This is a genomic window from Arthrobacter silvisoli, from assembly GCF_003369445.1.
In the GTDB taxonomy this organism is placed as follows: Bacteria; Actinomycetota; Actinomycetes; order Actinomycetales; family Micrococcaceae; genus Arthrobacter; species Arthrobacter silvisoli.
The window spans coordinates 113,339-168,209 of record NZ_QRCU01000032.1 but is presented as its reverse complement, the minus strand read 5'-3'; the positions used below and the strand labels follow the sequence as shown (position 1 = coordinate 168,209).

General features: G+C 67.6%; 56 protein-coding genes and 1 tRNA gene (2 of these 57 cut by a window edge). 26 read left to right on the top strand and 31 right to left on the bottom strand.

The genetic code is table 11. From position 1 onward, the window contains the following. Positions 1-197, bottom strand: the beginning of a protein-coding gene (gene hxlB / locus DWV11_RS08475) for a 6-phospho-3-hexuloisomerase (RefSeq protein ID WP_115788437.1). Its footprint begins 427 nt before the window's first position; 197 of the gene's 624 nt are visible here — the first part of the coding sequence; its start codon is at positions 195-197; the stop codon falls past the left edge of the window. Between the two features lie 142 nt (positions 198-339). Between hxlB and DWV11_RS08470 the strand changes: the two genes are divergently transcribed. Beyond that, on the top strand, positions 340-1,665 hold the full coding sequence (locus DWV11_RS08470) for a helix-turn-helix transcriptional regulator (RefSeq protein WP_115788436.1): 1,326 nt from the start codon (positions 340-342) through the stop codon (positions 1,663-1,665). A gap of 11 nt (positions 1,666-1,676) precedes the next feature. On the opposite strand, the gene DWV11_RS08465 is transcribed toward DWV11_RS08470, so the two are convergent. Further along, positions 1,677-2,687, bottom strand: coding sequence for a LacI family DNA-binding transcriptional regulator (locus DWV11_RS08465; RefSeq protein WP_115788435.1), 1,011 nt, complete (start codon positions 2,685-2,687; stop codon positions 1,677-1,679). Positions 2,688-2,824: 137 nt separating this feature from the next. Here DWV11_RS08465 and DWV11_RS08460 point away from each other — a divergent pair, with 137 nt between their 5' ends. Together DWV11_RS08460 and DWV11_RS08455 are read left to right on the top strand one after the other, a co-directional pair. Next, the gene (locus tag DWV11_RS08460; protein ID WP_115788434.1) at positions 2,825-3,277 is read left to right on the top strand and encodes a hypothetical protein; all 453 of its coding nucleotides are present in this window, start codon (positions 2,825-2,827) and stop codon (positions 3,275-3,277) included. Between the two features lie 58 nt (positions 3,278-3,335). Beyond that, a complete protein-coding gene (locus DWV11_RS08455) occupies positions 3,336-3,734 on the top strand; it encodes a YybH family protein (protein WP_115788433.1) in 399 nt (132 codons plus the stop codon). A 44-nt stretch (positions 3,735-3,778) separates the two neighbouring features. Here the strand turns inward: DWV11_RS08455 and DWV11_RS08450 are convergent, their stop codons facing one another. After that, on the bottom strand, positions 3,779-4,516 hold the full coding sequence (locus DWV11_RS08450; protein ID WP_115788432.1) for an SDR family NAD(P)-dependent oxidoreductase: 738 nt from the start codon (positions 4,514-4,516) through the stop codon (positions 3,779-3,781). 30 nt (positions 4,517-4,546) lie between these two features. Then, a complete protein-coding gene (locus DWV11_RS08445) occupies positions 4,547-6,241 on the bottom strand; it encodes a SulP family inorganic anion transporter (RefSeq protein WP_115788431.1) in 1,695 nt (564 codons plus the stop codon). A gap of 125 nt (positions 6,242-6,366) precedes the next feature. On the opposite strand from DWV11_RS08445, the gene DWV11_RS08440 reads away from it, so the two are divergent. After that, the gene (locus tag DWV11_RS08440) at positions 6,367-6,693 is read left to right on the top strand and encodes an ArsR/SmtB family transcription factor (protein WP_115788458.1); all 327 of its coding nucleotides are present in this window, start codon (positions 6,367-6,369) and stop codon (positions 6,691-6,693) included. Then, the gene (locus tag DWV11_RS08435; RefSeq protein WP_115788430.1) at positions 6,690-7,520 is read left to right on the top strand and encodes a cation efflux transmembrane domain-containing protein; all 831 of its coding nucleotides are present in this window, start codon (positions 6,690-6,692) and stop codon (positions 7,518-7,520) included. The genes DWV11_RS08440 and DWV11_RS08435 overlap by 4 nt, the downstream gene beginning before the upstream one ends. Before the next feature lie 3 nt (positions 7,521-7,523). Here the strand turns inward: DWV11_RS08435 and DWV11_RS08430 are convergent, their stop codons facing one another. The 4 genes from DWV11_RS08430 to DWV11_RS08415 all read right to left on the bottom strand — a co-directional run bounded on the left by DWV11_RS08430 (position 7,524) and on the right by DWV11_RS08415 (position 10,551). After that, positions 7,524-8,897 (bottom strand): FAD-dependent oxidoreductase, encoded by a 1,374-nt coding sequence (locus tag DWV11_RS08430; protein WP_115788429.1) that lies wholly within the window; start codon positions 8,895-8,897, stop codon positions 7,524-7,526. 204 nt (positions 8,898-9,101) lie between these two features. Continuing rightward, positions 9,102-9,512, bottom strand: a complete 411-nt coding sequence (locus DWV11_RS08425; protein WP_115788428.1) for an arsenate reductase ArsC — start codon at positions 9,510-9,512, stop codon at positions 9,102-9,104. Beyond that, a complete protein-coding gene (locus tag DWV11_RS08420; protein WP_115788427.1) occupies positions 9,509-10,204 on the bottom strand; it encodes an aquaporin in 696 nt (231 codons plus the stop codon). Before DWV11_RS08420 ends, DWV11_RS08425 begins: the two co-directional genes overlap by 4 nt. Continuing rightward, positions 10,201-10,551: an ArsR/SmtB family transcription factor gene (locus DWV11_RS08415; RefSeq protein WP_115788426.1), complete on the bottom strand. Its 351-nt coding sequence runs from the start codon at positions 10,549-10,551 to the stop codon at positions 10,201-10,203. Before DWV11_RS08415 ends, DWV11_RS08420 begins: the two co-directional genes overlap by 4 nt. Before the next feature lie 402 nt (positions 10,552-10,953). Here DWV11_RS08415 and DWV11_RS08410 point away from each other — a divergent pair, with 402 nt between their 5' ends. Beyond that, on the top strand, positions 10,954-11,451 hold the full coding sequence (locus DWV11_RS08410; RefSeq protein WP_115788425.1) for a hypothetical protein: 498 nt from the start codon (positions 10,954-10,956) through the stop codon (positions 11,449-11,451). Between the two features lie 8 nt (positions 11,452-11,459). On the opposite strand, the gene DWV11_RS08405 is transcribed toward DWV11_RS08410, so the two are convergent. The 4 genes from DWV11_RS08405 to DWV11_RS08390 are packed head-to-tail and all read right to left on the bottom strand — an operon-like array spanning position 11,460 to position 17,048. Further along, positions 11,460-13,232, bottom strand: coding sequence for an acetyl/propionyl/methylcrotonyl-CoA carboxylase subunit alpha (locus tag DWV11_RS08405; protein WP_115788424.1), 1,773 nt, complete (start codon positions 13,230-13,232; stop codon positions 11,460-11,462). After that, a complete protein-coding gene (locus DWV11_RS08400) occupies positions 13,232-14,863 on the bottom strand; it encodes a 5-oxoprolinase subunit B/C family protein (protein ID WP_115788457.1) in 1,632 nt (543 codons plus the stop codon). The genes DWV11_RS08405 and DWV11_RS08400 overlap by 1 nt, the downstream gene beginning before the upstream one ends. A gap of 36 nt (positions 14,864-14,899) precedes the next feature. Next, positions 14,900-16,234, bottom strand: coding sequence for an MFS transporter (locus tag DWV11_RS08395; RefSeq protein WP_115788423.1), 1,335 nt, complete (start codon positions 16,232-16,234; stop codon positions 14,900-14,902). Between the two features lie 55 nt (positions 16,235-16,289). Further along, entirely contained in the window at positions 16,290-17,048 is a 759-nt protein-coding gene (locus DWV11_RS08390) for a LamB/YcsF family protein (protein ID WP_115788422.1), read from the bottom strand. A 106-nt stretch (positions 17,049-17,154) separates the two neighbouring features. Here DWV11_RS08390 and DWV11_RS08385 point away from each other — a divergent pair, with 106 nt between their 5' ends. Beyond that, positions 17,155-17,823, top strand: coding sequence for a GntR family transcriptional regulator (locus tag DWV11_RS08385; RefSeq protein ID WP_115788421.1), 669 nt, complete (start codon positions 17,155-17,157; stop codon positions 17,821-17,823). A gap of 9 nt (positions 17,824-17,832) precedes the next feature. Here the strand turns inward: DWV11_RS08385 and DWV11_RS08380 are convergent, their stop codons facing one another. From DWV11_RS08380 to DWV11_RS08370, 3 genes are all read right to left on the bottom strand, one after another. After that, entirely contained in the window at positions 17,833-19,383 is a 1,551-nt protein-coding gene (locus tag DWV11_RS08380) for an ABC transporter transmembrane domain-containing protein (protein ID WP_115788420.1), read from the bottom strand. Positions 19,384-19,463: 80 nt separating this feature from the next. Beyond that, positions 19,464-20,438, bottom strand: a complete 975-nt coding sequence (locus DWV11_RS08375; protein ID WP_210725695.1) for a P-loop NTPase family protein — start codon at positions 20,436-20,438, stop codon at positions 19,464-19,466. Positions 20,439-20,909: 471 nt separating this feature from the next. Further along, positions 20,910-21,626: a LysR family transcriptional regulator substrate-binding protein gene (locus DWV11_RS08370; protein WP_245953511.1), complete on the bottom strand. Its 717-nt coding sequence runs from the start codon at positions 21,624-21,626 to the stop codon at positions 20,910-20,912. Positions 21,627-22,096: 470 nt separating this feature from the next. Here DWV11_RS08370 and DWV11_RS08365 point away from each other — a divergent pair, with 470 nt between their 5' ends. Both DWV11_RS08365 and DWV11_RS08360 read left to right on the top strand, forming a co-directional pair. Continuing rightward, positions 22,097-23,611, top strand: coding sequence for an amino acid permease (locus DWV11_RS08365; protein ID WP_115788418.1), 1,515 nt, complete (start codon positions 22,097-22,099; stop codon positions 23,609-23,611). A 197-nt stretch (positions 23,612-23,808) separates the two neighbouring features. Continuing rightward, positions 23,809-24,666 (top strand): SDR family NAD(P)-dependent oxidoreductase, encoded by an 858-nt coding sequence (locus tag DWV11_RS08360; RefSeq protein WP_281269604.1) that lies wholly within the window; start codon positions 23,809-23,811, stop codon positions 24,664-24,666. A gap of 23 nt (positions 24,667-24,689) precedes the next feature. On the opposite strand, the gene DWV11_RS08355 is transcribed toward DWV11_RS08360, so the two are convergent. The 4 genes from DWV11_RS08355 to DWV11_RS08340 form a co-directional block, all read right to left on the bottom strand. Then, positions 24,690-25,751 (bottom strand): sulfate/molybdate ABC transporter ATP-binding protein, encoded by a 1,062-nt coding sequence (locus tag DWV11_RS08355; protein WP_115788417.1) that lies wholly within the window; start codon positions 25,749-25,751, stop codon positions 24,690-24,692. After that, a complete protein-coding gene (locus tag DWV11_RS08350) occupies positions 25,748-26,509 on the bottom strand; it encodes an ABC transporter permease (protein WP_245953510.1) in 762 nt (253 codons plus the stop codon). The genes DWV11_RS08355 and DWV11_RS08350 overlap by 4 nt, the downstream gene beginning before the upstream one ends. An 86-nt stretch (positions 26,510-26,595) precedes the next feature. Further along, the gene (gene modA, locus DWV11_RS08345; RefSeq protein ID WP_115788416.1) at positions 26,596-27,405 is read right to left on the bottom strand and encodes a molybdate ABC transporter substrate-binding protein; all 810 of its coding nucleotides are present in this window, start codon (positions 27,403-27,405) and stop codon (positions 26,596-26,598) included. Next, positions 27,402-27,812 carry a TOBE domain-containing protein gene (locus DWV11_RS08340; protein ID WP_115788415.1) on the bottom strand — a complete coding sequence of 137 codons (411 nt, stop codon included), beginning with the start codon at positions 27,810-27,812 and terminating at the stop codon, positions 27,402-27,404. Before DWV11_RS08340 ends, modA begins: the two co-directional genes overlap by 4 nt. 142 nt (positions 27,813-27,954) lie before the next feature. Here DWV11_RS08340 and DWV11_RS08335 point away from each other — a divergent pair, with 142 nt between their 5' ends. After that, positions 27,955-28,341 carry a DUF5997 family protein gene (locus tag DWV11_RS08335; RefSeq protein ID WP_245953509.1) on the top strand — a complete coding sequence of 129 codons (387 nt, stop codon included), beginning with the start codon at positions 27,955-27,957 and terminating at the stop codon, positions 28,339-28,341. Positions 28,342-28,415: 74 nt separating this feature from the next. Beyond that, positions 28,416-28,976: a hypothetical protein gene (locus DWV11_RS08330; RefSeq protein ID WP_115788413.1), complete on the top strand. Its 561-nt coding sequence runs from the start codon at positions 28,416-28,418 to the stop codon at positions 28,974-28,976. 45 nt (positions 28,977-29,021) lie between these two features. Here DWV11_RS08330 and DWV11_RS08325 read toward each other — a convergent pair whose 3' ends face one another. Genes DWV11_RS08325 through DWV11_RS08310 form a run of 4 tightly spaced genes read right to left on the bottom strand, consistent with a single transcriptional unit; the run spans position 29,022 to position 34,260 of the window. Then, the gene (locus DWV11_RS08325; protein ID WP_115788412.1) at positions 29,022-30,338 is read right to left on the bottom strand and encodes a cytosine permease; all 1,317 of its coding nucleotides are present in this window, start codon (positions 30,336-30,338) and stop codon (positions 29,022-29,024) included. A gap of 30 nt (positions 30,339-30,368) precedes the next feature. Beyond that, positions 30,369-31,796: a YlbE family protein gene (locus DWV11_RS08320; RefSeq protein WP_115788411.1), complete on the bottom strand. Its 1,428-nt coding sequence runs from the start codon at positions 31,794-31,796 to the stop codon at positions 30,369-30,371. Then, positions 31,793-33,337 carry an acyl-CoA synthetase FdrA gene (gene fdrA / locus DWV11_RS08315; RefSeq protein WP_115788410.1) on the bottom strand — a complete coding sequence of 515 codons (1,545 nt, stop codon included), beginning with the start codon at positions 33,335-33,337 and terminating at the stop codon, positions 31,793-31,795. The genes DWV11_RS08320 and fdrA overlap by 4 nt, the downstream gene beginning before the upstream one ends. Continuing rightward, positions 33,334-34,260 (bottom strand): oxamate carbamoyltransferase subunit AllH family protein, encoded by a 927-nt coding sequence (locus DWV11_RS08310; RefSeq protein ID WP_168404611.1) that lies wholly within the window; start codon positions 34,258-34,260, stop codon positions 33,334-33,336. The genes fdrA and DWV11_RS08310 overlap by 4 nt, the downstream gene beginning before the upstream one ends. Positions 34,261-34,407: 147 nt before the next feature. Here DWV11_RS08310 and DWV11_RS08305 point away from each other — a divergent pair, with 147 nt between their 5' ends. Then, the gene (locus DWV11_RS08305; RefSeq protein ID WP_115788408.1) at positions 34,408-35,337 is read left to right on the top strand and encodes a carbamate kinase; all 930 of its coding nucleotides are present in this window, start codon (positions 34,408-34,410) and stop codon (positions 35,335-35,337) included. A 171-nt stretch (positions 35,338-35,508) separates the two neighbouring features. Here the strand turns inward: DWV11_RS08305 and DWV11_RS08300 are convergent, their stop codons facing one another. Next, the gene (locus DWV11_RS08300; protein ID WP_115788407.1) at positions 35,509-36,897 is read right to left on the bottom strand and encodes a flavin monoamine oxidase family protein; all 1,389 of its coding nucleotides are present in this window, start codon (positions 36,895-36,897) and stop codon (positions 35,509-35,511) included. 128 nt (positions 36,898-37,025) lie between these two features. Here DWV11_RS08300 and DWV11_RS08295 point away from each other — a divergent pair, with 128 nt between their 5' ends. Further along, a complete protein-coding gene (locus tag DWV11_RS08295; protein ID WP_115788406.1) occupies positions 37,026-37,730 on the top strand; it encodes a TetR/AcrR family transcriptional regulator in 705 nt (234 codons plus the stop codon). Positions 37,731-37,774: 44 nt separating this feature from the next. Here the strand turns inward: DWV11_RS08295 and DWV11_RS08290 are convergent, their stop codons facing one another. Both DWV11_RS08290 and DWV11_RS08280 read right to left on the bottom strand, forming a co-directional pair. Further along, entirely contained in the window at positions 37,775-38,164 is a 390-nt protein-coding gene (locus DWV11_RS08290; RefSeq protein WP_281269603.1) for an SDR family oxidoreductase, read from the bottom strand. Between the two features lie 120 nt (positions 38,165-38,284). Then, positions 38,285-38,367, bottom strand: a tRNA-Leu gene (locus DWV11_RS08280). 365 nt (positions 38,368-38,732) lie between these two features. Between DWV11_RS08280 and DWV11_RS08275 the strand changes: the two genes are divergently transcribed. Genes DWV11_RS08275 through pknB form a run of 7 tightly spaced genes read left to right on the top strand, consistent with a single transcriptional unit; the run spans position 38,733 to position 48,141 of the window. After that, entirely contained in the window at positions 38,733-39,482 is a 750-nt protein-coding gene (locus tag DWV11_RS08275) for an FHA domain-containing protein (RefSeq protein WP_115788405.1), read from the top strand. Further along, a complete protein-coding gene (locus tag DWV11_RS08270) occupies positions 39,479-39,958 on the top strand; it encodes an FHA domain-containing protein FhaB/FipA (RefSeq protein ID WP_115788404.1) in 480 nt (159 codons plus the stop codon). The genes DWV11_RS08275 and DWV11_RS08270 overlap by 4 nt, the downstream gene beginning before the upstream one ends. A gap of 2 nt (positions 39,959-39,960) precedes the next feature. Further along, positions 39,961-41,613, top strand: a complete 1,653-nt coding sequence (locus tag DWV11_RS08265; RefSeq protein ID WP_115788403.1) for a protein phosphatase 2C domain-containing protein — start codon at positions 39,961-39,963, stop codon at positions 41,611-41,613. After that, positions 41,610-42,977, top strand: coding sequence for an FtsW/RodA/SpoVE family cell cycle protein (locus tag DWV11_RS08260; protein ID WP_115788402.1), 1,368 nt, complete (start codon positions 41,610-41,612; stop codon positions 42,975-42,977). Before DWV11_RS08265 ends, DWV11_RS08260 begins: the two co-directional genes overlap by 4 nt. Beyond that, a complete protein-coding gene (locus tag DWV11_RS08255) occupies positions 42,974-44,431 on the top strand; it encodes a peptidoglycan D,D-transpeptidase FtsI family protein (RefSeq protein WP_115788401.1) in 1,458 nt (485 codons plus the stop codon). The genes DWV11_RS08260 and DWV11_RS08255 overlap by 4 nt, the downstream gene beginning before the upstream one ends. Then, entirely contained in the window at positions 44,428-46,212 is a 1,785-nt protein-coding gene (locus DWV11_RS08250; RefSeq protein WP_115788400.1) for a protein kinase domain-containing protein, read from the top strand. The genes DWV11_RS08255 and DWV11_RS08250 overlap by 4 nt, the downstream gene beginning before the upstream one ends. Positions 46,213-46,218: 6 nt before the next feature. Further along, positions 46,219-48,141, top strand: coding sequence for a Stk1 family PASTA domain-containing Ser/Thr kinase (pknB, locus tag DWV11_RS08245; RefSeq protein ID WP_115788399.1), 1,923 nt, complete (start codon positions 46,219-46,221; stop codon positions 48,139-48,141). A gap of 77 nt (positions 48,142-48,218) precedes the next feature. On the opposite strand, the gene DWV11_RS08240 is transcribed toward pknB, so the two are convergent. Genes DWV11_RS08240 through DWV11_RS08235 form a run of 3 tightly spaced genes read right to left on the bottom strand, consistent with a single transcriptional unit; the run spans position 48,219 to position 49,816 of the window. Beyond that, a complete protein-coding gene (locus DWV11_RS08240; RefSeq protein ID WP_115788398.1) occupies positions 48,219-48,860 on the bottom strand; it encodes an aminodeoxychorismate/anthranilate synthase component II in 642 nt (213 codons plus the stop codon). Further along, on the bottom strand, positions 48,857-49,027 hold the full coding sequence (locus DWV11_RS20080; protein ID WP_168404609.1) for a hypothetical protein: 171 nt from the start codon (positions 49,025-49,027) through the stop codon (positions 48,857-48,859). The genes DWV11_RS08240 and DWV11_RS20080 overlap by 4 nt, the downstream gene beginning before the upstream one ends. Positions 49,028-49,030: 3 nt before the next feature. After that, positions 49,031-49,816 carry a class E sortase gene (locus DWV11_RS08235; RefSeq protein WP_115788397.1) on the bottom strand — a complete coding sequence of 262 codons (786 nt, stop codon included), beginning with the start codon at positions 49,814-49,816 and terminating at the stop codon, positions 49,031-49,033. Between the two features lie 172 nt (positions 49,817-49,988). On the opposite strand from DWV11_RS08235, the gene DWV11_RS08230 reads away from it, so the two are divergent. The 6 genes from DWV11_RS08230 (at position 49,989) to DWV11_RS08205 (ending at position 53,302) form a co-directional block, all read left to right on the top strand. Further along, positions 49,989-50,240 (top strand): cell division protein CrgA, encoded by a 252-nt coding sequence (locus DWV11_RS08230; RefSeq protein ID WP_115788396.1) that lies wholly within the window; start codon positions 49,989-49,991, stop codon positions 50,238-50,240. Positions 50,241-50,295: 55 nt separating this feature from the next. Beyond that, positions 50,296-50,805 carry a methylated-DNA--[protein]-cysteine S-methyltransferase gene (locus tag DWV11_RS08225; RefSeq protein WP_115788395.1) on the top strand — a complete coding sequence of 170 codons (510 nt, stop codon included), beginning with the start codon at positions 50,296-50,298 and terminating at the stop codon, positions 50,803-50,805. Next, the gene (locus DWV11_RS08220; RefSeq protein WP_115788394.1) at positions 50,805-51,308 is read left to right on the top strand and encodes an RNA polymerase sigma factor; all 504 of its coding nucleotides are present in this window, start codon (positions 50,805-50,807) and stop codon (positions 51,306-51,308) included. Before DWV11_RS08225 ends, DWV11_RS08220 begins: the two co-directional genes overlap by 1 nt. Continuing rightward, positions 51,305-51,934, top strand: a complete 630-nt coding sequence (locus DWV11_RS08215) for a methylated-DNA--[protein]-cysteine S-methyltransferase (protein WP_245953503.1) — start codon at positions 51,305-51,307, stop codon at positions 51,932-51,934. The genes DWV11_RS08220 and DWV11_RS08215 overlap by 4 nt, the downstream gene beginning before the upstream one ends. Then, entirely contained in the window at positions 51,931-52,632 is a 702-nt protein-coding gene (locus DWV11_RS08210; RefSeq protein ID WP_425452052.1) for an alpha-ketoglutarate-dependent dioxygenase AlkB family protein, read from the top strand. Before DWV11_RS08215 ends, DWV11_RS08210 begins: the two co-directional genes overlap by 4 nt. Before the next feature lie 73 nt (positions 52,633-52,705). After that, positions 52,706-53,302 carry a DNA-3-methyladenine glycosylase I gene (locus DWV11_RS08205; RefSeq protein WP_115788393.1) on the top strand — a complete coding sequence of 199 codons (597 nt, stop codon included), beginning with the start codon at positions 52,706-52,708 and terminating at the stop codon, positions 53,300-53,302. A gap of 731 nt (positions 53,303-54,033) precedes the next feature. Here DWV11_RS08205 and DWV11_RS08200 read toward each other — a convergent pair. After that, a complete protein-coding gene (locus DWV11_RS08200; RefSeq protein WP_115788392.1) occupies positions 54,034-54,378 on the bottom strand; it encodes a ParB/RepB/Spo0J family partition protein in 345 nt (114 codons plus the stop codon). A 107-nt stretch (positions 54,379-54,485) separates the two neighbouring features. Further along, positions 54,486-54,871, bottom strand: the end of a protein-coding gene (locus tag DWV11_RS08195; RefSeq protein ID WP_115788391.1) for a rhomboid family intramembrane serine protease. It continues 490 nt past the right edge of the window; the window shows 386 of its 876 coding nt (coding positions 491-876); the start codon falls outside the window, past its right edge; the stop codon is at positions 54,486-54,488.

The following is a 54,871-nucleotide window of genomic DNA, read 5'->3' as shown; positions in this document are numbered from 1 at the left end:
CCGGCGACGAAGATCCGGCTGGTGTTGCCGACGTAGCCGGCCAGGCGTGCCACCTGCTTTTCGTCGATCTTGGCCGCGGTGTCCGTGATCTCGTCGTTGACGAGCGAAAGGTTGCGGACAATGTCACTGGTGGTGCTGTAAACGGTACGCGTCGCGTTTGCAGTCTGGCTCACGATTTGTCCCTTCGGTTCGGTCATCGGCCTGGAGCGGCCGTACGGATGCTTTCCGGTTGACATCCATATTCCCGAGACAAACGGGTAGGGTGAACACTGTTTTCTGACGGTTCTAACTACCCTTTCGGACTGCGCGGACACTTCAGCCCCTCAGTAGACTGTCCGGATGAGCGCAGCTGCGGAGCAATCCCTGAAGGAATCAACCACGCCTTTTCCCCGCCTGCCATGGCCGCTCCTGCAGGCCGTGGCAGCGGTGGCCGACGCCCCGCTGACGCAGATTGCGGAGCGGCTGCGTGAAGCCACGCTCCCCTACCTCAGAAGCAGCGCACTGGTCATCTTCACCGAGGACTGCACGGGCCGGCCGCAGAAGAAAGCCGGCGACGAGGAAATCATTTCCCGGGTCTCCATCGCCGAGCTTGATGCTCTTCGGGCCGCCATTTCGGATGAGGCGCCGTGGTTCGGGGAGACGGAACTCGCCGGCCGGTCCCGGCCGGCGCTTGCCCTGAAGCATGCCTCAAGCGGCGCCCTGTTGGTCCTCACGGATCCCCGTCCCGCCCATCCGGACGGTCCCGCCGGTCCCGATGGCGACGCCGGGCTGGAGCTGGTGGGCTATCTGTGGCGGATTGCCGCCCGGCGGATCCGGGAAAAGGTGGCCGACGCGCCGCCGTCGTACTTGCTGGAATCGCGGGCGGCCTCGGCCGAGCGGCTCCGCGTGACGGCGGAACTGACCGACCTGCACTCCACGACCCTCGAAACCCTGTTGGCCGCGCTCCGGTCATCCTCGATGGACCATGCGACGGCCCGGGCAACCGTCACCGACCTGGCTGCCAAGGCCCTCGTCGCACTCCGCACGCTCAGCGACCGCACCACCGACCTGGTGGAAGAACCGGTGGCGACAGCCTTCGAACGGCTGCGCGAGGACCTGCGGCCGCTCACCCGATTCAGCGGAACCGAGGTGGAGTTCATCGAGCCGCCGCTCAACGGGCGGGCCCTTCCCGGCGAAGTCGCCCACGCCGCACGCGCCGTGGTCCGCGGCTTGGTGCTGACCATGATGGAACAGCCGGACGTCAGCAGGATCCGGACGCAGTGGGACTGCGACGGCGAAAATCTCCTGATCAACGTACGCGACGACGGCGGTGGCGCCCTCGCGCCCGACGCCCCGAGCATCCGCCGCCTGGACCGCCGCGTCCAGGCGCTCACCGGACGCCTGCAGGTGGAGGTCATGCCCGGTTGGGGGGCCGACGTCGTCGTCACGCTCCCGCTGGACCCGCCCGCGCGGCCGGCCGGCGACGTCGCCGGCTGGAACCTTGCCGCCCGCGAGCTTGAGGTGCTCCAGCACCTGGCCGCCGGGCAGCGAAACCGCACCATCGCACTGGCGCTGGGCATCAGCGAGAACACGGTCAAGTTCCACATGCGGAACCTGTTCAAGAAGCTCGACGTCGGTTCCCGCACCGAAGCGATCGCCCTGGCCCACAGCCACGGCTTCCGCTGACGCTAACCCGGTTAGTCCTGGATCGTCGTGCCGCGCAGGTGCAGGGTCCAGGGTGCCGGAACGCGGACGCCCTCGCCGGTGGTGCCTGATTCGAGGCGCTCCACGAGCATGTTCACCACGCGGTCGAAGATGGGCTCCGGTCCCACGGTGGTAAGCGCCGGGTCCGATTCCTGGCCTTCCGTGGAGTTGCCCACGCCCACGATCTGCACGTCCTCGGGCACCCGGAGGCCCAGGCGAAAGGCGGCGCGGATGGCCTGGAGCGCCTCCATGTCATCATTGGCGAAGATGGCCGTGGGGCGGTCCGGCAACTGGAGCAGGTCCAGGGCGGCCTGGTAGGCGAGGTCTTTGCGGTGGTGCGAGGTGCGCACGAGTCCGGGATCCACCGGCAGTCCCGCGCGCTCGAGGCCGGCCACGTAGCCGCTGTACCGGGAGGGGATGGCCCGGGCGCTTTCGTCCGCGCGCCGGATGCACGCGATGCGGCGGTGCCTGCGGGTGAGGAAGTCCATGCCGGCCACGATTCCATCCGCGGGCTCGGGGGCCAGGACATCGAAGCCGGCAGGCTGCATCACCTCGGAAATGACCACCTGCGGAACACCGCGGCGGGCCAGTTCCAGCATGGTTTCGTCCTCGGTCACCGATTCCGGGATGAAGCCGAGGATCACGCCGTCGGCCCCGCCGGACAGCATGAATTCCCGCCAGGCATCACCCAGCAGCACCACGGGCTGGTAGCCGTGCTGCGGAAGGACCCGCGCGGCAGCGGCAGCCAGGGCGCGGTCCCACGGCCATTCGAGGTTGCCGATCGCCACGGCCACGAGTTCGGTCTTGCCGCGCCGCATGCCGCGGGCGGCCCGGTTGGCCACGTAGCCCAGTTCGCGCACGGCTTCCTGGACGCGCTGCTTGGTGGGTTCGCTGATCCGGGTGGTGCCGCCGAGGCGCCCGGAAAGCACGTAGGAGACCGTGGTGAGCGAAACGCCGGCACGCTCGGCCACGTCGCGGATGGTCGGCTTTGAACCTTGCCTCACGTCTGTGTCCTGTCTCTGCTGCGGTTTTCGTACTCTATCGGGATTTGGCGGGAGGCTTGGACGGGTTTTAGTGACGGGTGGGGCGATGGCGGCGGACGCGAACGGAGCAGCCCGTACCTTCGTGGAACAATCACCGCATGGATTCACCCGAACCCAAGGTCGTGGACCTGCCCTCATTGCTCTTTGGACTGCTCGTCGATTCGCTCGTCGTGTGGGCTGGGGCGGTCCTGGCGTTCGTCTTCCTGCCTGCGCACCACATCCCCGTCGCCCTTGGCCTGCTCTTTGCGGCGCTGCTCGCCAACTGGGCCCTGGCCAGCCGCGGGAGCACACTCGGTGCTCGCCTCGCCGGCTTCGCGCTGCGGACACGGAACGGGCGCGCACCAGGGGCGAAGTACGGCCTGGTCCTCACCCTGCTGGCGCTGCTTTCGGTGCCTTCAATCGTGTTCCTCATCGCCGTCAACTACCCCGGGGGCGGCGACGCTTCGGGCCCGCTGGGAGACCCCGCGAGCTACCCGTTGCTGGGGCTGCGCACCGGACGCCGACGGCTCCTTGAAGCGGCCGACGCCTACTGGGAACGCTGGTCCTGGTGACTGGTCCGGCTGACCCGCCACGCCTGTCCAAAACCCCCGGCCGAACGCATACTGAGCTATGACTGCCAACGACGGCTTCCTGGCATGGGTGAAGTCCACGCTGTACCAGGCGGAACTAGCCCTCCACAACGGTGACTCGGCTCCGCGCCGGGCCATCTGGTCGCGTAATGAACCGGTGAGCATCCTGGGTGCGTGGCGCAACGCCTATGGACAAAAACAGGTGGACGAGACCTTCGAGTTCCTGGAAAGGTCCTTCTCGAACTGCACGTCCTACGCCTTCGAGCTGCAGGCTCATGACGTCTCGGGCGACATGGCCTACACGGTTGGCCTGGAGCACACCTCAGCCTCCGTCGACGGCGAGCCGCGAAGCTACACCCTGCGGGTCACCCAGGTCTACCGGCGCGAGGACGGCCAATGGAAGGTGGCCCATCGGCATGCCGATACGGTGATCGAATAAGCCTGCGGGTCCGGCGCCTGTCCTGGCCTGTCGCGTCGGTTCCTTCAGCGGCGTTCGATCGTGCTTCCGGTGTAGTCGGCCAGCGAGCGGAGAAGCGCCGCCTGGAAATGCTGGTCGTGCACGGCCGGATGCGGTTCCCGCGTCGCCTGGTGGTGCCAGTAGCCGCCGGTCCTGAGGGCTTCGGGGCTGTCACTTACCGCGAGCCAGGCCTGCGTGAGGTGGCCCAGCCGGAGATCGCCCGGGGCACCGGGTCCGCCCATCCGGGTGGGCACCCAGCCGGGATCGACCGCGTGTGACAACACCCCCGGCCACAGTCTTGCCACGGCCGCGGCGAGGGCGGTCACGTAGAGCTTGCTGTCGGAGTAAGTGCGGGATTCCCGCGCGCCGCTCCAGTCCACGCCGTCGAGATCCGGGGAGCCGCCGCGGTGCAGGCCGCTGCTGAGGTAGATCAGCCGGGCCGGCCGTTCCATTTCCGCGGTGAGCACGAACGGAGCCACGACATTGACCGGCAGCACCGAACGGCCGCGGAAAACGCCCGCGTTGTGGATGACGGCGTCGAAACGGCCCAGCGCATTCGCCTGATCGGCCAGGCTGCGCACCTCATCGAGCCTGGCGAGATCGCCCACCACCGCCCGGGCGCCACGGTCAAGGAGCTCGCGGACGGCCGCCAGCCGCTCCGGTGCCCGGACGTGCACGACGACGGTATGGCCGCCGTCGAGCAGTTCCACAGCTGCCGCGCGGCCCAGGCCGTCGGCGGATCCCGTAACGAAAATGCGGGACATCTTTCTCCTTGCTGTTTCGATGGCCTTCCCTTAGCCCTGCCCGTCACGTCGCTGGAACGCCCTCACCGCGGCACCTACCGTGGGGAAGAAATGTTCGGGAGAGAAGCGGGCCCCCACGCCGTACCGCAGCAATCGGTCCTTGACCGGACCTTTGAGCTCGGCAAACACCAGGTCCACGCCGTGCCGGTCAAGCCATTCATCAAGCTCCACCAACTCATCGAGTGCGGTCGTGTCGATGCCCGTCACGGGTTCGGCCGCGAGCACCACACGCTCTGTGGCCTCCCCCGCCTGGTCCAGTAATTCGCGCACAAAGGAGCCCAGCAAGGCTCCGTTACCGAAGAACAAGGGCGCGTCGAAGCGAAGGATCAGCAGTCCTGGAATACGTTCGCCTTCCGGATGCCGGTTCACGTCGTGGTAGCCCGGCACTCCCGGTACGTTCACCAGTTCGGCGCGGTAGGGGTCCCAGGCCCGGCGGATGAAATCCAGGATTGCCAAGCCGATGGCAATGGCTATGCCCGGGAGGACGCCCAGTATGGTGACGCCCAGGAATGCCGCGAGCATCACCAATGACTCGCTGCGGCTCATGACGATGAGCCGGCGCACACCAGCCGGGTCCGCAATCCCGGCTGCTGCCGCGATGACAATTGCGGCAAGGGTTGTGGCCGGCAGGTACCCGGTGACGCCAGGCACCACGAGCATGAAGACGAGTACCAGCGCGGCCCCCACAGCCCCGGTGAGCTGGGATTTCGCCCCGGACTGGACCGCCACTGGGGTGCGGGACGTGCTCGCCGATACCGGGAAGCCCCCCAGGAGACCGCTTGCAGCGTTCGCCGCACCCAAGGCGGCCATTTCGTGGTTTCCGGAGACCCGGTTGCCCTCGGCAGCCGCCAGCGATTGGGACAAGGTGCCGGTATCAACGAACACGATGAGGGCGATCGCCGCGGCGGCGGGCAACAGGGCCACGACGTCACTCCAGCCAAGTCCGCCAAGAGCCGGCGCGGGCAGCCCCTGTGGCAGGGCACCGGTGACCTTCAGACTCTCTTTCAGCCCGAGCACGGCAACGGCGGTGCAGGAAACGACCACTGCGATAAGCGCACCCGGAAGCTTCCAATTCAGCCAGCGGGGAACCCAGATGATCAACAAAGAAAGCCCGCCGAGCAGCAGCGCCGCCGGATTGGCCTCTCCGGCAAGCACTTTCGGTACCGCGGCGAGGAGTTTTTCCCATGGCGTGCCGTCTTCGACGGAGATCCCCAGCAGGGTGGGCAGCTGGGATACGGCCACCAGCAAGGCGATTCCGTTGAGATAGCCGAGCCTGATGGGCTTGGACAGCAATCCAGTGATGATCCCCAGTTTCAGCACCGAGCCGAGCAGCAAAATACCGCCAATCAGGATGGCAAGCAGACCAGCCAAGGCCACGGATTTCTGTTCGTTGTGTGCAGCGAGGGGAACCAGTGCTGCAGCGATCATCGGTGCCAGGGCCGAATCCGGGCCCAGCACCAGCACCCGCGATGGGCCGAGCGCCGCGTAGACAATCAGTGGCACGACTGTTGCGTACAGGCCGGTCACCGGTGGAAGCCCGGCTGCCTGGGCATACGCCATGCCCGCGGGGACCAGGATCGCGAAGAGCGCGGCTCCGGCCGCCACGTCGTGGCGCAGCCACTCAAGCTTGTAGCCACGCAGGGCGGGCGGGACCGCCCAGGCCGGGGTCATGCCGGATCGGCGCATGTTCCGATCATGGCCGATCCTGCCCCTGCACGCCACGGATTGGTACGGACTGCGCCCTGCCGCCGTTAAGACCGGGCATTTGATACATCGTTGAATGAATACAGCGGACGATGTACTTTTTGTCCATGGAAACCCTTACGCACGCCCCGGTGCTCGCGCGCTTCGGCTATGCCGTCTCGGATCCCACCAGGGCCCGGATCCTGCTGGCACTCGCGGAAGAACCGGCGTATCCCTCGGAACTCGCCGAATCCCTCGGGGTGTCCCGGCAGAGCATGTCCAACCACCTCAGTTGCCTGCGGGGCTGCGGGCTGGTGGTGGCCGTTCCGGACGGCCGGCGGACGACGTACGAGCTGGCCGACGCTCGCCTGGGCCATGCGTTGCAGGACCTGATCGGCGTGGTGCTGGCCGTGGATCCGGACTGCTGCGCCCCGGACGGGAAGTGCCTGGCATGACGGCGGCCGTCGTTTCGCCCGCCGCCGGGAGGCGGGCCGTGCTGCGGCGGAGGATCCGCTTCTTCGCCGCGGCGACCATCAGTTACAACGTCATCGAGGCCGCGGCCGCACTATGGGCCGGCGGCATCGCGGACTCCTCGGCGCTGATCGGCTTCGGCCTGGACTCCGTGATCGAAGTAGCCTCCGCCGTCGCGCTGTCCTGGCAGTTTTCCGCCGCGGATCCGGAACGGCGCGAACGGGTAGCCCTGCGCATCATCGCGATCTCGTTCTTCGCGTTGGCCGCCTTCGTCGCCGTAGATGCGCTCCGCTCACTCATGGGCGGCGGCGAGGCGCAGCACTCCCCCGCGGGAATCGTCATTGCGTCCGTGAGCCTGCTGATCATGCCGGTGCTGTCCTGGCTGCAGCGCCGCGCCGGGCGGGAACTCGGCTCCCGCACGGCAGTGGCCGACTCCAAGCAGACCCTCCTCTGCACCTATCTCTCGGCCGTGCTGCTGGCGGGGCTGGTGTTGAACAGCACCCTGGGATGGTCGTGGGCGGACGCCGGTGCCGCGCTGGTGATCGCGGCGATCGCCGTGCGGGAAGGCATCGATGCGTGGAAGGGCGACGCCTGCTGTGCCGTTCCGCACCCTGACGCCGCGCCGCAGGACGCGACTGACCGGGGCGCAACTGACCAGGACGCGACGGCGGCGGACGACCGGCAGGCGGGCGACGCCTGCTGCGCGGAGTGCGGAGCCGGCGACGCCGAAGCCCGGGAGGCCGTGCCGCTGAATCCCGTCCACCTGGACCCCGTCCGCCTGAACCTTATGCGGCGGCCCGATCAGGGCTGACGTTCAGAGCCCGCCCGAGCGGCCATGGGCCAGTCCGGTGGGAATGCCGATCAGTACCGGCTCCGGTGCGGCGCAGCAGGTGCTGCGATTGTCCGGGGTGCCGGCGGCGGGGACGTCGCAGCTGCTGCCGGCGTCGGTGGAGCAAACCCCGGTTTCCGGGAGTTCCAGCTGCACGGCGTCGGCGGCTTCCCGATCTCCGGCGAGGGCTGCGGCGACGGAGCGGACCTGTTCGTATCCGGTGGCCAGCAGGAAGGTGGGGGCCCGCCCGTAGGATTTCATGCCGACGATGTAGAAGTCCTTCTCCGGGTGGGACAGGAGCTTCGCGCCGTGCGGCGGGACGGTGCCGCAGGAGTGGAATTCGGGATCGATCAGCGGGCCGAGCTCAAGCGGGGCTTCGACGGCGGGGTCGAGGTTCAGCCGCAGTTCACGCAGGATGTCCAGCTCTGGCCGGAACCCGGTGCAAGGGACGATGATGTCGGCGTCCAGGGTGCGTCCGTCGGCGGCTTCGACGCTGACGTGGGTGTCGAGGGTCTTCAGGGCCGCGATGCCGAAGCCGGTGTGCAGTTCGATGGTGCCGGCCTCGACCAGGCGGCGGAGCCGGGAGCCGAGCTGGCCGCGGGCGGGCAGGCCGTCCGCGTCGCCGCCGCCGTAGGCCTTGTCCGCGGAGGCGCCCCGGACAGCCCAGAGGATGGCGGTGTCGGGCTCGGCTTTGGCGAGGTCAGCGAGGTTGATCAGGGTGTTCGCGGCCGAGTGCCCTGCTCCGACCACGAGGACGCGGCGGCCGGCGAAGGATGCACGGTCCCGTCCGGCGACGTCGGGCAGGGGCGAAGAGATCCGGTCCCGGGCGGTGTTCTCGCCGATGGCGGGCAGTCCGGAGGTGCCGAGCGGGTTGCGGGTGGCCCAGGTGCCGGAGGCGTCGATCACGGCGGCCACGGTGTGGTCCCGGATTTCGCCGGCTCCGTGGTCCACACGCACCAGGAACGGGGTGGTGTCCCGGTCGCGGACGTGGGTCTTGTCCGCTCCCTGCCGGGTGACGGCGACGACGCGTGCCCCGGTCTGCAGCCTTGAGGAGATCTCCGGGGTCGAAGCCAAGGGGGCGAGGTAGTGGTCGATGAGATCCCCGCCGTAGGGCAGCGCCGTGGGGCGGGGCGATTCCCAACCGGTGCGCTCGAGCAGGCGGACGGCGGCGGCGTCGAGGTTGAACCGCCAGGGTGAGAACAAGCGGATATGGCGCCATTGCCCGATCGCGGCGCCCGCCGTCGGACCGGCTTCGAAGATCACCGGCTCCAGCCCGCGTTCGAGCAGGTGCGCCGCGGCGGCAAGTCCGACGGGGCCGGCGCCGATCACGGCGACGGGCAGGTTCTTCGCTGTTTCCATGCTGTCCTCTTGCTTCTCCGTTGGTGTGCGGTTGGGATGGGGTGCCTGCCGGTCCTTGTGGGTCCGGCAGGCCGGGGGTGCTGCTAGCAGCAGTCCTGTCCGTCGTCGCAGCAGTTATCGTCGCAGCAGCCGGTGTCGGTGCAGCATCCGGTGTCGGTGCAGCATCCGGGGTCCATCCAGGTCACCCCCTTCCGATGACGTGGCCTATGGGGTTGCCGGGGTGAGGGATTCGATGAGCGCCTCGACCCGGGTCTTGATCTCGTCGCGGATGGGGCGCACGGATTCCAGGCCCTGGCCGGCGGGGTCTTCGAGGACCCAGTCCTCGTAGCGCTTGCCGGGGAAGTACGGGCACTCGTCACCGCAGCCCATGGTGATGACGACGTCGGAATCCTGCACGGCCTCGGTGGTGAGGACCTTTGGGATTTCGGCGGACATGTCGATTCCGACTTCGGCCATGGCTTCCACGGCGGCCGGGTTGACCTTGTCCGCAGGCTGGGATCCGGCGGAGCGTACCTCGATGGCGCCTTTCCCCAAGGTGGTGAGGAACGCTGCGGCCATCTGGGAACGGCCGGCGTTGTGGACACAGACGAAGAGGACGGAGGGCTTGCTGCTCATGAGAGCACCTTTCGGTCAGCCGCCGCGGAGGTGGCGGGGGTCGGGTAGAGAAGGCGGACCAGGAAGAATCCCACGGCGCCGCCAAGCAGTTGGGCCAGGATGAATACCGGAGCCGACGACGGCGCGATGCCGGCAAAGCTGTCAGTGACCGTTCTGGCGATGGTCACCGCAGGATTGGCGAAACTTGTGGAACTGGTGAACCAGTAGGCTGCGGCGATGTAACCGCCGACGGCGAACGCCACCCGGTCCGCCCGTCCGGTACGGAGGGTACCGAAAACGACCAGCAGCAGGCCGACGGTGGCGACCACCTCGCCCAGCCACAGGCCGGCGCCCGTGCGCTCGTGGGTGGAAAACTCCGTGGCCGGGAGGCCGAACATCAGGTTTGCCACCACGGTCCCGGCAAGGCCGCCGGCGAACTGGGCGACGATCAGGCCCGCAGCGGTCCGCGTGTCCACCACGCCCAGGGCCCGCTCCACGAGCGTGACCACCGGGTTGAAGGACGCGGAAACCGGCTGCAACGCAACGATCAACGCCACCAGGGCGGCACCGGTGGCGAGGCTGTTCTGCAGGAGCTGCAAGCCGACGTCGTCCGGCGACAGCCGCGAGGCCATCACGCCTGATCCGACAACAGCCATCACCAGGAATGCCGTTCCCGTGAATTCGGCGGCGGCACGGCGGGCCAGTACGCTCACGCGGCCTGCCCTCCGATCAGGGAGGCGAGGTTCTGCAGCACCTCGGCGCGGGCCCGGTAATAGACCCAGACGCCGCGCTTTTCGCGGTCAAGCAGGCCCACTTCGTGCAGGACCTTGAGGTGGTGGCTGATGGTGGGCTGCGAGAGCTCGAAGGCGTCGTTGAGGTCGCACACGCAGGCCTCGCCGCCCTCGTGGGATGCCACGAGGGACATCAGCCGGAGCCGCACCGGATCGCCGAGGGCCTTCAGGACCACAGAGGCCTGCTCGGCTGCCTCTTCGGACAGCGGCTCCCGGGAGAGCGGGGAACAACACGCGACCGCCTGCACCGGGGTCAGTTCAAGAGACATAGACACATGTAAATATCTACACTCATCTATGTCTTGGCGCAAGGTTTGCCGGGAATCCAGCACTGCACTGTTTCCCGGTACCGCCCGAAGTCTTCGCCGAACCGTTCAGTGAGGTCGGCCTCCTCTACTCAGTGGGCACCCGCCCCATGAAGACAAGGCAGAGCGCGGCCAGCGAAAATCCCGCATTGATTGCAATGCGAAATAGGCCCGCCCCCACGGAAGCACAATGCATCACCGACCCACGCCAATTCGGCCGTTCAGTGGCCGGAAACAAATGTTGGCCCCAGCGTAGCGAATTCATCAAAACCGACCGCAAGAAACTGCGGCGCAAAAGGACCCGGACTGCTACATTCTTCGCAGTGGGGGCGCATCAGGGTACTCCCCTATCCAAAGGAGCCCCGCATGAGCGCCCCATACCCACAGCAAGCCGTCCTTGCCCCGGCATCCGAAGATCCGGATTCCAAACGCTCCCGTAGGGGACGGACCAGCATCGGCATCGGGCTTCTCGTCATGGGCGCAATAGCAACGGCTGCCACCGCCTGGCTCTATTCACAATTCATCCCCGTCATGGAGCTCATGGCCGAGGACGAAAGAAGCAAGGAAGTTCTGGACGCGGCCTTAGGCATCCTGCAACTTCTCGCTATTTTCGCGACAGGAATCTGGAACATCGCGACACGGCGTTCCTGGGCGAAAGCTCCGCTCATCGTGGCTGCAGTTTTGTCCGGCATATGCCTCGTCCTTGCCGTCATCAACGCCATTGACATTGCGATTACCCTGCGAAGGTTCCCGGTTTTCTGGTTGGCCTTGATGTACCTCGCCTTGATGCTGCAGTCGCTCAGGCTTCTGCGGCTCAAGCCGGCACCGCGGGTGCCCGGCACACTGCGGCCACAGCCCTGGTGAGCGGGCCCCTACTCGATATGCCCCAGCACCGAACCGACGGACACCACGCCGCCCGCGGCTGACACCACGGAAGAGAGCGTTCCGCCGCGGTGGGCCGGGACCTGGGTCTCCATCTTCATGGCTTCGAGGACCACCAGCGGGTCGCCCGCATCAACCGCCGCGCCGGGTTCCACGAGCCACTTCACCACGGTGCCGGCCATGCCGGACACCACGGCGGACTCCGGAACCACAGGCCCTGAGGATGCGTCAACCCCAACGGAAGCACCGCCGTCGGGCCCGGACGAAACACCCGACAGGGAACCGCCGGAGCGGGCCCAGCCGTCCAGCAGGTCGGCGGGAAGGCCCACGGCCAGGCGCTTGCCGTCCACGTCCACCGTGATGGTGCGGCGCTCACCCGAGGGAGCCACCGAACTGTACTCGGGGTCGCCAGGGATCCGGTCGGCGAACTCCGTCTCGATCCAGCGGGTGTGCACGCCAAGCCCGTCCGGGGAAGTGAATTCCGGCGCCTCGAGCACGGCCCGGTGGAACGGCAGGACGGTCGCCAGGCCCGAAATCTCCATCTCGGCCAGGGCACGGCGGGCCCGGCGGATGGCCTGCTGCCGGTCGGCTCCGGTGACCACGAGCTTTGCCAGCAGGGAGTCGAACTGCGGCGGAACCACGGAACGGGACCGCACGCCGGTGTCGAGGCGGATGCCCGGGCCGGTAGGACCGGAGAAAGCAGCAACAGTGCCCGGGGAGGGCAGGAAGCCGCGGCCCACGTCCTCGGCGTTGAGGCGGAATTCGAAAGAGTGTCCGCGCGGTTCCGGGTCCGCAGGCACGCTCAGGGGAAGCCCGGCGGCGATGCGGAGCTGCTCCTGCACGAGGTCGATCCCGGAGGTTTCCTCGGTGATGGGGTGCTCCACCTGGAGCCGGGTGTTGACCTCGAGGAACGCCACGGCGCCGCCTGCCGAGACCAGGAATTCCACGGTGCCGGCGCCGGTGTAGCCGGCCTCCCGGCAGATCGCCTTTGCCGCGGAATAGATCGATTCGCGCTGCGCATCAGTCAGGAACGGCGCGGGGGCCTCCTCCACCAGTTTCTGGTGGCGGCGCTGCAGCGAGCAGTCTCGCGTGCCCACCACCACCACGTTCCCGTGGGTATCGGCGATCACCTGCGCCTCGACGTGCCGCGGCCGGTCCAGGTACTGCTCCACGAAGCATTCCCCGCGGCCGAAGGCCACCACGGCCTCGCGCACCGCCGAGTCGAAGGCTTCCTCCACCTCGGGCAGTTCGCGGACCACCTTCAGGCCGCGTCCGCCGCCACCGAACGCGGCCTTGATGGCCACGGGCAGCCCGTGTTCTTCGGCGAAGGCGCGGGCTTCGGCGGCCGAGGCCACGGGTCCGTCGCTGCCGGCCACCAGCGGGGCGCCGGCACGGACCGCGATCTCGCGGGCGGTGATCTTGTTGCCCAGCTGCCGGATCGCCTCAGGCGAGGGGCCGATCCAAGCCAGTCCGGCGTCGAGCACAGCCTGGGCGAAGTCCGCGTTCTCGGAGAGGAAACCGTAGCCGGGGTGCACGGCGTCGGCCCCGGAAGCCTCGGCAATACGGAGCAGCTTCGGGATGTTCAGGTAGGTATCGGCCGGGCTGTTGCCGCCCAGGCTGAAGGCCTCTCCCGCGGCACCCACATGCATGGCGTCGGCGTCGATGTCGGCGTACACGGCCACGGACGCGAGGCCGGCGTCTTCGCAGGCACGGGCAATCCGGACGGCGATTTCGCCGCGGTTCGCGATCAGGACCTTGCGCATTACTTACTCACTTCTTTCGTGCCGGAGGCGGGGGAAACGCGGAAACGGATGCTCCCGCCGATGGGGACCTGCGCGGCGCGGTCCAAGTGTTCGTCGATGACCACGGCGATCACGGGGTAGCCGCCGGTGATCGGGTGGTCGGCCAGGAACAGCACGGGCAGTCCGGCGGGCGGGATCTGGATGGCCCCGGCCATGGTGCCCTCGCTGGGCAGTTCGCCCTCGCGGCTGCGCTTGAGCGGCTCGCCGGCCAGGCGCATGCCCACCCGGTTGGACTGCGGTGTGACCTGCCATTCCTGGCTGCAAAGGGACTCGAGTTCGGCGGGGTCGAACCAGTCGTCGCGCGGGCCCGGAACGATGTCCAGGACCGTGACGCTGCCGGGCTCCGGGAAGTCCGGCTGCAGTTCGGGGTTCCCGACGGCGGTGGACGCGGTGTCCTGCCCGACGGCGAGCAGTTGCCCTGCCGCCAAAGGTGCGGGCCCGATTCCGGACAGGGTGTCCGTGGAGCGGCTGCCCAGGACGGCCGGCAGCTCCGCTCCGCCGCGGACCGCGAGGTAGCTCCGGAAGCCGGCTTCCGGGGCGCCGATAGTGAGGGTCTCACCGTCGAGCAGCGCGAACGGAGTCGCCATCTCAACGGTGCGGGGGTGCCCGGCCGGCCCGCAGTCGTCGTCGTCGGAAAAAGCGTCCGACGGCGGCGTGATGGTGAGGCTCGACGGCGCACCCGCCACGGCGATCACCTGGTCCCCCACGGCCTGGATGGCGAGCCCGCCGTTGACGGTCTCGATCGCGGCAGCGGTGGACGCGTTGCCGACGAGCCGGTTCGCCCGGCGGATGGAAGCCCGGTCCAGGGCGCCGGCGGCCGAAACACCCAGGCCGCCATGGCCGCGCCGGCCCAGGTCCTGGATCAGGCTCAGGGCGCCGGAGGCCACGATGCGGATCCCCGTAGAAGGTTCGGCTGCGGCGGAAACGGGGGCCTGCGCCACCTCCACCAGTTCGCGCACGGCCCGGTACCGCACCCGGTCCCCCGGCCGGACGAGTGCGGGCTGCGCGCGGTCGAGGTCCCACATGCGGGCAGCGGTGCGGCCGATCAGCTGCCAGCCGCCCGGCGAACGGCGCGGGTACACGGCCGAGTAGTTCCCGGCCAAGGCCACGGAACCGGCGGGAACCGCGGTGCGCGGCGTGGGACGGCGCGGCACTTCCAGGAGCTGGTTCTCGCCCACCATGTAGGCGAAACCCGGGGCGAAGCCGGCAAAAGCCACGGTCCAGAGCTGCCCGGTGTGCGCGGCGATCACGCCGTCCACGCCCAGGCCGGTCAGTTCGGCGACTTCGGCGAGGTCCTCGCCGTCGTACACGGTATCGATGACCACCAGCGCACTGTCGTTCTCCACCGGTCCTTCGAGTTCCAGCCCGAGCAGCCGGGAGCCGATGGCGCGGGCAGCGGCCGCCGATTCGGCCACCACCATCACGGTCTCGGCGGCGGCCAGCACGTCCAACTGCCCCGGCAGCGGGGACGCAGCCAGCAGCGACTGCAGAGCGAGCACATCCTGCATGCCGTCCAGCTCGGCGAGCACCGCGCGGGTCCCCACCGGCCGCACGGAGCGCACCTTGTGGACGGTCTGCATCCCGGTTTCCATCATCGCTTCCTCACTCGGTTCAGCTGGGGCGGCCGCTCAGGCCTGGGCGTCCTGCAGGAGCCGGACATCTTCTTCCGGCTGCGGGTCGCGGCCGATGAGCAGGCCCACGATAGTCACCACGGAGGCTGCCAGCAGGTAGATGGCGATCAGCCACCAGCCGCCGGAGGCGGCACCGTAGAGCGCGGTGAAGATGATCGGCGCCACGGCGCCGCCGATCACGCCGGCCAAGGTGTAGGCCAGGGAACTGCCCGCGTAGCGGAGGCGGGCCGGGAACTGTTCGGTGATGTAGGCGGCCTGCGGACCGTACATGAAAGCGTGCAGCGCCAAGCCGATCACCACGCCGATGGTCAGCATCACCACGGATTTGCCCTGGATCATCAGGAAGAACAGCGGGATGAACGCGGCCGTGGCGGCGGCGGTGATGCCGTAGACGAGGCGGCGGTTGAAGCGGTCCGTCGCTGCGCCGGCCAGCGGGATCAGGAACAGCTGGAAGGCGGAGCCGATCAGGATGGCGGCGAGCACGTTGCCGGTGGTCATGCCCAGTTGCTTGGTGGCGTAGACGGCCACGAACACGGTGAACAGGGCGTACAGGATGTCGGGGCAGACGCGGGACAGGGCGGCGGAGATAAGTGCCTTGGGTTGGGTGGCGAAGACCTCCTTGATGGGGGCCTTGGGCCGGTCGCCGTGGGCCTGGATGGCCTTGAAGACCGGGGTTTCCTCAAGCTTGAGGCGGATCAGCAGGCCGAAGGCAACCAGCACGGCGGAGGAGAGGAAGGCCACGCGCCAGCCCCAGGAGAGGAAGGCTTCGTTGCTGAGGGAGGCGGCGAGGACGGCCAGGACGCCGTTGGCCAGCAGGTTGCCGGCGGGCGGGCCGATCTGGGCCGCGGAGGACCAGAAGCCGCGCTTGGTGGGATCGCCGAACTCGCTGGAGAGCAGCACCGCGCCGCCCCATTCGCCGCCGACGCCGACGCCCTGGGCCAGGCGCAGCATCACCAGGATGGTGGGGGCCGCGATGCCGATCATGCTGTAGTCCGGCAGCGCACCGATGAGGACGGTGGCAAGGCCGATGAGCACGAGCGTGAAGACCAGCACGTACTTGCGGCCGATCTTGTCGCCGAGCCGGCCGAACACCACGCCGCCGATCGGGCGGGCCAGGTAGCCCACGGCGAAGGCGGAGAAGGAGAGGAGCAGGCCCACGAACTCGTCGCCGGACGGGAAGAAGATCTTGGGGAACACGAGGGCCGAGGCTACGGAGTAGATGGCGAAGTCGTAGTACTCGAGCGAGGTGCCGGTGAGGCTGGCGACGTAGGCCTTGAGGGCGCCAGCCGGTGGCTTCCTTGTCACGGCACGTGCCTTGTTGATGCTGGTCATTGTTTTCCTCCGGGGGATGAGGGTGTTGCTGGGGATTGGGGTTTGCGAACGGGGTTCAGGCGAAGGAGGCGATGCTGACGCCGGCGTCGCTGAGGGCGGACTTCACGGCGGTGGCCATGGCCACGGCGCCCGGTGAGTCACCATGCACGCAGATGCTTTCCGCGCGGACATTGAGGATGGTGCCGTCAATTGCCATGATCCGCTGTTCGGTGGCCATCCGCAGTACATGCTCGGCAACCTCCGCGGGGTCGTGCAACACGGCCCCCGGCAGGGTGCGCTGCACGAGCGTTCCGTCCGGGTTGTAGGCGCGGTCGGCGAACGCTTCGGTCACTGCCCGCAGCCCGGCCTTCTCGGCCAGGCGCAGGACCTCCGAGCCGGGAAGTCCGAGGATCGGCAGGCTCGGGTCCACTGCCTTGACGGCGTCGACGACGGCCTGGGCCTGGGCGGTGTGCTTGACGATCGCGTTGTACAGGCCGCCGTGCGGCTTCACGTACTTCACCCGGGCTCCGGCGGTGGCCGCCAGGGCTTGCAGCGCGCCGATCTGGTACACGACGTCGTCGGCCAGTTCGGCGGGATCGACATCCAGGAAGCGGCGGCCGAAGCCCGCCAGGTCCCGGTAACCCACATGCGCACCGATCACGACGCCGGCCTGGACCGCCTTCGCGCTGGTGGCCCGGATGACGCTGGGGTCGCCGGCGTGGAAACCGCACGCCACGTTGGCGCTGGAAACGGAGTCGAACATCGCGGAATCGTCGCCGAGGGTCCAGCGTCCGAAGGACTCCCCGACGTCGCTGTTCAGGTCGATGCTTGCCATTGTGATCCCTATCTCATTGGATGTGGTCCATCTAGGATGCACTACATTGTCGAATTGTTCAACGATTCTTCGATCCGAAGATGTGACGATCATGTAAATTCATGTCATGGCACCTACCCAGACCGGCAGCGCCCGCGTTCGCGTCGCCGTGCCGTCCGTGGCCGAACGCGTGGCCGAAGAACTGCGTTACCAGCTCGCCGAAGGCATGCTCCTCCCCGGCGCCCGGCTCACCGAGGCCACGATTGCCGAAGACCTGGGCGTCTCGCGGAACACCGTGCGGGAGGCCTTTGCCGAGCTCGCCAGCGAACGGCTCGTGGTCCGCCAGCCCAACCGCGGCGTCTTCGTAGCCACCCTCGAAGCCGGCGACATCCACGATCTCTACACCGTGCGCCGGGCCATCGAGGTCAGCTCGATCCGCGGCGGCGGGAGCGCCGAGCGGGTAGCGGCAGTCCGTGCCGCCGTCGACGAGGGCAAGCGCGCGGCCGCGGCCGACGACAACGACGCCCTGGGCAGCGCCAACCAGCATTTCCACGGCGCCATCGTGGCCCTGGCCGAAAGCAAGCGGCTGGACACGATCATGAGGCACGTCCTGGCCGAGATGCGCCTGTACTTCCACAAAGCCACCTCGGACGCGCACTTCTACAGCGCCTGGCTCGAGGAGAACGAGGCCATCTGCGCCGCCCTCGAAGCCGGCGAACTGGAGCGGGCCGGCGAACTGCTGCTCGGCTACCTCAACCGCTCGGAAGAGCAGCAACTGACGGTGCACGGGGAGTAGCGGGCACGCTCAGGCGGTCTCATGGCCGTCCGCTGCGCCATCGTCGAGATTCCAGCCGACGGTGCACAAGGCACGCAGTTCCGGGGTGTCAGTGGCAATGACAACCACGCCCGGGTACGCCTCCAGCAGCCCGGCCAGCATCCTGGTCCCGTCGCCGTCCAAATCCTTGTCAATCCGGTTGAGCATGAGCAGGGGCGGCTGCCCCAGCATCGCGCGGGCAATCTGCAAACGTCCCCGAGCCGCCGCGCCCAGGGGTTCGCCGCCATGCCGCAGCACCGTCCGCTCACCCTCCGGGAGGCGCTCCAGCACCGCCCCGAGTCCGACGGCCGACAACGCTTCGGCCGCGACGGCGCCGGGCAGGTCCGGCCGGCGGTAACGCACCGCACGGGCGATGCTTCCACGCTCCAGGGGCGCGCCGCCGGCAGCATATCCCACCAGTTCACGCCGCTTCCGGCCCGGAGCCGATGCAAGATGGCGCCCGTCGATCCAGGCATGGGCTCCGGGTTCCGCCCGGATCCCCAGCAGGGCCTCGAAAAAGCCGTCAACGCAGCCAGGGTCCGAGGACCGGACAAGCAGGCGCTGCCCGGGGAGGACCAGCAGGCCGGAGCTTTCCGAAGGCGCCCCCTGGCCTGCCAGGCAGAACCGCACCGTTCCGGCGCCGGGCTTCGCGACCCACGCCGGTCCTTTTTCCACCTGCGGGACCACGAGCGCCGGGACCAGTATCCGTCTGGCGGCGCGGTAGCTCTGTCTGTACTCCACGACGCGGCCCAGGTCCGTCACCGGAGTGGAAATGAGCCCTACGACGGTCAGGGCCGCGGCGATCGTCGCCGTGTCTGTTCCTGTGAACGCCCCGGCGGCGGCAACTGCCACGGCGGTGAGGGAAGCCGCGACGGCGGCGGCGCCGCGGATGCTGCCGGCCACTCTTGCCCGTGAAACGGCGGCGTCGGCGACGTCGAGGCCCATGCGCTGGATCCTGCGGATTTCGCGCATTTCTCCTCCGGCTGCGCGAATTGCGGACGAGGCTGCGACTGTATCGGCCACCTGCGCGGCCAAGCGGCCGCGCCGCTTTCTCAGGATCCTGGACCTCGCGAAAGCCGGCTTGGCGAGCCAGGCGAGGAAAAAGGTGAGGATACAGAGCGGTCCGACGGCGGCCAGGGCCAGCACTGGCGACAGTAGCCAGAGTGCCGCGGCTGTCCCCGATAGCAGCGGGACACCGGCCGCAAGGGGCGCGAGACCCATGGTGATCCAGTTCCGTAAGCTGCTGACGTCGTTCGTGGTCCGGGCAATCGTGATGCCGATCGAGGTCCGTTGCGTCCCCAGAAGCGCCGAGGCCAGGAGTCCGGTGCGGATTTCATTGGCGTAATGCTGGCCCAGTCTTTCGGCCACCGTACGCTCCGCGACGCGGAGTGCACCGACCGCGTGGGCGCCGAGGAACAACACCACCACAGCACCGATCCGGACGTCCGGCGCCGCCTGGCCAAGCAAGAGAGTCATCATCCAGGCCATGGTTCCGGCGAGGGCAGCACCCGCGGCGCCTGAAAGCACCAGAAGGAAGAACATCCATCGGCGCGGACCGGCCAGGAACGCGGGGAGCCCCGTGGACCCCGCCGTTCCGCGGACAAGCGGTTGCGCCGAAGATGTCACTGGAGGGGCCAGTGGCGCCGCGGAAGGAGGCCCATCGCCACGTTCGCCCCACACAGATCGTAAGTGTCAATCACCTGAACGGGCAGGACGGCGGCGGCCTCGCCGCTCGCAAGGGGCGAGGCAGTCAGTCGGCCGGACACCGCGCCCACAGTCAGCCCTGCATTGTGGAGAAGTTGAAGGCCGGCCGTCGCCCCCAGTGCGTCGGCTGCGGAGAAGACCACTTGATCCACTGTTTCCCGGAAGACCGGGTCTGCCAGGAGCCTCCGCGTTTCGCCCTGGTACAGGCCGTCTGCGATCTCCACCACCACAACGTCGGTATCGGCGCTGCTCAAGGCATCCACCAGGCTCGGCAACAGGTCACGGACAAGCTCATACTCGCAGTTGAAGGTGGTCGGGAACCCGAAATCCGTGAAGTCCAGGACGCGGGAGGCGCCGGCATCCGCGAAAAGCCGCGAATCGTTTCCCGCACCAGTGCCTGTCGCCTTCCCGGCCGATACAGTCAAGCCCGCGTTGACCAAGCCGTTGACCAGACAGCCCAGGGTGGTCGACTTGCCTGAGTTCATGGAGGTGCCAAGGACCGCGATGACCGGAGGCCGCGTGGGCAGCCCGCCAGGCCAGGACCGGACCCGGTGCGGCGCGAGGCGGCCCAGCGTGACCGTGCCGTCTGAGTCGGTCAGCAGGCCAAGCACCTCAATCGCCGTCGGCTCATCCATGGATGCATGCTGGGCAACAACCTGGCCCGCGAGTCCCCCGGCCGCGATCAGGTGGCAGGGCCCGAGCGTTTCCGGCACCTCGGCCAAGAACTGGTCCGGGGCGTAACGGTGGCCGTACGCCACGAGGATTTCGTCCCCTGGGAAAAGCATCTGCCGGCGGGATGCCGGGCTCTCAAGGCGCTGGTGCTGACCGATCTCGAGTACCCGGGCGAGCACGATATCCCCGGCGGCGGGGACAACACCTGCACCGGCGAGCAAACTGAATCCCTCGGCGCTGCGCTCCAATTGCCCTGCGAGAAAGCGGGTGGTGTAAGCCTTCTTTGCCCGGCCCAGGCGCGCACCGTCAAGCGGGACCGTTTGCGTGGTCCCGCTCCGTTCCGCCGAGGGAACTGCTTTGTCACTTGGACAACCGACCATCAACGTCATTGCAGTGCCCCAATCCGGTTGCCCGTATGAACAGCTTCCTTGGCCGGACAGAGATTATTCCCAGCCCCGAGAAGCAATTGTGACACGCTTAGTCACATGGCGCACTGGCAGTTGACGGAAATGTCATATCCGCCCTCGTCCGGAAAGACCGCGGACGCCGTGGGCTGGGATGGCAGCCTACGCCAGCCCCACAGGCCGGTTTCCGATGGCACGTCCATGATGTTCAGCCCTTCATCCACCAGCGCGCTTCCCCGACTTGCTGGACGCAATGACTGACGAGCTCCGGGAACTACTTCCCGGACGTCAGGGGCGCTTGCCCTTCTTCCGGGAACCGCGGCCGCGGCCCTTGTCCGGGTTCGGGGCATAGCGCTGGGCTACCTTCTTGGCGCCGCTTGAAGGGCCGCCACCGCGGCGGTCCGGTTTGGGGGCCTTCTTCGGCTTCTCCTGCTTGGCCGAGGGCTGGCGCGAACTGTTGGCGGTACGGCCGCGGACCACGCCGACGAATTCCTCGATCACCTCGTCCGTGGCGTCCTTGGGCCAGGCCAGGGCAATCCGGGTTCCTTCAGCGCCGTGGAGCCGGCGGGCCACGGTGTCCTTGACGTTGAAGTGCCGGGCCATGGGCATCGGCATGACCACCAGGCCGGCGCCCGACGCCACCACCTGCAGGGCCATCTCCGGTCCGCCCATTTCGGCGATGTCCAGGAAATTCTCCTCGGCCAGGTCGGCCAGCTCCACGTCCTCGAAGACCGTGATCTCGTGGCCTTTGGGCGCCACCACGGCGGGCTGTTCCTCGTAGAGCGGGATGACGTGCAAACCTTCCTGGTCCACCGGCAAGCGGACGAAGCTGAGGTCCGCGGAACCATCGCGCAGGACCGAGAGCTGCGCTCCGGCGTCGGACATGAAGGCGTGCAGCGGAACATCCGGCATCCGCTCTTCCCAGCGCCGGATCCACTTGCCCGGCATCACCCCGGGAACGTACGCGAAGCGGAGTTCGCGGCGGGGTTCCTCCGGTTCCACCACTGGAGCGGCGTCGGTGGCGGGGCTGGGATCCTGGTCGGCTGGCACCACTTCACAGTACCCCTTGGCGCTGGCTGGACTGGCCCACCTTTTGCGCCCCCAAGCGCATCCGGGCCGTGATTTTCCGTCCCCGGATGCGCGAAAACCGGGCCGCTTCAGTCAGAGCAGGACCCCAGGGCTCATCGTCAGCGGGCCAAGATAGCACCAAACCCAAGCGATGCTTAAAACGGCTTCAGCCCAGCATCAGCCCAGCTGTTGCTCAGGGCGCCACCCCGTTGCCCATCGGCGACGATCCTTTGCCAATGTGCCTGAGCTCTCAGGAGCCGTCCCGGGCGGTGTTAGCTTGATCACCGAAATGGTCCGGACGGGTGCTCCCCTCATACCCTGAAGACCAGAACCCCGCAGATTCCGGCGTTTGCCCGGCTCTTTCTGCGCGCCCAACTTTGCCTATGCAATAACCCCACGGAGGATCCATGAGCGCTGCTCCGCTCCAAGAAACACAGGCAACCCCGGCAGAACCGGCCAAAGCCGGCCTCAGGCGGTCTATGGAAGCCCGCCACCTGGTCATGATCGGCCTCGGCGGCGTGATCGGATCCGGACTGTTCGTCAGCTCCGGCTACACGATCTCCCAGGCCGGACCCCTCGGTGCGGTCATCGCCTACCTGATCGGCGCCGTCGTCGTCTATCTGGTGATGGCCTGCCTCAGCGAGCTCGCGATCGCGTATCCGGTGTCCGGCGCGTTCCACATCTACGCGGCCCGCTCGATCGGCCCCGCCACCGGCTTCACCACCGCCTGGCTCTACTGGCTGACCTGGGCCGTGGCGATCGGCTCGGAGTTCACGGCTGCCGGCGTGCTTATGCAGCGCTGGTTCCCGGAGGTCCCGGTGTGGATCTGGTGCCTGGTGTTTGCCGCCGTCCTGTTCTCGATGAACGCCATCTCTTCGCGCGTCTTCGGCGAGAGCGAGTTCTGGTTCGCCATGATCAAGGTCGCCGCCGTCGTGGGCCTGATCATCCTGGGCGGCGCCGCGCTCCTGGGCTTCCACCCGATGGCCGACGGCCACTTCCCGCACCTCTTCGAGAACTTCTCGACGCCGGGCGGCCTGTTCCCGAACGGATTCACCGGCGTGCTGGTCACCGTGCTGGCCGTGTTCTTTGCCTTCTCCGGCTCGGAACTGATCGGCGTGGCCGCCGGGGAAACCGCGGACCCCGCCCGGAACATCCCGCGGGCCATGCGCACCACCGTCCTGCGCCTGGTGATCTTCTTCATCGGCGCCATCATGGTCATCGCCGCCACCATCCCCTACGACAAGGCCGGCCTCGACGAAAGCCCCTTCGTCACGGTCTTCTCCGCGATCGGTATCCCCTACGCCGCGGACATCATGAACTTCGTGGTCATCACCGCGCTGCTCTCCGCAGGCAACAGCGGCCTGTACTCGTGCGCACGCATGCTGTTCTCCTTGGCAGACGAAGGCCACGCGCCCAAGGCGTTCGCCAAGCTGACCAAGCGCGGCATCCCGCTCGTCGCCCTGCTGGTCAGCCTCCTCGGCGGCCTGGCGTCCCTGGTCAGCGGCATCGTGGCCCCGACCACCGTGTACCTGGTGCTCATTTCGATCGCCGGGTTCGCCACCGTGGCCGTGTGGATGTCCATCGCGGCCTCGCACTACTTCCACCGGCGCGCCTTCATCCGCAGCGGCGGGGAGCTCTCCACGCTGCCCTACAAGGCGCCGTTCTTCCCGCTCGTTCCGATCCTGGCGTTCGTGGCCTGCTTGGGGTCCATCATCGGCATCGCCTTCGACCCCTCGCAGGTGGCGGCACTGTACTTCGGCGTCCCGTTCACGGTTGCCTGCTACGTGTTCTTCCATTTCCGCTACGCCAAGCGGACGGCGGTCCCGACGGCAGCTGCCGCGGCCCCGGGCGACGCTTCGGGGGAGCCGCTTGACGCAGAGGACGACGACGACGCGAAGGTTCCGGCCGGCGTCGGCGCCTAACGCTTCGGCTGGCGCGCCTTAGAACTGGCGCGCCGAAATCGCGGGAACACTGCGGGGTCGCTGGAACTTTCCGGCGACCCCGCAGCGTACCGGCGACCCGGCGCATCTGGTCAACCCAACCACGGTGTGCTGTGATGTTGCCGGACCCGAAGGACACCCCGGATCCCAAGGGAACAAGGCCGCAGGGGGCGAAGACGATGGCTTCCATGAAGGGCACCGTAGCGTTGGTTACGGGAGCAACCGGCGGCTTGGGAGGAGCCGTGGCAACCGGTCTTGCGCGCGAAGGCGCCCTGGTGGTGGTGGTCGGCCGCTCCACGGCGCGCGCGGAGGAGGCGGCCAAGAGCATCGAGCAACTCGTGCCCGGCGCCCTGCTGGAGCCGCTGGCCTGCGACCTCTCGGAGCAATCCTCCATCCGCGCAGCGGCAGGCGGTTTCCTCTCCCGCCACGGCAAGCTCGACGTTCTCGTCAACGCGGCGGGAGTGTTCCGCAAGGAGCGCCACGTGACCCCCGACGGGCTCGAATTGACCTTCGCCACCAACGTGATGGCCTACTTCCTGTTGACGAACCTCCTGGTCGATGCCCTGAAGAACGCCGCCACGGCGGGGCCGCGCACCTCCCGCATCGTCAATATCGCGTCCAGGTACGGAAACACGAAGCTCAACTTCGACGACCTCCAGACCGCAAATGGCACGTACAGCTACCTGCGCTCGACACCGCCTACGATGCTCGCCCGTGTCCTCCTCACCCAGGAGTTCGCCGAACGGCTGTCCGGCTCGGGCGTAGTGGCGAACGCCGTCCACCCGGGGTTGGTCAGGAACACCTCGCTGCTGCAGGACGTCGGCGGCCCGTTCCGCTGGATCACGAACACCTTCGGCGCACCGGCCGACAAGGCGGCGGACACTCCGCTCTGGCTCGCCACCGCACCGGAAACCGCGTCCGTTTCCGGAAAGCTCTGGGCCAAGCGCAAGGAACTCCCGACGCCGGGCATGGGGTCGGACCCGGAAGCCCGCCGGCGCCTGTGGGAGGCCTGCGCGCAGCTCGCCCGGATGCCGTAAACCCGGCAGGACAGACCGCAAAGTCAGGCCGCGTAGACCTGCACCTCGGCCGACTTCACCACGAAATACACCGCCATCCCCGGCTCCAGTCCCAGTTCGGCCGAGGCCGCCGGGGTGATGTCGGCTGCCAGTTCCCCGGCCCGCACCCTGATCCCGCCGGCGTGCGGCTCGAGATCCGTGATCACCACGGGCAGGCAGTTGCGGGGACTGCCGTGCGGCAGCTCCGGGAAGACGGAAACGGCCGACGGCGGGAACGCGGCGACGCCGGGCTCCCCGGCCAACGCCTCGCCGTCGGATGTTCCGGAGACTGCCTGCCCACCCGCGTCGCCGGGTCCTGAAACGAGCAGCCCCCCGGCGGTGACCGTCCCGGCCAGCAGGTTCAGCCCCGCGAGCCCGGCGGCAAAGGCGCTGCGCGGGCGGCCGAGCACTTCGCGGACAGGCCCTTCCTCCACGATCCGGCCCTTCTCCAGCACCACGATCCGGTCCGCGAGCAGGAGGGCGTCCAGCACATCGTGGGTGACGATCACCGCGCTGCGGCCGGCCAGCACCCGCTTCAGCATCCTGCGCAGCTGGGGCGCGGCGTGGATGTCCAGGGCGGCCATCGGCTCGTCCAGGAGGAGGAGCTCCGGTTCGGCGGCCAGCGCGCGGGCCACGGCAACACGCTGTGCCTGCCCGCCGGAGAGCTGCCCGGGACGGCGCCCGGCCAGGTCCAGGGCGTCCACCTCGGCCAGCCAGCGCCGCGCCGTCTCCCGCGACGTCGCCCGCCGCTGCCCGGCGCTGCGCGGCGCGAAGGCCACGTTGTCCAGCACACTCAGGTGCGGAAACAGCAGCGGCTCCTGGGCCAGCAGGGCCACCCCACGCAGATGCGGCGGCACCCAGCCGTGCTTGCCGCCGTCGCGCTCAAACAGAACCTTGTCCCCCAAACGGACGGACCCGGCGTCGGGCTTCAGGAGCCCGGCGGCCACGGCGAGCAGGGTGGATTTTCCGGCACCGTTCGGCCCGAGGACCGCCACCGTCTCGCCGGGTGCGACAGTGAACCTGGCCTCCAGGCGCCCGTGCACGCGGGCCGTCATCCGGAAGGTCATGCGGCCACCTGCCTGCCAGGTTTCCGGTAGGACAGCCCGACCACGGCCACCGCCACCGCCACCAGCAGCAGGGACAGCGCGACGGCGGCATCGGCGTCGGCCTCCCGCTCCAGGTAGATTTCCAGCGGCAGGGTCCGGGTGACGCCCTGCAGGCTGCCGGCGAAGGTGAGGGTGGCGCCGAATTCGCCGAGGCTGCGGGCGAAGGACAGCACCGCGCCAGAGGCCAGCCCCGGCATGACGAGCGGCAGGGTCACGCGGCGCAGCACGGTGGTGGGGCCGGCGCCGAGGGTCGCGGCTACGGCTTCATAGCGCTTGCCCGCGGTGCGCAATGCACCTTCAAGGCTGACCACCAGGAACGGCAGGGCCACGAAGGCCTGGGCCAGGACCACGGCGGTGGTGGAAAAGGCAATCTGGATGCCCGCCAGTTCAAGGGTTTTCCCCAGCAGGCCCTGGCGTCCGAAGGTGTAGAGCAGCGCGATGCCGCCCACCACCGGCGGAAGCACCAGCGGCAGCAGCACGAAGGCCCGCAGCAGGCGCTGCCCGCGGAACGGCCGGCGCGCCAGCACCATGGCAAGCGGCACCCCGAAGACCAGGCAGACCACGGTGCTCGCGGCGGAAGTCCGCAGGCTCAGGCCGAGCGCATCGAGGGAGGCGGCGGACGTGACCAGCGGAATGAACTGGCTCCAGTTGACCTTCGCCAGCATCGCCGCCAGGGGCAGCATGACGAAGAGGGCCCCGACGGCGGCCGGCAGGTACAGCCAGCGCGGAACGCCGCTGTAGCCGTGCCCCCCGCTGTCCGGGGAAGCGTCCGGAGTATCGTTCGCGGTACCGTTCCGGGAGGTGGTCACGGGGCGCCGAACCCGGCGTCGGCCAGGACTTTCCTGCCCTCGCTGCCGGTGACCAGTTCGATGAACGCCCGCGCCAGGTCCTTGTTCTTGCTGGATCCGACGGTCCCGATCGGGTAGGTGTTCACGGCCTGGGCCGCTTCGGTGAAGGGGATGCCCTTGACCTTGTCGCCGGCGGTCTTCACATCGGTGACGTAGACCAGCCCGGCGTCGGCTTCGCCGGAGCTGACCTTGCCGAGGACGTCGGTCACGGAGGACTCCTCGCTCACGGGCTTCAGCGTGGTTCCCGTGGCCTTCTCCACTTTTTCGGCGGCCGCGCCGCAGGGCACCTGGGGCGCGCAGACCACGACTTTCACGCCCGGTTTGGGGAGGTCCGCGAAGGACGAGACCGACGCCGGATTGGCCCGTGGAACGGCGATCTCCAAGACGTTCGTGGCGAAGTTCCTGGGCCCACCGTCCAGCAGGGAGGCGTCGGAGAGCCTGGCCATGTTCCTGGTGTCGGCCGAGGCGAAGACGTCGGCGGGGGCGCCCTGGCTGATCTGGGTGGCCAGGTCCGAGGAGCCGGCGAAGTTCAGCATGACCTTGGTACCGGGGTGGGCTGCTTCGAAGGCGGAGGCCAGCTCGGTGAACGTCTCCTTCAGGGACGCCGCGGCATAGACGGTCACCGTTCCGGAGAGCGCCCGAGCCACGCTGGCGTTGCCGTCGGCCGGGCTGTTTGCGGGGCCGGGCTTTCCCGCGCAGCCGGCGATTCCGGCAGCCAGGGCACCCGCGGCGAGCAATGCCGCGGCCTTCCGGAATGCGTTCCTCATGCGATGCCCTTTCCCTGAGGTGTTTCGATGATGACGGTGGTGGCCTTGACGACGGCGGTGGCCACGGAGCCCAACTCCAGTCCGAGTTCGCGCACGGCCTCGCTGCTCATCAGGGAAACCACGCGGAAGGGCCCGCACTGCAGTTCCACCTGCGCCATGACTTTGTCCGCCGTGATTCCGGTGACCAGCCCCACGAAACGGTTGCGCGCGGAGCTCCCAGCGCGGGCCGGGTCATCCGGCAACGCGGCCTGTTCGCGGGCCAGGTGCGCGAGCTCCAAGCCGTCCACCACCACTCGGCCGGACTCGTCCTTTTTCCCGGTCAGGGCCCCGTTGTCGATCCAGCGGCGCACGGTGTCATCGCTCACGCCGAGGAAGCGGGCGGCCTCGGAAACTCGTATCTGCGGCATGGATTCATCATAAGTACGCATTTGCGGTGCTACACAACGGATTGCACCGCAAACACCTATGTGACCGCGCGATCGGCATTCCGCGCCCGGCACCCGCGCGCGGGGATACCCTTGAACAATGAAGACCCCGAGCCCCCAAGCCATGAAGCCGGCCACCGCTGCGAAGAAGCTTGGCATCTACCTGCCCGCGACTCCCCAGGAGTTCCAGGACTCGGCCGTCACCCGCGCCGAGTTCGCGGAACTGCAGTCCAACCCGCCGGAGTGGCTGGCCGAACTGCGCCGCAACGGCCCGCACCCGCGCCCCGTCGTGGCGCAGAAGCTCAACATCTCCATCGGCGGCCTGGTCCGCGGCGGCATCACGGAGCCGTTGACGACGGCGGAAATCACCGCCCTGCTGGCCGCACCGCCGCAGTGGCTCGTCGTCGAACGCGCCACGCACGCCGCCGTCCGTTCGGAAACGCAGCGCATCAAGGACGCGAAAAAGGCAGCGGACAAGGCCGCCGACAAGGACAAGAAGGCCAAGGCCTAGCCCCCACTCGCCACCGTTCCGGCTCCGGCGCATACTGGATAAAAGGCGGCCCTGCAGCGTGCGGAGGTGTCCAGATGTCCGCCATATCCGGAGTCCAGCTGAGCCTTTGGCAGACCGTTTTCTGGGCGGTCTTGCTCATCGCAGCCGTGGCGGCCACCGTCCTGTCGCTTCGGAAGAAGCAGGACCAGGAACCGGACGCCTTCTTCTGGAACGCCTTCGCCGGGCTCGTGGTGATCGTGCCGGCATTGCTCGTTCCTGCGCTGGTCTCCCCCGCCGTCGGGCTCGTCCTCTTCTGCCTCGCGGCCGTCACTGCGGTGGCCGCCCTGTTTGGCGAACGCAAGGTGGGTGAGCTGCGCCGGCAGCAAAGCGTGCACGCCGCCACCGCTGCCCGGCACCGGGACATCCTGCGGCGCTGGCAGCTCTACGAGCTCGACCCCGGCCGGCAGATCGACTACCCCGCCATGAGCGATGCCCGGGTGCCGTCCACCGCGGAGTTCTTCCGCGCCATGCGGCAGGCGGAATCCTCCCGGCTAATGGCCGACGGCGGCTACCCGGCCGCCGTCGAGCAGCTCGCCAGGGCGCTGGAGGACGCCGAGCACGCGGCAGGTGCCGCCCCAAGGCGCGGTAAGCCCTAACGGCGAAAGACCGGGAGATCGCTCCCGGCCTTTCGCTACAGAGCGCTAGGCTTTCGTCGCGGCCGTCTTTCCGGACAGCGACTCAACCGCAAGGTATGCCACAAGCCCGACCACCAGGCCCACCACCGCGTCCGAAAGCATCGGTGCGCCGAAGTGGACCACGACGGCGGCCACTGCACCGATCGCCCAGGCGATGAACGCCGTCGGGCGGATCTTCGACTCGGCGCGGCCGGCAAGCCGCTTGCGCAGGATGATCTGGTCGGCGATGAGCACGGCACCAAGCGGCGGAACGATCACTCCGAGGAAGGCGAGCCAGTTCACGAAGAGGCTCCACACGCCCAGCAGCGCAACGGCCACGCCGATCACGCCCAGCACCAGGGTGAGCAGGCGCATCTTCGAGCGGGTCAGGTGGGACCAGCCCAGGGCTCCGTTGTACAGGCAGTGCGTGCACACCGAGCCGAGGTTGATGACCACGAAGACCACCACCAGGGCATTCAGCAACGGGTTGTTCACACCCGTGAGGATCGGCGTGAAGTCGCCGCCCGCGGTCTGGGCCGAGGCGATCGCCCCGGCCGCCACCAGCAGGCCGCCGCTGAGCTGTGCGACGAGGCTCGCGAACGGGAATGCGGTGGCAGTGGCGAGCACCGCTTCGCGGCCGTTCTTCGACCAGCGGGTGAAGTCCGCCGTCATGGTGCCCGAGTCGGCGAAGGTGGCCATGATCGAAGTGACGGCCACGCCGAAGGTCATGGCGCCCCCGCCCACGCCCTGGAAGTTCACGATCTGCCCCAGGTCATGGCTCTGCGCGGCGATCGCGATGGCGACCACCACCGCCACGATGAACAGCGGAGCCGCGATGGCACCCAGCCAGGACAGCGCCTTGATGCCGAGGTAGGTCACTGCGATGAACGCGACGCCGGCGATCGCCACCACCAGGGTTTCGTTCCAGCCGAAGGCCTTGTTCAGGCTCGCCCCGGTGGCGCCGGTGTTGAAGGCGAACCAGCCCACCACCACGGTGGCCAGGAAGCCCGAGGCGATGGCGTAGCCGGCCGTGCCGAAGGTTTCGGTGGCCTGCAGCGCGAAGCTCTTGCCCGTCTTTCCGGCCCGGTAGCTGAGCAGGCTGACGTAGACGAACATGATGAGGTTGGCCACGACAATCGCGGCGAGGCCCTGCCAGAAGCCGAGCAGGGCAACCACGAGGCCACCCGGGACGGCATTGGTCAGGATCATCGGGAATCCGAACCAGACGGCCGAAACCGTCAGGAGGGACTTCCGGTGGGTCGCCGGAACCGGGGTGTGCTCGAATTCGGATTCGAGCCCGGTTTCGGCGGTGGTGCTTTCAACAGTGCCGGGCGGAGTCGTCATCGCCACAACTGCTTTCTCTTAGGGGCCGGCTCAGGCGAGCTTGTCCGCGAGGGCAAGGATTGCCTTCTCGAAGACGTCGACCGGTGGGTGGGTGATGCCGGCGCCGATCATGCCGATGCCGGCATCCTTGTGCGCGATGGCAGTGTTGATGACCGGGAGGATGCCCGTCTCCAGGACCTTGCGGACGTCGATGCCCGTGGGAATGCCCTGGAAGCCGAGGGCCGGAATGGTGACGTTCGGGTTCTGGTCGGTGGTGATGAGGGCCATGTCCCGCGTGTACGCCATGGCGTCCTCCACGGTCCCGCCCACCAGGGCCACGATGGCCGGGGCCGCGGCCATCGCGAAGCCGCCGAAGCCGTAGGTCTCCGTGATGGCCGAGTCCCCGATGTCCAGGCCGGAATCCTCCGGCTTGTAACCGGCGAACATGGGACCGATGACCTTCTGGGCGGGACCGGTGAGCCAGTGGTTGCCCGGCAGGCCGGAGACCCGGATGCCGAATTCGACGCCGTTGCGCGCCATGGTGGTGACGACGGTGGAGCCTTCGATGCCGTGGGCGGCGTCGAGCGCGGCCTTGGCAGTGGCCATCCAGGTGGGGCCCGAGAAGTAGTCCGAGCTCGCGATGAAGTCGAACACTTCCTTCTTCTGCGCTTCGCTGAAGGAGGACTGCAGCAGGCCGGGGGCCAGCGCCTGGAAGAGCAGCACCGTGCCGGCGATGTTGCGGTTGTGTGCCTCATCGCCCATGTGGAGGGCCTGGGCCAGCATGAGGCGCAGGTCGATAGGGCCGGTGAACTCCACGGCCTCCTTGAGCATGGGGCCCAGGACGTCGCGCATCCAGACCAGGCGGTCGATGACGCTCTGGTCGTTGGCGCCCATCCGCAGGATCTTGGCGAGCTGCTCGGACAGGTTCGTGTAGGCGTAGTTGCCGTGGGTCTCGTTGCGGACCACGTGCATGTACATGGACGGGCTGGTGACGCCGGCCATGGAGCCGACGCACTGGTGCTCGTGGCACGGCGAGAAGGTGATCTCGCCGGTTGCAGCCACGCGGGCGGCGTCCGCCAGGTCCTTGGCCAGGCCTTCGAAGACGAGTGCCCCGGTGACGGCACCCTTCATGGGGCCGGACATGTCCTCCCAGGCCACGGGCGGGCCGGAGTGCAGGATGGTGGTGGGCGTCATGCCGGGGACCACGTCGATCGCCCGGCCGAAGCCCACGAGCATCGGCTTCGCGTTCTTGATGCGGTCCACGGCCTCCGCGTTGGCGGCCTCGATGCGCCCGGCGTTCTCCGGGCGGGCCAGGGCGTCCAGGGCCGCAATGACCTCGGGCTTACCGCCGCCCGGCGGGGTCCAGTCGAGGGTGCGTACGGGCGCACCCTGGCTGCGGATGTCGTCTTCGAACATGCTCAGGCCGATGTTGACCACGTTGAGCTGTCCGCCGAAAAGTTGTGATGCTGCCGTGTTCATGCGGCGGCTCCCTTCCTGGCGATGGCGCGGGCGAACTCGCCCGTGACGGTGCTGCTGCTGGTGACGGTGACCCCGGCGCCGGCCAGGGCTTTGCGCTGGGCGTCGAGGCCCGGGGTGTCGAGTTCGGTGCCCAGGACGTAGGCGATGATCTCCAGATGGCGGCCGTCCTCCTGCGCGATGCGCTGGGCTTCGCGGATGGCGGGCAGGGTCACGCCGGCGGGGTCTTCGTGTGCGCCGAAGCCCAGGACGAAGTCCATGACGAGGGCGGCGACGCTGGGGTCCTTGGCTTCTTCCACGATGCGCGCAAGCCGGTTCGAGGGGTCGATCATGGGGTGCGGACGGCCGTTGGTGAACTCGTCGTCACCGAAGTCCAGGAAGGTGTGGCCGCGGCTGGAGTCGGCCGCGCCGATCTGGAAGGCCGGGTTCTTCTGGATGTTGCTGAACACCTCGTGCCCGTCGTTGAGCAGGGCGTACATGGATTCGTCGCAGAGGGTGCCGCCGCAGAAGAGCCCGCGGACGTTGACCTGTTCCGGCGTGAGGCGGGCCAGGACGGCGTCCACCTGCCCGGCGTCGAGGGTTTCCGGGGCGGAGGCTGCGGCGGAGGAGAGTTCCACGGCCTGGCGGGCGGCGTCGGCGCTGCTGGCGGCGAAGTGTCCGCCGGCGGCGAGGACTGCGTCCCGGGAACCGCCGATGAAGTAGACCACCACGGGCTTGCCGGCATTGGCTACCTCGGCAAGGACTTTGGCTTCCGTCTCCGCTGCCGGCGGCTTCGAGACGAGCACGATCACCTCGGTGCCCGGATCGGCTGCGAGGGCGCGGATGCCGTCGATCATCATGACGCCCCCCACCTCTGCGCTGAGGTCGCGGCCGCCGGTGCCGATCAACTGGGAGACGCCGCCGCCCAGGGCGTGCACCTGGACGCTGACTTCCTGGGAGCCGGTGCCGGAGGCGGCCACGATGCCCACCGTGCCGGGACGCACGGCGTTGCCGAAGCACAGGGCCACGCCGTTGAGGATTGCGGTGCCGCAGTCCGGGCCCATCATGAGCAGGCCGTTGTCGTGGGCGAGGTTCTTGAGGGCGATCTCGTCCTCCACAGCCACGTTGTCGCTGAACATCATGACGTTCAGGCCGGCGTCGAGGGCCTTGCGGGCCTCGCGGGCGGCGAAGGCGCCGTTCACGGCGATGACCGCCAGGTTGATGTCGGCGTCCTCCTCCAGGGCGGAGGCGATGGTGCGGTGGGAGACCTCCGCGCTGCCTGCGGCCGGAGCCTTGCGGACCAGCAGCTCCTCGACCAGCGGCACAAGTTCGTCCCCGTCCGCGCCCTCGGACGGCACCACCACGATCATCAGGTCGCTCGTGGTGGCGGCCTTCAACTCATCGCTGAGCAGGCCGAGGTTCTCCAGGACCGCCTTGTTCATTTCAGTTGCCATCGCGACGAAGGCCTGGTCGACGCCGTCGATCCCGTTCGCCTTCGTCGATATCGACATCAGTGACACCGAGTCGAAGTAGCTGTTTTTCCTGATCACTGCTGTGACACTCACATGGACCCTCTCAGTTCTGTTTCGAGTCGAAGTCCGGCCAGGAGGCCGGACAGGATGTCCGTCCCTGAGGTGTGGCCGATGCCGAGGGCACGGTCCACCGGGGCACGAAGGTGCCGGGCAAGCCCGGCGGGGTCTTCCGCCCTGCGGCGGAACAGCTGGTTGAGCAGTTCGAGCAGGCTTTCGCGGACGCGCCCGTCCACTGCCTCCCGCAGCGTCGTCCAGCTGAGCAGGGTGGTGCGGTCCGCATGCTGCGCGACGACGGCGGCCAGCGCCCCGCGTGCCGCACCGAGCCGGCTGCCCGGCTGGGCCGCGAGCAGCGCCAGGCCGCAGAGGAAGTCGTCGCCGGCCGGTGTCAGGCCGGAGCCCAGGCCGAGCAACTGCAGCGCCGCTTCACCGATGGCCGCGCTGTCTCCGGCACGGACCGCCGTTTCGAGGGCTTCGCGGGCCGCCCGCAATCCCTGCGCGATTCCGGCGTCGAAGGCGGTGGGCCCGGAGGCGCCTGCCGACGCGGCATCATCCGCAGCGGATGCCGCCAGGATCCCGCCGCGGACACCGTGGGCCTCGAGCAGCCCGCCGAGCGCCGTGGCACCCGAGGCGAGTTCCGCCGTCGTGATGTCCGCCAGCGGAATCCGCTTCGCAAACCATTCCCGGGCGCCCGGCAGCAGCACCAGGGTGTCCGCGGAGTCGAAGGAGATTCCGCGCGCGCTGAAGTCCGCCGGATCGCCGGCCTGGATGCCTGTACTGCTCCAGTCGCGCACCTCGGCGCGGATGGTCCAGGGCGCATCGTCCAGCCGGCGGGCGGCAAGGGTGACCAGCTGGCCCCACGGAGCAAGGATGTTGATCGCCCGCTCGAAGACCGAGTAGACCTTCCCCGTACCGGGGGTTTCCCGGAGGGCGGTCACCAGGGCGGAATCGATTGACACTGCTGGTATACAGTTCGATTTGCTTGAAGCTGCCATTCGGCTCCTAAAGCCATAATCGCCTCGATGATTCTCGGTCATCTCAGCTTTGTACCTCCAGATGGTATACCATCTGCGGTATTCTAGAGCCAGTCCCCGAGGAGGATTCAAATGCGACTAGTAGTTGCACTGGGCGGAAACGCCCTCGCAAAGCGCGGCGAGCCAATGACGGCCGACCGCCTGCGGGCCAATGTCAAGGAAAGCTGCCAGGCGCTAGCCAAGCTGGCGCGCGAGCACGAAATGGTGATCACGCACGGCAACGGCCCCCAGGTGGGCCTCCTTGCCCTGCAGAACCTGGCCTACCAGGACGTGGCGGCCTACCCGCTGGACATCCTGGGCGCCGAGACCCAGGGGATGATCGGCTACGTCATCCAGCAGGAACTCTCCAACGCCCTTGCCGGGGAGCGCGAAGTAGCGGCCATCGTCACCACCACCGTGGTGGATGAGAACGACCCCGCCTTCCACCGTCCCACGAAGCTCATCGGCCCCACCTACTCCGCACAGGATGCCGCCGAGGCCGCGTCCGAGTACCGGTGGACCATCGCCAAGGACGGCAACGCCTTCCGCCGCGTGGTTCCCTCGCCGGAGCCCATCAGCATCGTCCAGTCCCCGCTCGTCCGGAATCTGCTCGACGGCGGCACCCTGGTGGTCTGCGTCGGCGGCGGCGGCGTGCCGGTCAAGCTCGACGGAAAGGGCCGCCAGATCGGCATGCAGGCCGTCGTCGACAAGGACGCCGCCAGCGCCACGCTCGCGGCCGAACTCGAGGCGGACACCCTGATCATGCTCACCGACGGCGACTTCGTCAGCGAGAACTGGGGCACCCCGGAACAGCGGGACATCCTCACGGCATCGCCCGAGGCCATCGCGGAACTGGCCTTCGCCGAGGGCTCCATGAAGCCGAAGGTGGACGCCGCGATCCGCGTCGCCAAGGCCGGCGGCCGCGTGCTCATCGGCCCGCTGGACCGCCTGGACGATCTGCTGGCCCGCAAGGTCGGCACCGAAATCCGCCCGGACGTCCCCGAAGGGATCATCTTCGTCTGAACCTTAGGGTGCCAGCAGCAAGCGTCCCGCAACAGGCATTCCGCAACAACAAAGCGTCCCGGCCCCTGGAATCCAGGGACCGGGACGCTTTTGTTGCTTTCCGAGCAGGTCCGGGCTGCCTTTAGGCGAGCAGTTGCTTATGCCACCGGCTGCTTATAGGCGACCGGCTGCCTATGCCACCGGCTGCGCGAGGCGGTCGTTCGCGGCGATGATGCGCGCCGCGGTCTTCTTGCCCATGCGCACGGCGCCGTCCACGTGCTGGTAGCCCTCGGCCGCCAGGTCGGAGGAGGACCAGTAGATCGGGCCGACGGCCGCGTGCTGGTCCTTGCCGTAGCGGGACAGCCCGCCGAGGTCGTAGCTGGCCGCGTAGGCGCCACGGGTCCATTCCTCGGAGCCCCAGTCGGAGAGGTAGAAGACGGACGGGTTCCTGGCCTCGTCGCCCAGGTAGTCGGCGATGGAGTCCAGGATCGCGGCCTTGCGGTCCTCTTCGCTCAGTTCGAACATGGCGTCCGCCTTTTCGTCGGAGACGAAGCCCACCAAAGTGCCACGGGTGTCGGCGTGGTTGGTGTTGTCGTAGACCTCCTGGACCAGCGAGCCGGCGCCGAAGCAGGTGCCGGAGAGGCCCTTGTCGCGCCAGAACGGGGTCTCGTAGACCGCGTGCACCTTGATGACCAGGCCCAGGGACTGGTGCTGGTGCATCTGGTGCTGGCGGCGCGGCAGCGGCGGGTTGAAGGACACCCGGCTGTAGAGGTTCGGCGGAACGGCCATGATGACGAAGCGCGCGTTCACGGTGGCGCGGTCGGATTCGACCGAAACGCGGTGGCCGCCGTCGACCTCTTCCCAGTTAATCGTCCGCACAGGCGAGTCGAGGACGACGTCGTCCCCCAGCTCCGCGGCCATGCGCAGGGACACCTGCTGCATGCCGCCGATGACGCGCTTGTCCAGGATGAAGTCCTCGTCCGTGAGGTTCGTGAAGGAACCGGCAGAGGCCGCCATCAGCACCGCCTGCAGGGCGGAGAACGCGTGGGCGGGCTTGGTCAGCATGCCGCCGGCGATGAACAGGCCGATGTTGTTGCAGGCTTCTTCGTCCGGGGAGTTCTGGCGCAGCCAGTGGTGGAAGGAGATGGTGTCCAGCTCTCGGGCCTTGGGGTGGGCCCAGGGCTCCTCGGCGCCGATCTCGGCAGCCAGCCCGTCCAGGATGGCGGTGAGCTTGTCCATCTCCGCGGCGGTGCTTTCACTGACCGGGAAGGAGGCGCCGGTATAACGGGTGTGCCGGCCGTCCGCGCCGATGTAGATCGACTCGCCGTCGCGGTAGCGTGAGTACATTTCCAGGCCGAGTTCCTCAAGGGTTTCCATGAGCACGGTCTGGTCCGGGGACACCCACTGGCCGCCGATTTCGAGCATGGCGCCGTCGATCGTGTCCGTCCAGGTGCGTCCGCCCACGCGGTCGCGGGCTTCGAGCACGGCGACTGTGAGGCCGGCCTTCTTCAGTTCCCGGGCAGCGGTCAGGCCGGACGGACCAGCGCCAACAATGACCACGTCGCGGTCAAGATTCAACATGATGTCCTTTCCTGGCCGTGCTCCATTGGCCGGCCGTAACGAATGACGCGAAGTTCAGTAAATGAATGCCATTCATTTATCTCTACTGTACCCATGACTGAGGTAACTGGGAAGCCCCCGATGGAATAATGCTGGAAACGCCGTTTCCAGAAAGGTCACCGATGCCCGAGCCCTCCCCCTCTCCGGCCGAGACAAAGCCCCGCCGGAGGGCAGGCCGGCCCGTGGGATCGGTCCTGGACCAGGCCGGCATCACCGCAGCGGCCTTGGCCCTCGTCAGCAAGAAGGGCTACGACGGCCTCACCATGGCAGCGCTGGCGAAGTCCCTGGGCGTGGCGCCGTCGGCCCTCTACAACCACGTGGGATCCAAGGACGACGTGCTCAGGCTCGTTGAAGAGGACCTGATGTCCCAAGTGGACTCGAGCGTCTTCGCCAGCCTGCCCTGGGAAGAAGCGGTCAAGGCCTGGGCCTACTCCTACCGGGACATCTTCTCCGCGCACACACCGCTGATTTCGGTCATCGCGGTCCTGCCGGTGACCGACGCACCCCAGACCCTCGCCATGTACGAAGCCGTCACGGAGGGCTTCCTGCGCGCCGGCTTCCCTGAGGACCGGATCATTCCCTGCATCGTGGCGCTCGAGGCCTATATCTTCGGCGCCGCCTTCGACGCGACCGCCCCGGCGGACATCTTCGATTCCGGAAAGCTCGCCGAATCCACACCGCACTTCACAGCGGCAGTGCGCAGCCTCGGCCCGGTGAACTACCCCTCGGACCTCGCCTTCCGCATGGGCCTGGACGCCCTGGTCGCCGGCTTCGGGGCGCTGCGGGGCAGCTGAACAGTCCCCGGTGCCTTGAGATAAGGAGCGAGCGGGTGATTTGCCTACAGGTTGGTGCCGCCTGTGGCATCAATGGTCTGGCCGGTGACCCAGCGGCCATCATCGGAAGCCAGGAACGCGACGATGCTGGCGATGTCATCCGGCCGTCCTACCCGGCCCAGGGCCGTGCTGGCCGCAACGCCTTGGATGGCGTCCTGATTGCCACGCAACCAGGACGCGTTGATGTCGGTATCCACCACGCCAGGAGCGACGGCATTGACAGTGATGCCCCGCGGTCCGAGGTGCTTGGCGAGAGTGAGGGTAAACGCGTCGATGGCACCCTTGGTCAGGGCGACACCAACGCCATGGCCGCATTCGTCGGAGCAACCCTTCAGGGAATGAGCCAACAAGCGCGCGACGGCGCCACCCAAGAAGACCTCAGGCGCATCGCCCACTACGCCATCGCAGCCATCGGGGCCTGATCAGGGACCAGGCGACACAGGCCGTGGGACACCGACGACACCCGGTTAACAAAAACACCCCCGGTCCGAAGACCGGGGGTGTTTTCACTTGCGTGCGCGAGGGGGGATTTGAACCCCCACGCCCTTTCGGACACTGGCACCTGAAGCCAGCGCGTCTGCCGTTCCGCCACTCGCGCGCAACTTCTCCTGCACGGCACAATCCACAGGTTTCCCTGCTTCCTGCCCTGCAAAAGCAGCGAGATCAAGCATAACGGACATTGGAGGAAAAATACCAATCGGGCCGTTGCGGGCCTCCCGAAGCCCGGATTTACGCGGTTTTCGGGCCCGGTTCCGGCGGGCCTGAGGGATACTGTGACGAACTTTTCCGCGTGCCCGGCCGTTGCGGATTAAGGCCATTCACAGCCATGCCCAGTAGTATCGGGAAAGGAGTGGCCCTCATCAGGCCATGCCGTCACGGACTCCAAAGGTCCATGCCTGCTGCGAGGGACGAAGCCTCCGTAGCGGTTGATTGCCGGGTCGATGGAACGGAAGGAGGAGGACCATGGGATTGCTCGACAGAGTTGAGCGCGGCATCGAAAAAGCCGTCCGCGGCGTCTTCTCCACCGGCTCCCGCGCCAGGGTGGAACCCGTGGAAATAGCCAGCAAGCTCCGCCGCGAACTGGACAACAAGTCCCTCACCATCGCCGCCGGACGCACCTTGGCTCCGAATGTCTTCGACGTCCTCCTCAGCGTGGAGGACTTCGCCCGCGCCCAGGAATGGGGAACCCCGCTGGCAGAGGAACTGTGCGACGTCGTCATCCAGCACGTGCGCAGCCAGGGGTACACGCTGCAGGGTCCCGTGCGGATCTCGTTCCGCCAGGATGAAACCCAGCGCGAAGGCCATTTCGAAATCACGTCGAGCACCGAAAAATCCGGCGGCTCCCCCGCGCCCCGCACCAACTTCCCCGCCGCACCTGTGCGGGAACCATCCAGGCTGCAGCCCGTCCTGGACATCGGCGGCCAGCGGTACTCGCTGAACGCGCCCTCGGTGATCCTGGGCCGCTCCTCCGAAGCGGACATCCTCGTGGAAGACACCGGGGTGTCGCGCAAGCATCTGGAGATCCGTAGCGAAGGCGGCTTCGTCCGCGCCGTGGATCTCGGCTCCACCAACGGAAGCTACGTCAACGGGCACAAACTGGATGGCAGCACGGAACTCACCGACGGTTCCACGATCACGATGGGACGAACCAAGATCATCTTCAGGCTTCTGAACGTGCCCCCCAACAGCTCCGACCCCGGGGGCCGCGCGTGAGCGAACTGACCATCACGGCCCTGCGTTTCGGCTTCCTGTTGCTCCTGTGGGTATTGATCTTCAGCATCGTGTCCGCAATGCGCCGGGACCTCATGATCGGACGCAAGGCAGCTACCGGTGCCCCGACGGCCCGGGAGGTGCGCAAGCACCCCGAACTCGCGCCGCCCACGCCGGCCCCGAAGCAGCAGGCACGGCAACTCGTCGTCGTCGAAGGTCCGCTCAAGGGAACCACGCTGCCGCTGGCGGCAAGCCCCATCCTGCTTGGCCGCGCCCAGGAAGCCACCCTGGTCCTCGAAGACGACTACGCCTCGGGGCGGCATGCCCGCCTGTTCCCGCAAGGCAGCCGCTGGTTCATCGAAGATCTCGGCTCCACCAACGGCACCTACCTGGCCGACCAGCAACTGACCCGGGCCCTGCCGGTGGAGCTTGGCGTCCCCGTGAGGATCGGCAAGACGGTCATTGAATTGAGGCCATAGCCATGGCTTCACCCCAGTCTTCCGAGGGCAAGCCCACGCCTGAAGCCCGTCCGTTGATCATGCGCTATGCGGCGCGTTCCGACGTCGGCCGCCTCCGTTCCAAGAACGACGATTCGGCGTACGCAGGCCGCCACCTCGCCGTGGTCGCCGACGGCATGGGCGGGCATGCGGGCGGCGACGTCGCCTCGGCGTCCACTGTCCTGGACATGATCCACCTGGACCACGATGACTACCCCGAAGGCGCGGACACCGTCCTCGCCGACGAGATCCAGACCGCCAATTCCCTGCTCTCCGAACTGGTGCACCTGGATCCGAAGCTTGCGGGCATGGGCACCACGGTCACAGCCCTCCTGCTGGAGGGCTCCAAGCTGCACTTCGCCCACATCGGCGACTCCCGTGCCTACCGGCTGCGCGGCACCACTTTCGAGCAGGTCAGCGTGGACCACACCTTCGTGCAGCGGCTCATCGACGAAGGACGGCTCCGCCCGGAGGAAGCCGAGACCCACCCGCACAAGAATGTCCTGATGCGCGTGCTCGGCGACGTGGACGCGAGCCCGGAACTGGACCTGGCGGTCCTGGAAGTGGAGGCCGGCGAACGCTGGCTGCTCTGCTCGGACGGCCTGAACTATGTTCCCGGCCCGGTGGTGGAGCAGGTGGTCCGGGAGACCCGGAACCTTGCCGAATGTGCCGAACTGCTGATCCAGCTGACGCTGGCGAACGGCGCCCCGGACAACGTCACCGTCGTGATGCTTGAGATCGCCGAAGAAACCGGCGACGACGTCACCACGGCATCCGTCGAGATTGTCGCCCCTGCGGAGCCCGCGCCGGCCGGCGCCAAGGAAGGCGCGGAGGCCGCGCCGGCGGCTGCCGCGGAAACAGGGGCCGGCGAGGAGCCGCCTGCCGGAGCGCCCGGAACGGCCGAAGCAGCCGCGGCCGCCGAAGGCGCCAAGCCCTCCGGCGAGCCCCCCGCCGTCACCGATCCGCACCTGGGTGAACATCTTTCCGCCGAAGTCCTCCGCGAAGAGCTTGCTTCGCGCCCGCACGAGCTGGTGGGCGCCGCGGCAACTGCCGCCGAAACGGGATCCATCCCCACCGTGGCCGGCCGCAGCGTGGCCCGCAGGGCTGCCACCATGCTCACCCACAAGGCCGAACAGGACCGCGAAGAAGTCCTGGTGCTGCCCATCAGGCGTCGCCGCTGGCTCACCATCCTCGCGGCCGCGATCCTGGCCGTTTTCATGGTCGCCGGGCTGTGGCTCGGCTACGCCTGGACGCAGACCCGCTTCTACGTGGGCGAATACGACAGCAGGGTGGCGATCTTCAACGGAATCTCCCAACGCCTCGGACCCATCCAGCTGTCCACCTTGGAATCCGTGACGAAAGTCCGGCTGGATTCGCTCCCCGAGTTCCAGCAGCAAAGGGTCCGGCAGACCATTCCGGCGGACAGCCTTGAGGCTGCGCAGCGCATCGTGCAGAACCTGGAGGAGCCGGACAATTCCACGCCGGCTCCGTGCCCGTCGCCGAGCCCCAAGCCGACGCCATCCCCCACAGCGAAGGCCGGCCCGTCTGCCAAGCCCTCGCCAGGCTCCACCGCCAAGCCGTCGGCATCGCCCACCGCCGCGCCAAGCACTGCACCCTGTGAGGAGGTGTCCCCGTGATCCAGGTAGATACCGCGCCGAAGCCACGCCGCAACGTCGAACTTGCGCTCCTTGTGCTTGCCCTCGCCGTCGGGATCGGCGCAAGTGCCATGGTGGACCTCAACTCCGAGACGCCCTTCGACAGCGATTTCTGGTTCCAGTCGAGCCTGCTGGCTGTGGCGGCGTTTGCCTTCCACGTTGTGCTGCGCCTCCGCGCAAAATATGCCGATCCGGTAATACTTCCGATCGTGGTAGCCCTGAACGGCCTTGGACTTGCCCTCATCCACCGCATGGACGGACCGGGAGACGACACCGGCAACAACCAACTGCGCTGGACCCTGATCGCCGTCGCCGTCGCGATCACGGCGATCTGGTTCCTCAAGGACCACCGGATCCTGCGCCGCTTCACCTTCATTTCGCTGGCCGCCAGCGCCATCCTGCTGATCCTTCCCCTGGTTCCCGGAATTTCGGCCGGTGAAGTCCTGGGCGCAAGCGTCTGGATCCGGATCGGCCCGATGACCTTCCAGCCCGGTGAAATTGCCAAGATCACCCTGGCTATATTCTTCGCGGGGTATCTTTCCTCCAACCGGGACCTGATCCTGCTGGCCGGCCGTAAGATCGGGCCGCTGCAGTTCCCGCGCTTCAAGGACATGGGCCCCATGATCACAGCCTGGCTCGTGAGCATCGGCGTCCTCGTCTTCCAGCGCGACCTCGGTTCCTCCGTGCTGTTCTTCGGCCTGTTCATCGTGATGATCTACGTCGCTACGAGCCGCATCAGCTGGGTGGTGATCGGCCTGGCCCTGATACTGGGCGGCGGGTTCGTGGCCTCCAGGATCTTCGCGCACGTGGGCTTCCGGCTGGACAGCTGGTGGAACGCCTTCACCCCCGAGGTGTACGACCGTTTCCCGGGCGGCAGCCGCCAGATCGTCCAGGGGCTGTTCGGAATGGCCGACGGCGGACTGGTCGGCACCGGCCTCGGCCAAGGCCGGCCGGACCTCGTTCCCTTCGCCAACAGCGACATGATCATCGCCCTGATCGGTGAGGAACTCGGCCTGATCGGCCTCTTCGCCGTCGTCCTGTTGTACCTGCTGCTGTTCACCCGCGGTTTCCGTGCGGCCCTCGGCACCAGGGACGCCTTCGGCAAGCTGCTGGCGTGCGGCTTGTCCTTCGCGATCGCCCTGCAGTGCTTCGTGGTGATCGGCGGGGTAACCCGGCTGATCCCGCTCACCGGCCTCACCACTCCGTTCCTCGCAGCCGGCGGCTCCTCGCTGCTGGCGAACTGGATCATCGTGGGCCTCCTGCTGATGATTTCGCACACCGCCCGCAGCCCCATCGACACAACGCCCATGACCGACACACCCAGTGAGGCGGTGAAGCAGCCGTGAACCAGTCCATCCGCAGCGCATGGCTTGCCGCCGTCGCGATGTTTGCCCTGATCTTCGGCGCCATCAGCTACGTCCAGGTGGTCGGTGCAGATGAGCTCAACGACAACCCGTGGAACCAGCGGGCCGTCCTGGCCGATTACTGCAAGGACCGCGGCGCCATCATTGTGGCCGGCAAGCCCATCGCCGAATCGGTGGCCGGGGACGAAACCTGCAGCTTCCAGCGCAAGTACACGCAGCCGGAGCTGTACGCCGGCATCACCGGATACTTTTCCCGGACGTACGGCGCGAGCGGCCTGGAGCAGGAACTCCGCGATGAACTCGCAGGCAGCTCGGACCAGCTGTTCCTCGATCGGATCAGCCAGGTCTTCCTCGGCCGCCAGGCCAAGGGTGCCTCCGTTGAGCTCACCCTCGACCCGGCAATCCAGAAGCTCGCCTACGACCTCATTCCGGACGGCCAACGCGGTTCGATCGTCGTGACCAACCCCAAGACCGGCGCGATCATCGCCATGGTCTCGAAGCCGTCCTACGATCCGAACCTGATCGCCACGCACGACGTCGCCAAGGAACAGTCGAGCTTCGAAGAACTCAACAAGATCCGCGGCATCAACCTGAACCAGTCCGTCAGCGGGCCAACGGGGGCACTGCTCGCCCCCGGGTCAGTCTTCAAGCTGGTTGACACCGCGGCCGCCTTGAACTCCGGCAAGTACAACAAGGACAGCGAACTGCCCAACCCGGCGAGCATGCCGCTGCCGGGCTCCACGGCTGCCCTTCCCAACTACGCGGGGGGCAACTGCTACACGCGGACCACGGCGGACTTCGCGTTCGCGCTGGAGCAGTCGTGCAACACTCCGTTTGCCAGCATCGCCCTCGACCTCGGCCAGCAAGCCATCGCGGAGCAGGCGCGAAAATTCGGCTTCGGACAGGACTTCGGCGATCAGCTCAAACTCCAGTCCGCTGTCAGCGTCTTCCCCGATGACCTGGACGACGCCGCCCTGGCACAGTCCGCCGTCGGGCAGCGCGACGTCAAGGCGACCCCGCTGCAGATTGCCATGATGACCGCGGCGATCGCCAACGGCGGCGTGCAGATGAAACCGAACCTCATCAAGACAGTGCGCGCCCCGGACCTCCGGGTCATCAGCGAGCCGGAGCCGGAAGTCCTCCGCAACTCGACCAGTGCCGCGATCTCCCGCCAGATCACTGAGTGGATGACCGACGTCGTGTCCAAGGGCATCGCCGGCGGTGCCGCGATCCCGGGCGTTGAAGTGGCCGGCAAGACCGGCACCGCGCAGCTGGGGGACAGCGGTTTGAACAACTCATGGTTCACCGGGTTTGCCCCGGCCAATGACCCGCAGGTGGCCGTCACCATCGTGATCGAAGGTGTCGATGTGACCACCGGCGCACAGCTAACCAGTCCGAATGCGAAGAAGATCTTTGAGGCGGTGTTGAACAAGTGAGACCTACGTCAGGAATCACCCTCGGCGGCAGGTTCCAGCTGACCAGCCGGATTGCGGTCGGCGGTATGGGAGAGGTCTGGAAAGCAAAAGACCAGGTCCTCGGCCGCATTGTCGCCATCAAGGTCCTCAAGGAGGAATACACGGGCGATCCCGGCTTCCTGCAGCGTTTCCGCGCCGAGGCGCGCCATACCGCCCTGCTGAACCACGTGGGCATCGCCAACGTCTTCGATTACGGAGAGGAAGAGGGCTCCGCCTACCTCGTCATGGAACTGGTGCCCGGGCAGCCGCTGAGCACCATCCTTGAGCGGGAACGGGTCCTTTCCCCGGACCGGGCCATGTCCATCATTTCGCAGACCGCCCGGGCCCTGGCCGTCGCACACGCCCAGGGTTTGGTTCACCGCGACGTGAAGCCGGGCAACCTGCTCATCACCCCGGACGGTCGGGTCAAGGTCACGGACTTCGGCATCGCGCGCCTTGCCGACCAGGTCCCGCTGACCCAGACCGGCCAGGTCATGGGAACCGCCCAGTACCTGGCCCCCGAGCAGGCCACCGGCCAGACCGCCACGGGATCGTCCGACATATATTCCCTGGGCGTTATCGGTTACGAGAGCCTCACCGGGCACCGTCCCTTCTCCGGCGAATCGCAGATCGCCATCGCCTTGGCCCAGGTCAACGACGCGCCGCCGCCGCTGCCCGAGACCCTTCCCGTCCCGGTCCGTGCCCTGCTGATGTCCATGCTGGCCAAGGATCCGAGGAACCGCCCGGCGGATGCGATCAAGCTTGCCGAGGCAGCGGAAGCAATCCGCGCGGGGAATATCTCCGCCGCCCATGCCGCCGTTCCGGGCATGCTCCTCTTCGAGGACGCCACCGGCCCCATCACGGCTCCGACCGGCGTCGCGACGGCGCCCACCGGCGTCGTAGCCGCCCACGGCAGGGATTCGCACACGACGGCGACGTCCGCGCTTCCGGTGCTCGGCGCCGCGGGTGCCGCAGCCGCAGGTGCTGCAGCTGCCGGGCAGTCCCGAGCCGATGCCCTGGCAGCCGAGCGCACCTTCGATCCGGACGAGTCCTCCGTGCTGTATGACGAGGATGAGGACAACTACGAGCCGCAGCCGGCACGCAAGAAGCGCAGCCCGTGGACCTGGCCGCTGATCGCCCTGCTGCTCCTGCTGCTCTTCGCCGGCCTGGGACTCCTGCTGACCCAGATGGGCCTGTTCAACCCGACGTCTCCGGCGCCTTCGTCCAGCACGAGCAGCCCGGCGTCGAGCAGCGCCCCGCCCAGCTCGGCCTCGCCGAGCCCCAGCGAATCCTCGCCGACGCCGAGCCCGAGCGAAACTACACCGGACACGGTCAACCTCATTCCGGAGCAGTATCTCGGCCGCCCCTACGAGACCGTCCGCAGTGAGCTGATCGACCTTGGCTTCGTGGTCAAGGGGGCTCCTGTTTTCAACACGTCCACGCCGGGAACGGTGACGAACATCGAGCCTTCGGGCCCGGTCGCCAAGGGTGAGACGATCGTGGTCACGTACTCGAAGGGGCCGGAGAAGGTTGCCGTCCCCAACATCGCACAGGGCGCCACCGAATCCCAGGTCCGGGCAGCCATCGAGGGTGCGGGCCTGCGCTGGGTGAAGGGTGACGCCGTCGATGGCGAAGTCGGCCAGGCACCGGACACCTTCGTCAGTTCCGATCCGGCCGCGGGCACCGAGGTCAACACCGGCGCCACCGTCGTCTACCATCTGTCCAAGGCCAAAGCCTCGCCCTCCGCTTCCTCGGGTAAATAGGCAAACATGACTACCCGACGTTCAGCACCTGCACACAGAGAGGACAGCACTCCGGTGACAGACCAGCGCGTCCTCAATGGGCGGTATGAACTAGGAGAACTGCTGGGCCGCGGCGGCATGGCGGACGTGCACCGGGGGACGGACACGCTCCTCGGCCGCACCGTAGCCGTGAAACTGCTCCGCGCGGACCTGGCCCGGGACCCCCAGTTCCAGGCCAGGTTCAAGCGCGAAGCCCACGCCGTGGCCTCGTTGAACCATCCCTCGATCGTGGCGATCTACGACACCGGCGAGTACACGGTGGACGGCGGCCACGGCGAAACGGTCCGGGTGCCGTACATCGTCATGGAGTACGTGTCCGGCCGGACCCTGCGCGAACTCATCCGAGCCAAGGAACTGGACATCGACCGGGCCGTGGAGCTCTGCCTCGGCGTCCTTTCCGCGCTCGAATACAGCCACAAGGCCGGGATCGTCCACCGGGACATCAAGCCCGGCAATGTGATGGTCGGCCAAGACAACACCGTGAAGGTGATGGACTTCGGCATCGCCCGGGCCATCGCGGATTCCGCCGCCACCATGACCCAGACGCAGGCAGTGGTGGGCACCGCCCAGTACCTTTCCCCGGAACAGGCCCGTGGCGAGACCGTGGACGCCAGGAGCGACCTCTACTCTGCTGCCTGCCTGCTTTTCGAGATGCTGACCTCGCGTCCGCCGTTCACCGGTGACAGCCCGGTCTCGCTGGCGTACCAGCATGTCCGGGAAACCCCTGCCGCACCGAGCACCTTCAATCCCGAGGTGTCCGAGGCACTGGACAGCGTGCTGGCCAAGGGCCTGCAGAAGGAGCGGGCGGACCGCTTCCAGGACGCCGCCGCCTTCCGCCGCGCCCTGCGCGCCGCCCGCAACGGCATCGCCGTCCCCGCCGTGGCGGTATCCGAAGCAGGAACCGGTCCTGACGACGTCGGAGCGGAGTCCGCGGAGGAGGCCGCACCGGAGACGCTGGTCGGCTTCACCGGCATCGGCTTCCTGGACGGCAGCGCGGGCCGCAGCCAGGCGGCGGAAGAACCCCTGCCGGCAAACTACCTCGACGAGCCCGACGAGGACGCCATGCCGCTCGGCTTCCCGCCGGAACGCGAGCGGACGCGGCGGCAGAAGGCGCGGCGCCGGGCGTGGACCGCCGTCGTCATCCTCTTTACTGTGCTGGTCCTGGCCGGCGTCGGGCTGGGCCTTTACTACTTCATGAACCAGAAGCCGGCCGAGCCGGTCAAGGTCCAGATCCCGTCGGTCGCGAACATGAGTGCGGCGGACGCCATCCGGACGCTCTACGATGCGAAGCTCGTTCCCGACGCTCCCGTACGCGTGAATGACGACAAGATCCCGCAGGGAACCGCGATCGGCACGGACCCGTCCGTGGGCACTGAGGTGGTCCAGGGAAGCCATGTCACCCTGAAGGTCTCCGACGGGCCCAGTTCCGTCACGGTGCCCAAGGACCTGGTGAACCAGACCGAGGCCGCCGCGCGGGACATGCTGCGCCTGGCGGGCCTGACGGCTACCACCGTCATCGGGAACAGTCCCTCCGTTCCGGCAGGCTCCGTCATCAGCAGCAACCCTGCGCCCGGCGCGGTCGTGGCCCCTGGAAGCTCCGTTCAACTGGTGGTTTCAAGTGGCAAGGTCAAGATGCCGCAACTCATCAGGCTGGGCAAGGACGAGGCTGAAAAGGCGTTGGCCGACCTTGGGCTCACGATGAAGATCGTCGAGCAGGAGAACAGCGTTCTGGCTCCCGGCATCGTCACCGCCCAGAGCATCCCGGAAGGGACCCTCGCGGAGCAGGGCAGCGCCATAACGGTGACGGTCACCAAGGCTCCCGCTCCGGAGCCGACACCCAGCGAGACCGCGACGCCGAAGCCGGGCGCGAGCGGCGGCAAGAAGGGCTGACGCCCCGGGCCCGAGGGAGCGGCGCGCCCCGAAGCCCGCAGGGGTGCCGACGGCGGTCCCGCCGGCACCGGGTACAGCTAGCGCTGGATCAGCGGGCTCAGTGTCGCAGCCTTTGCGGCGGCTCCCGCCATGCCGAGCGATTCGAGCCAGTTGCCGAGCATCTGGTAGCCGCCTTCGGTGAGCACGGACTCGGGGTGGAACTGCACGCCGCACAGCGGAGCCGTCTTGTGCTGGAGCCCCATGATCACCCCGTTCGCGGTTTCGGCCGTGATCTCCAGTACGTCCGGAATGGTCTCGCGGACGGCGGCCAGCGAGTGGTACCGGGTGGCGGTCACGGGGGACGGGAGCCCGGCGAAGACGCTCTTGCCCTCGTGCTGCACCGGCGAGGTCTTGCCGTGCATCAGCTCCGGCGCGTGGGTGACGGTACCGCCGTACGCTTCGGCAAGGGCCTGGTGGCCCAGGCAGACACCGAACATGGGCTTGTTGTTGTCCCCACACCATTTGATGAGCTCAATGCAGACTCCGGCTTCCGCCGGCGTGCCGGGGCCGGGGGAGATCAGGACGCCGTCGCGGGCGTCGGCGAGCTCGATCGCTTCCTGGAGGGTGACGTCGTCGTTGCGGACCACGGTAGTTTCCGCGCCGAGCTCCTGCAGGTAGCCCACCAGGGTGTAGACGAAGCTGTCGTAGTTGTCGACGACGAGGATTTTAGTTGTGCTCATGGCTGCTGTACTGAACCAATCGTTGAGTTGGTGAGGGTGGTGAACTGGGACATCCAAGGGAAGAAGAACTGCACCATCAGGACCAGTATCCCTGCGATGAGTGCGGCCGAGGTCAATATGCGCGACCATAACGGGCCGGGCAGGTGCCGGAAGATCCATCCGTACATGCCTCAGGCCTTTCCGCGGGTCTTGGCCACCAGCGCGGCAATGTCCGACGGCGGTCCGACGGAGGCCGGTTGCCAGCTTTCCAGCAGTGAGTACGCAATGATGCGTTCCCCGGACCCGAAGCGCGGGTTGCAGCTGGTCATGGTGAGGTAGCTGTCCCGGGGTTGTGCGCCGGCCTTGGTGGGAACCGGAAGCAGCACGTCGGTGCGGGATGGCAGCACGATCTGGTTGTTCCGGTAGACGTAGGTGTAGTAGCCGGCCTTGGTCTGGACGTAGATGCGGTCGCCGGGGACGAGTTCATGGATGTTGTCCAACACGGCGCCGTGGGTCTGGCGGTGGCCGGCCACTGCGAAGTTCCCGGCGGCTCCGGGCATGCTGGTTCCGGCATAGTGCCCGAGGCCGAGGGAATCCAAGACGTCGGCACCGGTGCCCTGGACGATGGGCCTGGAGTAGTCGGCCCCGAATCGGGGGACATACATGATGCCGATCGTGTCCCCGTAGGCGGGCGCCGCGGAGACTGCCGGTTTCCCGTAATCGGTGGCGCCTGCCGGGGGAGTGAGGGGTCCTGTGAGCTCCTTGGCAAAACCGTCGATGGCCTTGGCCTGGGTGGCGTCGGCTTCCACGTTGGTCCACCAAAGCTCCCAGGCCACGAAGAGGAGCAGCACGGCGCCGGCAGTCAGGAGGAGTTCACCGGTGATCTGCACGGCTTTCCGTGCAGCACTCCCGCTATTCCGACGGCGGGACGAGGTGACGGGCACGGCAGCGGAAGCCTCCGGCTGCTGCTGCGTCACGGGGTCTCCTCTGTCCGGGAAACGGCCGCGCGGATCGTCTCCGAAGTCCGGCTAGACTTGGCAGCTAGAGACGAACCCGGAAGTACCGCGAACGCGCAGACCGCTGGAATTTTCCTTCCTGCAGGATACCAAGCCGGCACGCGGCCCTTCATTCAGAGGCCAAGGAGGAACCGTGCCCGAGTCCAAGCCCCGCAAGCGGCCTGCCCGCACTGTTGAGACCGCCGCCAAGGAGCAGTACAAGCCGAACCCGGTCTGGTTCAAGCCGGTGATGTTCGGCCTCATGGTCGTCGGCCTGCTGTGGATCATCACCTTCTACATCACCGGCGGCCAGTTCCCGGTTGTGGCCTGGGGGTCCTGGAACATTGTGGCCGGCTTCGGGATTGCGATTGCGGGCTTCCTGATGACCACCCGCTGGCGTTCCTGAGCAGCGATTTCCGGAAAAGCCCTCACATTCCGACTGCCTGCAGCGTCTACCTGATATGAGCAACAGGCACACCATCATCGAGTCCCCGCTCGGGGCCCTGACCCTGACGTCCCGGGACGGAGTGCTCAGCGGGATCTTCTATGAGGGCCACTGGCATATGCCGCCTGAGGAATTCTTCGGTGTCAGGGCGGACTCTGCGGATCCGGTCTTTGCCCCCGCCGTGGCGCAGCTCCGTGAATACCTGGCAGGGGAACGGACCACGTTCGGGCTTGAATACCGGGCGCGGGGCAACGAATTCCAGGAACGCGTCTGGGCCCGGCTTGAGGATATTCCGTACGGGGCAACGGTCAGCTATGGAGCCCTCGCAGCAGCACTAGGCGACCCCAACCTGGCCCAGGCCGTGGGCTCGGCAGTGGGCCGGAATCCCTTGAGCATCGTTATTCCCTGTCATCGGGTCGTCGGAAGCGACGGCCGCCTTACCGGTTACGCCGGCGGCCTGGCGAACAAACGCTTCCTCCTTGAGCTCGAGGAGCCCGCCGCCGTGAAGGAAAGCAAACTCTTCTGATGGGCAAACCGCCCTTCGAGAGGGTCGTCAGCCTCCACGGCGCCGTCGTGTTGCGGGTCTGCCGTGCCGTGCTTGGCGCCCATGACGCCGAGGACGCCTGGTCCGAAACGTTCCTCTCCGCCCTGAAGGCCTACCCGGAGCTGCCGGCGGACGCCAAGGTGCAGGCCTGGCTCGTCACCATCGCGCACCGCAAGGCCATCGACATCGTCCGGGCACGGCAGCGGCAGGCCCTGCCCATGGATGAACTGCCACCCCGTGAATCCCCGCTCGGCATTCCGGGCGGGGGACACCCGGAAGTGCTCGACGCCGTCGGGCAGCTTCCGCCGAAACAGCGGCAGGCAGTGGCTTACCACTACCTCGCGGGACTGCCGTACAAGGACGTCTCAGAACTGCTGGGCGTCACCCCTGAAGCGGCGCGGCGCGCGGGCGCCGATGGCGTCAAGGCCCTCCGGGCCGCCCTCGCGGAGACTCCCCGCCCGGCTTTGAAAGGAACAAGCCGATGAAAGACAGCCAGATGGACACTGGACCCCTGCTGCCCGACGGGCTTTTCGCAGGCTTGACAGAACCCGCCCCGGGCACGCTCGAACGCCTGCACGACCGCCTCGCCGCGGCCGCCGCGGGCAGGCAGCTCATCGACGTTTCCTACCGCACGGTGGATTCTCCGCTCGGCAGGCTCCTGCTGGCGGCCACGGAACGCGGCCTGGTGCGCGTCGCTTTCGCCCTGGAAGACCACGACGCCGTGCTGCAGGCCCTGGCCGACAAGCTGAGCCCGCGGATCCTGGAGGCGCCGTCCCGGCTGGACAATGCGGCACGCCAGCTCGAGGAATACTTCGCCGGGACCCGCCGCAGCTTCGAGGTTCCGCTGGATTTCGCGCTGAGCCGCGGCTTCCGGTTGAGCGTGCTGGAGCACCTTCCGCACATCGCCTACGGCAGCACCGAAAGCTACGCGGACGTGGCGAAAGCGGCGGGCAGTCCGAAGGCTGTCCGCGCCGTCGGCTCCGCCTGCGCGAACAACCCGCTGCCCGTCGTCGTGCCCTGCCACCGGGTGGTGCGTTCGGATGGCTCCTTCGGCGGCTATCTCGGCGGGCCGGAGGCCAAACGGATCCTGCTGGCCCTGGAGGCCGCGTGAGCGAACCGTTGTTTCCGGCGGAGCCTTTGTTTCCGGCGGAGTTGCTGTCCGTGCCCGACGCCGGCCCCCGCCGGATCGCCGAAGGTGCCGTTCACGTGCCGGGCTGGCTCAACCTGGAGCAGCAGCGCTGGATCGCTGCCCGCTTCCGCGAATGGGCGGCGGGACCCGTGCCGCCGAGGGCCGCCGTGCTGCCGGGCGGGCATCCGATGTCGGTCCGGACAGTCTGCCTCGGATGGCACTGGCAGCCCTACCGCTACACGCGCGAGGCCTTCGACGTCAACGGCCGCCGGGTGCTGGACTTCCCGGACTGGATGGTCAGGTTGGGCCGCAAGGCACTTGCTGCCGCCGGCTCGCTGCCGGAAACAGCGGCTGCCTACACGCCGGACACCGCGCTGGTGAACCTCTACGATGACGCAGCCAAAATGGGCATGCACCAGGACAAGGACGAGCGCTCCGCGGCACCGGTCGTGTCCTTGAGCATCGGCGACAGCTGCGTGTTCCGTTTCGGCAACACCGAAGGCCGGGGCAAGCCGTACACGGATGTGGTGCTGCAGTCCGGTGACCTCTTTGTCTTCGGTGGAGCGTCGCGTTTCGCCTATCACGGGGTGGTCAAGGTGCAGCCGGACAGCGCTCCGCAGGGCTGCGGGCTGGAGCATGGCCGCATCAATATCACCATGCGCGTCACCGGACTGTCGTAGCGATACCCTCGGAATGTCCTAGCCAGGGCGCACAATGTCCACAAACAGCTTTGAACGTCCTTTGGAGGCACCCATGACCCCGGCCGGCACTATCCTCGGCGAAGACGGACTGGCGCGCCCGCCGTGGGCATCCACGGACCCGTTGCTCCGGGAGTACTACGACACCGAATGGGGCATGCCGGTCCGGGACGAACGTGGCCTGTACGAGCGCATCAGCCTCGAGGGCTTCCAGGCAGGCCTCTCCTGGGCCACCATCCTGCGTAAACGCGAGGCCTTCCGTACCGCCTTCCTGAACTTCGATCCGGAGAAGGTGGCGTTGTTCGGGGAGGCCGACGTCGAGCGCCTCATGCTGGACGCCGGCATCGTGCGGAACCGTTTGAAAATCCGGGCGGCAATCACCAATGCCAACGCCACCCTCGCGCTCCGGGCCGACGGCGGCCTGGTGGACTTTGTGTGGTCCTTCCAGCCGGAAAAGACGCCGTCGCCCGCGACCGTAGCCGAGCTTGCCACCCAGTCGCCCGAGTCAGTGGCCCTGTCCAAGGCGCTTCGGAAGAAGGGCTTCGCTTTTGTCGGGCCCACCACGATGTACGCACTGATGGAAGCCATCGGCATGATCGACACCCATCTTGTGGACAGCCACCGCCGCGGAAGCTCCGGCATCTGGAGCTGAACCGCCCGGCCCCGGCTGTCCACAAAAGTGGGCAACTTTATCCACAGCTGTGGAAAGGCAATGTGGAAAGCGATGGCCTGGGCTTCAATAGCCCGGTTTTCCGGGGTTCTTGGAGGCTCGCCCTCAATTCCGCGGTTTTCCCCATGTGAACAAGGCTGTGGATCGTGGTCCGGGCTTCACCAAGTGTTCATGGTTCCGGGATGGAGAAATTCACCTCCGCGGACAGGGGCACGGTCTGATCCTGGACAGCATACGGTTTCAGACCCGCGGCAGGCTCATCGGCCCGGTTACCCACTTAACAACAGGCGGCTTCCCACAAGTTATCCACAGATGGGGAAAAACTGTGGTTACGTTGACGGCAAACCCGCGGATTCAAGGGGAATGCGGCGTGGTTTAAGGGGCGAAACTACAACCGTGTGAGTTATTAACAATGTTGAAAACCCTGTTGATATCGCTAGCGAGGGGCTGTGGATTCCACATCTCCCGGGACTTTTCCACAACAGCGGAACTAAGAGCGGTCTTGTCCACATAACCACAAGACCGCGCAGGAAAGTTATCCACAGCTGTGGACCAATGTGGGTATTTCGTCCGTTGGACCCCCGAAAACAGCGCAGGCAAGGGGAGGGTGCGCTGAACTACACAGTTGTAAGTTACACACAGTGTGGATAACGGCTGTGGAAAACGGGCCACGCCGGCGTTAGGACCTTCAGGGCGCCGACCGTCATTGACCGTCATTCAGCGGGACGCGCGCCACGGCGGGCGATGGCTTCAATGATTTCTTGCCTTGAAAGGCCCCGCTGCCGCTGTGCAAGGTCTATCGCAAACTGCAGGGCTTCCCTCCGCCCGCCTTCCCGCACCTCCGCCCTCACGGTTGAGCGGCCAAGTTGTTCGGCCGCCGCCACGCGATGGTGGCCGTCGGCCAGAAGCATGTGGCCGTTGATGGTGAACACCACCACCGGGGTTGATTCATCCAGATGTTCCAAGTAATACGACACGCGTTCCGGATCCAGATAGGGACGGCTCAGTTCAATGGAGTCCTGCACAAGTTCCGAAAGGGGGAGGTCGACGACCTGCATCTTGCCAGTTTGCTCCGCGCCGCTTCGGAAGTCACCACCCTCCCCGCTGGAGGGAAGGGAGGACGGCGGAGCCAGGCGGCCGCTGGCCGCCGTGCTTGGGATTGGAGCTAGGCAGTGCGGAGAACTGTGACGAGTACGAGGAGCACCGCGACGGCGACGAGACCGCCGGCCTGAACGAGGGCGCGGCGTGGCCCACGTGGCGCATAAGCCACTGCCGCAGCGCCGAGGGCCCCGGTGATGAATCCACCGAGATGTGCCTGCCAGGCGATGCCCGCGACCATGAAACCGATGACCCCGTTGATGGCGATGAGGATCCACAATTGCGTGGTGTCGCCGCCGCGGTGCCGCTGGATCACCAGCAAGGCGCCGAACAAACCGAAGATTGCACCGGAGGCGCCCACTACAGAAGCGGTCGGATGCCCGGGAACGTACAGGGGCGTCAGCAGCAGGTAGCCGACTGAGCCTCCAACAGCGGAAAGGAGGTAGATGGCCA

What these genes read in the sequence shown, in the direction of transcription:
- DWV11_RS08470 (WP_115788436.1), top strand. Translation starts at nt 340, where the DNA reads ATGAGCGCAGCTGCGGAGCAATCCCTGAAGGAATCAACCACGCCTTTT.
- DWV11_RS08460 (WP_115788434.1), top strand. Translation starts at nt 2,825, where the DNA reads ATGGATTCACCCGAACCCAAGGTCGTGGACCTGCCCTCATTGCTCTTT.
- DWV11_RS08455 (WP_115788433.1), top strand. Translation starts at nt 3,336, where the DNA reads ATGACTGCCAACGACGGCTTCCTGGCATGGGTGAAGTCCACGCTGTAC.
- DWV11_RS08450 (WP_115788432.1), bottom strand. Translation starts at nt 4,516, where the DNA reads ATGTCCCGCATTTTCGTTACGGGATCCGCCGACGGCCTGGGCCGCGCG.
- DWV11_RS08445 (WP_115788431.1), bottom strand. Translation starts at nt 6,241, where the DNA reads ATGCGCCGATCCGGCATGACCCCGGCCTGGGCGGTCCCGCCCGCCCTG.
- DWV11_RS08440 (WP_115788458.1), top strand. Translation starts at nt 6,367, where the DNA reads ATGGAAACCCTTACGCACGCCCCGGTGCTCGCGCGCTTCGGCTATGCC.
- DWV11_RS08435 (WP_115788430.1), top strand. Translation starts at nt 6,690, where the DNA reads ATGACGGCGGCCGTCGTTTCGCCCGCCGCCGGGAGGCGGGCCGTGCTG.
- DWV11_RS08430 (WP_115788429.1), bottom strand. Translation starts at nt 8,897, where the DNA reads ATGGAAACAGCGAAGAACCTGCCCGTCGCCGTGATCGGCGCCGGCCCC.
- DWV11_RS08425 (WP_115788428.1), bottom strand. Translation starts at nt 9,512, where the DNA reads ATGAGCAGCAAGCCCTCCGTCCTCTTCGTCTGTGTCCACAACGCCGGC.
- DWV11_RS08415 (WP_115788426.1), bottom strand. Translation starts at nt 10,551, where the DNA reads ATGTCTCTTGAACTGACCCCGGTGCAGGCGGTCGCGTGTTGTTCCCCG.
- DWV11_RS08410 (WP_115788425.1), top strand. Translation starts at nt 10,954, where the DNA reads ATGAGCGCCCCATACCCACAGCAAGCCGTCCTTGCCCCGGCATCCGAA.
- DWV11_RS08405 (WP_115788424.1), bottom strand. Translation starts at nt 13,232, where the DNA reads ATGCGCAAGGTCCTGATCGCGAACCGCGGCGAAATCGCCGTCCGGATT.
- DWV11_RS08400 (WP_115788457.1), bottom strand. Translation starts at nt 14,863, where the DNA reads ATGGAAACCGGGATGCAGACCGTCCACAAGGTGCGCTCCGTGCGGCCG.
- DWV11_RS08395 (WP_115788423.1), bottom strand. Translation starts at nt 16,234, where the DNA reads ATGACCAGCATCAACAAGGCACGTGCCGTGACAAGGAAGCCACCGGCT.
- DWV11_RS08390 (WP_115788422.1), bottom strand. Translation starts at nt 17,048, where the DNA reads ATGGCAAGCATCGACCTGAACAGCGACGTCGGGGAGTCCTTCGGACGC.
- DWV11_RS08385 (WP_115788421.1), top strand. Translation starts at nt 17,155, where the DNA reads ATGGCACCTACCCAGACCGGCAGCGCCCGCGTTCGCGTCGCCGTGCCG.
- DWV11_RS08380 (WP_115788420.1), bottom strand. Translation starts at nt 19,383, where the DNA reads ATGTTCTTCCTTCTGGTGCTTTCAGGCGCCGCGGGTGCTGCCCTCGCC.
- DWV11_RS08365 (WP_115788418.1), top strand. Translation starts at nt 22,097, where the DNA reads ATGAGCGCTGCTCCGCTCCAAGAAACACAGGCAACCCCGGCAGAACCG.
- DWV11_RS08360 (WP_281269604.1), top strand. Translation starts at nt 23,809, where the DNA reads ATGGCTTCCATGAAGGGCACCGTAGCGTTGGTTACGGGAGCAACCGGC.
- DWV11_RS08355 (WP_115788417.1), bottom strand. Translation starts at nt 25,751, where the DNA reads ATGACCTTCCGGATGACGGCCCGCGTGCACGGGCGCCTGGAGGCCAGG.
- modA (WP_115788416.1), bottom strand. Translation starts at nt 27,405, where the DNA reads ATGAGGAACGCATTCCGGAAGGCCGCGGCATTGCTCGCCGCGGGTGCC.
- DWV11_RS08340 (WP_115788415.1), bottom strand. Translation starts at nt 27,812, where the DNA reads ATGCCGCAGATACGAGTTTCCGAGGCCGCCCGCTTCCTCGGCGTGAGC.
- DWV11_RS08335 (WP_245953509.1), top strand. Translation starts at nt 27,955, where the DNA reads ATGAAGCCGGCCACCGCTGCGAAGAAGCTTGGCATCTACCTGCCCGCG.
- DWV11_RS08330 (WP_115788413.1), top strand. Translation starts at nt 28,416, where the DNA reads ATGTCCGCCATATCCGGAGTCCAGCTGAGCCTTTGGCAGACCGTTTTC.
- DWV11_RS08325 (WP_115788412.1), bottom strand. Translation starts at nt 30,338, where the DNA reads ATGACGACTCCGCCCGGCACTGTTGAAAGCACCACCGCCGAAACCGGG.
- DWV11_RS08320 (WP_115788411.1), bottom strand. Translation starts at nt 31,796, where the DNA reads ATGAACACGGCAGCATCACAACTTTTCGGCGGACAGCTCAACGTGGTC.
- DWV11_RS08305 (WP_115788408.1), top strand. Translation starts at nt 34,408, where the DNA reads ATGCGACTAGTAGTTGCACTGGGCGGAAACGCCCTCGCAAAGCGCGGC.
- DWV11_RS08300 (WP_115788407.1), bottom strand. Translation starts at nt 36,897, where the DNA reads ATGTTGAATCTTGACCGCGACGTGGTCATTGTTGGCGCTGGTCCGTCC.
- DWV11_RS08295 (WP_115788406.1), top strand. Translation starts at nt 37,026, where the DNA reads ATGCTGGAAACGCCGTTTCCAGAAAGGTCACCGATGCCCGAGCCCTCC.
- DWV11_RS08275 (WP_115788405.1), top strand. Translation starts at nt 38,733, where the DNA reads ATGGGATTGCTCGACAGAGTTGAGCGCGGCATCGAAAAAGCCGTCCGC.
- DWV11_RS08265 (WP_115788403.1), top strand. Translation starts at nt 39,961, where the DNA reads ATGGCTTCACCCCAGTCTTCCGAGGGCAAGCCCACGCCTGAAGCCCGT.
- pknB (WP_115788399.1), top strand. Translation starts at nt 46,219, where the DNA reads ATGACTACCCGACGTTCAGCACCTGCACACAGAGAGGACAGCACTCCG.
- DWV11_RS08240 (WP_115788398.1), bottom strand. Translation starts at nt 48,860, where the DNA reads ATGAGCACAACTAAAATCCTCGTCGTCGACAACTACGACAGCTTCGTC.
- DWV11_RS20080 (WP_168404609.1), bottom strand. Translation starts at nt 49,027, where the DNA reads ATGTACGGATGGATCTTCCGGCACCTGCCCGGCCCGTTATGGTCGCGC.
- DWV11_RS08225 (WP_115788395.1), top strand. Translation starts at nt 50,296, where the DNA reads ATGAGCAACAGGCACACCATCATCGAGTCCCCGCTCGGGGCCCTGACC.
- DWV11_RS08220 (WP_115788394.1), top strand. Translation starts at nt 50,805, where the DNA reads ATGGGCAAACCGCCCTTCGAGAGGGTCGTCAGCCTCCACGGCGCCGTC.
- DWV11_RS08215 (WP_245953503.1), top strand. Translation starts at nt 51,305, where the DNA reads ATGAAAGACAGCCAGATGGACACTGGACCCCTGCTGCCCGACGGGCTT.
- DWV11_RS08205 (WP_115788393.1), top strand. Translation starts at nt 52,706, where the DNA reads ATGACCCCGGCCGGCACTATCCTCGGCGAAGACGGACTGGCGCGCCCG.
- DWV11_RS08200 (WP_115788392.1), bottom strand. Translation starts at nt 54,378, where the DNA reads ATGCAGGTCGTCGACCTCCCCCTTTCGGAACTTGTGCAGGACTCCATT.